Genomic DNA, 57671 nt, shown 5'->3' on the forward strand with positions numbered 1-57671 from the left:
GAGAACCACGAAAACGAGGGCGACGAGATAGAACTTGACCGAGATTCGCTTGTGCGCGCGATCGATGAGTGGTACGCCGGACTCGTAGACCTCTGTCTTGGCGGCCGAGCGCTGGCGGGTACGCTGTCCGAGCAGTGCCGCTGCTCCCAGCAACACTGCTGCGAATCCCCCGGCAACCGCGAGGGTGATCAGGACGGGCATGAATTGATCGGCCATCAGCTTCCTTTGCCTCGACGAGGTCCACCGCGGATCGTAGCCGTGCACCAGGAGCAGGTCAAATGTCGAGGGGAGTGGCTGCAGACTCCAAACATCGGTTTCCCCATTTGAGTCTCGAAAGCGCAAACAGGGCCGGCCAATAAGACATAGAAAACACCGGTGAATGGAAAACCACGAAAACCGAAATGCGTAGTAACCTCTGGCGGTTGCACCGCGTGAACGCGGTTTCTGGAGGAAATACATGGGGAGGAAGGTCCATCGGCTCATCTGCTGCGTCCTGGTTATGGCGGCGGTAGTGGCCGGAGTTGCCGCGCAAGACGCCGGCGAACCAATGGCGACCTTCTTCGCGCCGCTGGAAGTCCCTTTGGTCAGTGTCGACGTCTACGTATCCGACCGTGACGGTCGCCCCGTACCTGGCTTGACTATCGAGGATTTCGAGCTCGTCGAGGACGGCGACTCGGTGATGATCTCGCACTTTTATGCCGCTCCAGGGGTCGCTTCGCCCGACCAGGATTCCGGCGAAGTCGTCGATTCCGGTCTCACGCCATCGCCCTCGCAGGATCTCTACCTGGTGATCTTTTTCGATGACACCAACCTCGGGCGGGGACGCCGCCAAGCTGCGGTCGAGCATCTCCGCACATTTCTCGCCGGCGACCTGCCGCAGGATCTCAAGGTCATGCTGGTCCGCTATGACGGTCGAATCCATGTCGATCGAGGATTCACCGAGGAAACCGACGAAGTGATCACCGCGCTCGAAGCGATCAAGGATGCGGCCTCCCTCTCCCGTGAGATCGACGAGAAGATGCTGATTCGGGAGATTGAGACCTCGGTGACGGGAGCCTCGGTGGCGGGCAGAACGTCGCCCCACGACCTGGAGAGAGCCGGACGATCGAGTTATCAGGCCATAAATTCGTATGTCGATCAGACGGTCCACAGATCCCGCACCAGCATCGAGAATCAGAAAAGGTTGATCAGATCGTTGTCCGGGTTGAACGGCCGCAAGGCCCTCCTGCTCGTCAGTGATGGCGTCGAGGCGCGGCCTGGCGAAGGTCTGTATCGGAGGTGGGCACAAATCTTCGGGGACATTTCAATTTTTCGGATCGATGCGCAGCGAGCCTTCCTGCAAGCCTCGCGCAATGACGTCAGCAACGAATTCGACGAGCTCGCTCAATTCGCCAACGGCCATCGGGTGAGCATATATACGCTCGCGGGCGTCGGGGCAGGCCTCGCGCGGTCGATGTCGGCCGAGACGAGGCTCATGGACGTCGATGGTGTGGGAGTGGATCAGGCGATGAGCGCCGAGGTCCTGATGTCCAATATGTCCGGTACCACCGGGGGGCGCGCGCTGGTGAATTCTCCGGCCCTCGCCGGGCAGCTCGCCGATGTGTCGGTTGAACTTAGCAGCTATTACTCGCTCGCGTTCGAACCGAATCATGCGAGCGACAACGCCTACCATCGGCTCGAGGTCAAGGTCAAACGGGATGGCGTCCGCGTCCGCAATCGCGAGGGCTATCTCGATATTCCCCAAACCGAGCGGCTGATCGACGCGACGCTCGCGGCTGCGGTGCATGGCGTCGCCGACAACCCCCTCGGGATCGCGGCATCGAGCGGCCAGGTGATGGTGCGCGAGGACGGCTCCTATCTGGTGCCGATCATCGTCACGGTGCCGATCGGCGGGCTCGTTTTGGTTCCGTCCGAGGAAGAGCACCGGGGTCAGATTTCCATTCTGTTCACGGTTCGTGACGACAGAGGCGACCTTTCACCACCGCAGCGGCGCGAATATCCGGTGCCGGTAGGGAATGATGATCTGGCTTCCGCGCTCAGTCAGACCGCGGGCTTCACGTTCCGACTCGCGGTACGGCCTGGAAGGCAACGGATCGCGGTTGGAGTGAGGGATGAGATTGCGCAAACCGAGTCCGTCACCATGATCGAGGTCGACGTCAAAGAAAGGGTGCACGCCGAAAGTTGAAGGTCGAACGTCCGACTGTGACGCCTCGGCGAGTGCTCGCACGTTGGTGCAGAGGGTCGGCAATTATCGCGTTCATCGGTTGCGCGAGCCTTGGTTTCGCATCTCAGGGCCAGGCTGAGGACTCCGAACCTTCTCGACCGGAGATCGTCGAGTCTATGAGAATCGGTGCGGTGGAGGCGCGCACAGGGGCGTTGCTGCTCTCCGGGCAGGCTGGTGGAGACGTCAAGGGTTCGCTGATCTGGTCGCTCGCAGATCGGGCACCAGACGGGAGAACGAACGTGCCGTATGTCGTCGAGGTCGACGGCCGTTCGCTGATGGCGGGGCGAACCCGTGGAGCGATTGCTGTCGGACTTTACGCATACGTCGTGGATGACGACGGCAGAGTTGTCGATCACTCCGAACGCGGAGTGATCCTCGATCCGGCAATCTACGAAGATCGAATCACTGCGTGCGGCTTGAAGTTCAGTGGGGCGTTCGCGTTGCCTGCGGGCCGTTATGCATTGAGGGTCATGGTCCGCAATCAGCGAAGCGAGCGGTTTTTCATGTCATGGAGCCTTGTGACGGTGCCGTCTGAAGACGATTCGTCGCCGCAGCTTCTCCCGCCGCTCTTCCCCGATGAGGGGTCGCAATGGTTGATGATCCGCCAAGGCGACACGGATGATGCCGTGATCTCCGGGAACTGCGGTGGCGTCTTCCCGTCCGCGCGCCCTGCGGTGGTCGAAGACCATCCTGCAGAGGTATGGCTCGGGGGGGGAGGCTGGGGCCGGGGTGCGCGGGTTTCGATCCGGATCCAGAACGACGTCGGACGAACCGTGTCCGAGCCAAATGTGAGTCTATCGGCATCAGGCTCGGGGGGGTTCGAATTCCACCGCGCCGTGCTCTCGCCAATTGACCTGCCGCCGGGCGAATACACCCTCATAGTCTCGTTGACTGATGATCAATCGAGCGAGGTTCTGCGGCGTGCGCTTCCGATCTTGGTGGTGCGCGAAGGGGAACCACCTGCGTGGCCAGCCAGCCTTCGAAACGAGAATGACCAGGTATTGACGCATTCTGAGTCGAGACCGGAGCCGGCGTCCAAGTTGCGCAAGAATGAGATACGGAGCGCCTATCGCCGCGCTTTGCGCACGTTGGCCAACGGAGATGCGGTATCCGGTCGACGGCAGGTTGCGGATCTCGAGCGCAGGGTCGCAAAGGCGCCGTCTCGGAAAGCGCTGAATGCCTTGGGGGAAGCGGAATACGCTGAGTCAAAGGCGCTTGCGGCGCGGGACCCTGCCTGTTTGATGCCGTTGGCACTTTTGCATCGGGAGCTGTACCGCAGCTATCTGGCTCGATCCGAGGGAGCCCTCGCAATGCACGCGCGGAAGATGACCATCACCAGCGCGCAGCAATTGGCACGCCTCGATCCTGGCAACAGTTTTTCCAGTGGCCTGATGGTGAATTTTGCGCGAGACCTCGCGCAGGCCGGCGCATCGTCGGCGGCACGTGCACTTCTCGAGCAAACCCTGTACTACAGTCCTGACTATCAACCGGCCTTGCTGTCGCTCGGATTCAGCTTCGAGAGGAGCGGCGAGTATTTCGACGCGGCCGTCAACTACCGTAGGTCGGTCGACATCGCAGCCGGCTCGGACGAGGGCAGACTTCGGCTCGCCATCAACCTGATCAGGACTGGCCGGGCGGTGGGAGGCGTGGAACATCTGAGGCGATTGATCCGGGGACCGGCCAGGCCCTGGATCCAGAAAATCGCGGCGCAGGAACTGGTTCGTTACCTGATCGAACGGGGCGAGATGGGTGAGGCCGAGAGGGTGGCTCGTCAGGCGCTCGTGCGGCTGCCGGAGGATCAGCGCATCCACATCCTGCTGGCGGCAATTCTCGAACAATCGAACCGCCACGGTCAGGCGATCGAGCAGGTGCGCGAACTTCCCCCGGCCAGTCGCGGTGTATCTCCGCGAGCGAGGTATGGCGAGTGGCCGGCCCTTGGAACTTCAGCATCTCAGGTGACCCTCAATTCGCTCGCCGGCGAAGCGCTGCCGGTGCTGCAATCCGCATTGGCCGATGGAGGAGGGGCGAGGTGATGATGCGTGGCCAAGTGCTACGTGCGGGCACCATCCTGCTCGTTGTCCTGTGCGCCACCGTCGGAGCATGGGCTGAGGATATCTGGGTGTCGATCGTCGAGCCGAGCGACGGTGACTTCGTTATCGGCGATGTCGAGTTCGTGGTGGAGGTCGTTGCTCGAGCCGAGATCTTCGAGGTTGAGTTTCAGCTCGATGGTCGGCCGATCGGGACCCTGACTCAGGAACCGTTTCGGATGAAGGTCGACCTTGGCGAGAAAAACACCGCCCATCGATTTTCGGTCGTGGCCAGGGATGTGGAGGGGAACGAGGCGACCCATCAGGTCTCCACGCAGCCGCTAGCTATTGCGGCCGATTATGAGGTCGAGCTGCAGCAGCTCTATGTTTCAGTGACTCGCGAAGGCGAGCGGGTGCTCGATCTCGGTCGTGAACATTTCTTCGTCTCAGACGAGGGTGACGCACAGGAACTGGTCACCTTCGCTCGCGGTGACATCCCATTCACGGCCGTTCTGCTGATTGACGCGAGTGCATCCATGTACGGCGAAAAGATCGAATCGGCGACCACCGGAGCAGCGTCTTTCGTCTACGGGATGAAAGAGCTGGATCAGGCGCAGGTGATCGTGTTCTCGGACCAGCTCCTGAGCATCACGCCGATCACCGATTCCAAGGCCGTTCTCACGGCCGGGCTCAGCGACACCGAGGCGCGCGGGGGGACAGCTCTTCTGGATCACCTCTTCGTCGCGTTGAAGCTCCTCGAACAGCGTCAGGGACGCCGGGTACTGATCCTCCTGTCGGATGGGATCGATACCCACAGTGTATTGCCGCTGGATCATTTTTCCGCGATTGCGCGGAGGAGCAACGCGCTCATCTACTGGATGCGGATCGTTCGGGAAAATGATCAATCGACGCCGGGGGGAGAAGTGCGCTTGAGCTCGGCGTGGAAAAACCCGGAGCAGTACCGGGCGCAGTACGACGCACTGACAGATGCGGTTGTCCAGAGCGGCGGACGGATCTTCGGCGTCACGTCGCCGACCGAGATCCGGCCAGTTTTCATGCGGATCCTCGACGAGCTTCGCGAACAATACGTGCTCGGCTATTACCCGAACGACACCCAGAACGACGGTCGCTGGCATCGGGTTCGGGTGCGCGTCGACGCCCGCGGAGTCGAGGTTCGTGCGCCGCGCGGCTACGTGGATCACTGAAGAAAAGCCGACAGCAATCAGCACCTCTCTGGGAGGGGCAAGCGGACAGCAGGAGCTTCATGAATAATCCGGGCTTAAAAGCTTCTGCTATCCTCCACGCCTGACGGAGAGCAGATGCAGCACGAGATCATCCTCATCCTCGATTTCGGTTCCCAGTACACACAGCTCATCGCTCGGCGCTTGCGCGAACTCGGCGTCAAGACTGTCGTCGAGCGCGGAGACCTGGGCGAAAAGGAGATCCGCGATTTCAGACCGGTGGCGATCGTTCTTTCCGGGGGGCCCGCCAGCGTATTCGAAGAGGGATCCTTGCAGGCAAACCCGGTTGTCTTCAACCTCGACGTTCCGGTCCTCGGCATCTGCTACGGCCTCCATTTGATGGCGCGCCACCTTGGCGGCGACGTTCGGTCTTCGGCGCAGCGCGAGTACGGCCTCGCGGAGCTCGATCTGGTCAAGGAGGGCCCGGTCTTCGCGGGGACACCGAGCCGGCAGCCAGTTTGGATGAGCCACGGCGACCTTGTGGAGCGCGTGCCCGAGGGTTTCGAGATCCTGGCCCGTACCACGACAACCAAGGTGGCCGCGATGTACGAGCGTTCGAGACGGTTCGTCGGTCTGCAGTTCCACCCGGAGGTGCGCCATACGCCGCATGGCACAACGATGCTGGAGAATTTTATCGCCCTTTCAGGCGCAGTACGTGACTGGAACCCTGCCGCCATCCGGCATGAGCTGGTTGCCGCCCTCGAAGAGGAAATTACTGAAGGAAAGGTGATATGCGGAGTGTCTGGCGGCGTCGACTCGTCTGTCACCGCGGTTCTCCTCCGCGAGGCAATCGGCGATCGCGTCGTCCCTATCTTCGTTGACACCGGACTGCTGCGAAAAAACGAGGGCGATGCGGTCGAACGGAGTTTCGCGGAATTCGGTCTCGAGCTCGATCGGGTGGACGCTTCCGATCAATTCTTCACGGCACTCTCCGGAGTTGAGGATCCTGAGGAGAAACGCAGGATCATCGGGCGCGAGTTTGTGGCGGTTTTCGAGGCAGAGGCGCGTCGATTCGCAGATGCAAGCTACCTTGCCCAAGGGACCCTTTACCCGGACGTCATCGAGTCTTCCGGCGTTCGCGGAACCGCGGCGGTCATCAAAACCCACCACAACGTCGGCGGATTGCCTGAACGCCTCGGACTGGATTTGGTGGAGCCGTTGCGAGACCTGTTCAAGGACGAAGTCCGCAGGGTAGGGGAGGAGCTCGGTCTTCCGCACGAATTCGTGTGGCGCCATCCGTTCCCCGGACCTGGCCTGGCGGTGAGAATCCTGGGTGCAGTTGATCCGGATCGTGTCCGGACCCTCCAGGAAGCCGACGCGATTGTCATCCAGGAAGTACGTGCCGCCCGACTCTACGACGAGATATCGCAGGCGTTGTGTGTCCTGCTTCCGGTCAGAAGTGTGGGCGTCATGGGGGACTCGCGAACCTATGAAAATGTCCTTGCCATCAGGGCTGTGACGACCACGGATTTCATGACCGCGGACTGGTACCGTTTCCCGCCCGACGTCCTCGATCGGATCGCCCGCCGCGTGGTCAACGAGGTGGCCGGAATCAACCGCGTGGTGTACGACGTCACCTCCAAGCCACCCGGCACCATTGAATGGGAGTAGTGCCTGCGGCGACTGCCGAATTTTGAATTCTCAATTTTGAATTTTGAATTGCCCCCCAACCACCTCTGTAACTGGGAGGTTGGGCGGGAATTCAAAATTCATAATTCACAATTCAAATTTGAGTGGGTGGGCGGATGGTAGAATGACTGCGCTGCCGGTTCAGCTTCACCCGGTGGCTGACCGTCGAAATTTCTGACGGTTCTCCCAGGGAGGAAAACATGGCACGGACCAAGGTCGTCATCATGGGGGCGGCTGGGCGCGATTTTCACAATTTCAACTGCCTGTTCCGCGATAACGAGAATTACGAAGTTGTGGCCTTTACTGCCACGCAGATTCCGGACATAGAGGACCGGACCTATCCTGCAGAGATTGCGGGCTCGCTGTATCCCGACGGTATTCCGATCCATCCCGAGTCAGACCTCGAAGAGATCATTGCCGAGCACGAAGTCGACGAGGTCTGGTTCAGCTACTCCGACGTGCCCCACGAATACGTCATGCACAAGGGATCGCAGGTGATCGGTTGGGGACCGCATTTCGGCCTGTGCTCCGCGACCAAAACGATGGTGGCGTCCTCCAAACCGATCATCGCCATTACCGCCGTGCGAACCGGCGTCGGCAAATCGCAGACCACACGCTATGTGTCCCGCATCCTCAAGGAAATGGGAAAGAGGGTTGTCGCGATCCGCCACCCGATGCCTTACGGCGACCTCGCCAAGCAGGCCTGCCAAAGGTTCGAGACCTACGACGATCTCGATCGTCACCGTTGCACGATCGAAGAGCGCGAGGAGTACGAGCCCCACATCGATAACGGCTTCGTGGTCTACGCCGGAGTCGACTACGAAAAGATCCTCCGCGAGGCCGAAAAGGAAGCGGATGTGATTCTCTGGGATGGCGGCAACAATGACACGCCGTTCTACCGCCCGGATCTTCATATCACCCTGGTCGATCCGCATCGCGCGGGTCACGAGCTTTCGTATTATCCTGGAGAGACGAACCTCCGGATGTCAGATCTTCTGATCGTCAACAAGGTCAACACAGCCGATCCTGACAAGGTCGAGCAGGTCCTGGCAACCTGCCGCGAGGCCAACCCGCGTGCGCGGGTCATCCAGTGCCGATCGGTGATCACGGCCGATCAGCCCGAGTTGATTGCCGGCAAGCGGGCGCTGGTGGTTGAAGACGGGCCGACGCTCACTCACGGTGGAATGGAATACGGAGCCGGCTGGTTCGCCGCCAAGCAGGCCGGAGCCGCCGAGATCGTCGACGCGCGCCCGTACGCGGTGGGTACCATCAAAGAAACCTACGACACGTATCCCAACGCCGCGCGGATTCTGCCCGCGATGGGTTACGGCGACGAGCAGGTCAAGGATCTGGAAGACACCATCAACGCCGCGGATGCGGATGTCGTGGTCGAGGGAACCCCGATCGACCTCGACAGAATCATCACGGTCAACAAGCCGATCGCCAACGTCCGGTACGAACTCGAAGAGGTCGAACCGGGAGTCATTGAGGAAATGGTAGCTGCCGCTATCGAAACCAGCTGAGGACATTGAACAATGGGCAAGCGAGGCGTATCCGCTGGGCTGTGGGTCGCGGCATTCATCGTCACCGTGCTGTTGGCCATGTTTCAGCGCATGACCGGACCGAGCCATCCGCTCCGCGGTTCTGCGGTCATGCCGGCGGGCGAGTCCATCAAGTATTCCCTTCCCAGGTCCAACGAGGGGCGACCCGAGATTCGAGTTGCGATTCCCAAATCCGGGAGGGACAGCCGGGCGGTCCTCGAGTGGCGGCGTTTCCCGACGGATGAGCCATTTCAGCGCCTCGCGATGACGGTAAGTCAGGCGTGGGAGTTCGAAACCTGGATTCCTCCGCAGCCGGCTGCCGGAAAGGTCGAATATCGCATCTTGATCGAGGACGGTGGGAGTGTGGTCTCGATCCCTTCGAACGAGACGGTTGTCGCGCGCTATCGCGCTTCAGTTCCCGCCGGTGTTTTGATTCCCCACATCCTGGCGATGTTTCTCGGCATGTTCGTCTCGACGAGGGCGCTGTTCGAGGTGTTTCGACCGGGGTCTCCGAAGGCCCGTGGCCTGATCCTCGCCTCGATGGCGTTGTTGATCGTCGGCGGCCTGATTCTCGGGCCGATCGTTCAGAAATTCGCGTTCGGCGCGTATTGGACGGGCTGGCCATTTGGCCATGACCTGACAGATAACAAGACCCTGATCGCATTTCTGGCCTGGCTGCCGGCAACCGTTTTAGCCTGGCGGCAGAAACGCTCGAGGCTGGCAGTGGCTCTCGGGTGGGTGGTCATGATGGGTGTGTTTCTGATTCCACATAGTGCACGCGGATCGCAGCTTGACTGGTCGCAGGTCGACGAGAGGACCCTACCAGCGGTGATATCCTGACCGGCGTGATTCAGGAAAAGGCAAGGGGCGAAAAGGACCGGAACTTCCTGCTCGTTCGCTCGGGAGAGTCGAGATATGCGCTCCCGGTTTCTATCGTCCAGCGGATCGTCCATGATCTGCCGTCGCACCCGGTCCCTGGTGCGCAGCCACGTCTTCTCGGACTCGCCCAGTTCGCCGGTGAACCGTTGCCGGTGCTCGACCTCCTCGCCACCGTCGAGGGGGAGAAGGTCACGAACTCGGGCACACGGACGACTGTCATCGTGTCCCATCGGACCCGATCCGATCGCTCGCTCCTGGGACTTGCCGTCGCCGAGGTTTTGAACATTTGCCAGACAGCGAAAACGGAAGAAACCGATGGATTTGGCGATGGATGCGCCCCTGAAACGGTCGAAATCGAGGGTCGAACGGCTAAGGTCGTCAATGTGGATGAAATCCTCGGTTGTGAAACACGGGATTCTGGAGCAAAAAATGGCAGATGAGGCTGGTGCCAGGGGACGGCACGCGTGGATCGGATTGGCGTTGTTGCTTGCCGTGGTGCTGGTGGGCGGAGTTTTTCTCGGACTCACCGTCAGCGATCTCCGAGAGGAGTGGTATCTGCAGGTCTATCTGTTGTTCGCCCTGCTCGCAGTCGCGGGTTACGTCCTGCTTGTTCATCTCCCGAACCGGCGCACGATCAGAGATTATCGAGAACTGCAACGAAGCCACGACGAGCAATGCAGCGCGCTCGGTGTTGCGCTCGAGGAGATGCAACACGGAGACCTGGTGGCCGTGAGCAGGCCGAACAACCGATTGCCGGACGAAATGCGGAGGGCGGTGGATACCGCGAGTCGAGCTCTGGCAGCCCTGATCCAGCAGATCCAGTCTTCGTCGGTCGAAGTTGCCACCGCCGCGGGAACAGTGCAGAGGATTTCTTCCGAACTCGCTTCGGTCTCCAGCCAGCAGGCTGCAGCCGTGGTCGAGATCACCGCTATGACGGAAGAATTGGCCCGAGCCGCGGGTCAGATCGCCAGCAACGCGCTGAACCAGGCGGAATTGGCGGCCAAGTCCGAGGTCGCCGGGAATCAGGGGGCCTCCGCTCTCGAGTCAGCGGTGTCGGGAATCGAGGCTGTCAGGCGGCACATGGACGCCATCTCGAATCGGGCAGACAGTCTCGGAGGAAGATCGAGAGAGATCTATCGCATACTCGATCTTATCAACGAGATTGCGCAGGAGACGCACATTCTCGCACTCAATGCGGCGATCGAGGCATCGGCGGCCGGTGAGCACGGCGAACGCTTTTCGGTGGTCGCAGACGAAGTCCGCCGCCTCGCCGAACGCTCGCGGGAGTCGGTCGATTCCGTGAGATCGCACGTGGACGAGTTTGCGGGTTCGATTCGAGGTGTGGTGGAGGCTACCGGAGCGGGCAGCAAGGCTGTGGATCAAGTCTTGCGGGGGAGTGAAAACACGCAGGAAGCGATCGCACAGCTTCGTGGTGCGCTCGCCGACACAGCCGAAGCCGCGAGGGAAATCTCAGAGTCAACCGAAGAACAGCGGACAGCTTCCGACCAGGTGGTTCAGACACTCCGCGATGTAAGCGAGGTCGTACAGCGCATCGCAGACGGGTTGGCGCGCTACACTGGTGCGGCCGACCAGCTCAATCAGCTGGCGCTGACGATTCAGCTTCTTACCCAGAGCTTCCGTATCGATTCCGAACACTCGCTCAAGCACATCCTGATGCGCTGGGCCGACCGTCTGCGTGATTACGCGGGCAACCTCGAGGTGGCGGAAGGGGTGCTCGAGGATCTCCTTGTTGCATGCCCGTATATCGAATTCGTCTTCCTGGTCGATCGCAACGGTTCGATGATCGCATTCGCGGCGAACAGCGAGTTGTTGGGAGATCGTGAGCTTCCCGGGAGCGCGGCGATCGGCGAGAATTATGCCGATCGTCCGTGGTTTCAGGCGGTCTCGAGAGACCAGAGGGCCTCTATCACGGCGATCTACGATTCCCTGCTGACAGGTGATCCGTGCTTCACGATCGCGGTCGCCGTGCGGGACGTCGATGACGACGTTATCGGCGCGCTGGGTGTTGACGTGAATTTGCTGAACTGGACGAAAATCTGAAAGACCCCGAACTGCTCGCACTCTTTCTCGAGGAGGCAGGTGACCGCCTCGATCGGATTCGACGGCTCACATCCCGTGCGGAATCCGACGAGGTCGCCAGAACTCAACTCAGGCGAGAGCTCCATGCACTCAAGGGCGCGGGCCGGATGCTCGGACTGATTGAGATAGCCGATGCGTGCCACGCCACCGAAGACCTCCTCGAGGTCGACGGACGACTGACCCATGGGGAAATCGCGGTCCATGTCGAGCGCCTGAGGTCGCTGATCGATGGTTTGAATGGTGGTAGCGATGAAGTGTCGGCTCCGGAAGATCGTGAATTCTCCACCGGCGAACCGAGAACGTCGCGCCAGGAGTTGCGAGTGCCGACTGCCGTGGTCGACGAGCTCGCCGACCGGGGGGCCCGGTTGCGGGTGGTCTCAGCCGCGGCGGAAGGCCTCGTCGACCGGTTATTCAGTCTTGCGAGTCTTGCCGAAAGCGGCGCCGGAGAGCCCGATCCTGGGCAGGTGCTGGCCGCGTTGGCGACCTCACTTCGCAGGGTAGCGATGGATTTCGAGTCGGGGCAGCGAATTCTAGCTCGCCTCAGCAACCGGCAGTTCGACGCAGTCCTTGGCGTTCAGGTTCAGCCCTTGGCGCCGTTTCTGAAGACTCTTTCGACCCATGCACACGAGCTCGCCGTATCACTGGGGAAAGAGGTGGATGTCAAGGTCGTCACCGGTGATGCGAGACTCGATCGTCGCATCGTGAGTGCGCTCCAGGAGGCGTTTCTCCACCTGGTGAGAAATTCGGTGGATCATGGCATCGAAAAGCCAAGGGACCGAAAGAACGCTGGCAAGCCGGTCACCGGGCGTATTCGAATCGAGGCCCTCGAACGTGGAGACCGCGTTCGGATCCAGGTTGCCGACGACGGACGCGGCATCGATATCTCATTGGCAATCGATGAAGCTGTCGAACGTGGGATCGTGTCCCCGGAAGCTGCCGCGAATTTGAACGACGAGCAAGCGTTGCGGTTCCTTTTTCGTCCTGGATTCACGACCAGGGACCAAACGACCGAGCTGTCGGGACGCGGTATCGGGCTCGACGCTGTGGCTGCGACCGTGAGATCGGTTGGAGGCGACCTGTGGATCTCGTCTTCGATCGGCGAGGGAACCGAAGTGACGGTCGAGGTTCCTTTGGCGCGCCGTGGCGAACGGGTACTTGTGGTCGGCTCGGGCGAACATCGCATCGCGGTTCCGGCCTCGCCAATCAGGGCCTATCGTCGGGTCACCGCCGATTTGCTCGAGGGGTCTGAAGGGTCCAGGTCCATACAGGTGAATGGGCGGTCGGTCGATGCCTGCCTGGTTGCCGATTTGCTGGGCGAGAAACCAGGAGATGCAGGAGTCATGCTCGAGATGAATGTCGGTGGCGGCACCATCGTTCTCGTCGTCGATGCCGTCCTCGGCGAGGAGGAGGTCATCGTGCGGCCGCTGCACCCGGGCGTGGGCGCGCCTGCGTGCATGGAAGGAATGACTCTGCTCGCCAGCGGCCGTCCGGTACCTGTCCTTTCTCTGGAAAGCCTCCGTCCTTCAGACCGTATGTCGTGGCAGAGACTCGCCGATCGACCGATTCCCAAGGCGAAGGCAATTCACGTTCTCCTGGTCGATGACTCTCGAGTATCGAGGGGACTGCTAGGGCGGTTGCTGGAGGATGCCGGATTCGCGGTCACCGGAGTCAAATCGGCCGAGGATGCCATTTGGGCCCTCGACCGGCAGAGCGTCGACTGCGTTGTGACCGACATCGAAATGCCGGGCATCGACGGACTCGAGCTGACCCGGAGTCTTCGGCAGGCGACGCGCCACAAACACCTTCCGATCGTCGTGGTTTCCACTCTCGATCGACCGTCGCACCGCCTGGCCGGACTCGGGTCGGGCGCTGACGCATATCTTGCGAAACAGGGTCTTGATGCCCGGGAGCTGGTGGCGGTCATTCACAGGGTGGTCGTCGAGGATTGATCGGGTTGAGAGCTTAGTATCAAAATTCAGGATGGAATTAGAATGAATTCTTAATAATTGAATTAGATTCGAGAAGTTACCACTCGACCTCGACCTTTCTCGGATTCCCGCCGAACCGCGACACCAGCACCCAGCGATTTCGCTTGCCGAAATCGTAGAGATCCCTGGTGACACGAACGTCCTCCCTGCAGTACTCGATGATTTTGTCGATCTCGCCTCGATTCCACCACTCGAGTGCCTGCAGTCCATCGGCGATTTTGCCCTCGTTCAGAGTCGCCGACACCACACTGTCGAGCTTCGGGCGAAAACCGAGGCGTTCTTCGAGGTCGAACATGAGGTCCAGGGTTGGGAGGCTCTGGAGGTCCTCGTCAGTGTAGGCGCGCAGGACCTCATAATCGAAACCGCGGATGTTGTATCCGACGACCAGGTTGGAAGCGAGAAGGAGGGACACGAGGTCGCTCACGTTGTCCTCGGTGACGACCAGGTACTCGTCCCGGTCATATCGGTAGGCGACTCCGACCGAGACTCCCAGCTTGTGGAACTGGCTGCGACCGCCGACGTCGGCAAACGAACGCTGGGTCTCCAAATCGAAAACCACGACCTTTTGGCCAACCGGCACTTCGCGCTGCGGATTCGCATCGAAAAGGTCCATCTGGCCGTCCCAATATTCCAAGATTCCTCCCTGTGCCCAGGCCGGCGGCGCGAGTGTAACACCCTCGCCGGGATTCAACGCAGAGGGACCGTGTGCGCAATCCGGCTCGCTCGATCAACCGATGAGGGTGGAGCTGGCGGCCACTGTATACTCCCCCGCGATGAAGGCGATTGTCGAAGCCGTCCCTAACGCGCCCCCGGTGGAGCTAACTGTCTTTTCGGGTCCCCTGGACCTGTTGCTGCATCTGATTCGAAAGAACGAAGTGTCGATCTACGACATACCGATCGTCAACATTTGCGATCAGTACCACGAACACCTGAGGGGGATGCAGGAGCTCGATCTCGATGTCGCCGGTGATTTCCTGTGGATGGCTTCGTGGCTCTTACATCTGAAATCGAAGATGCTGCTTCCCCAGGCTTCCGAGGGGGAGGCTGATCCCCGCGAAGAGCTGGTCGAAAGACTTCTCGCCTACCGGGGGGTCAAGGAGCTCGCGTCGTATCTTCACGACACCGACTTGGTGCGGCGCTGCATGTGGCCTACCGACCTGGAGACTCGCCTCGATACGGAGGCCGAATCCGAGCTCGACTGGGAAGATGTCGATCTCCGGTTGCTCGCTCAGACGTATCTGGAGGTGATGCAGCGTTTCGAAGCATCCCATCCTCCGCCGCTCGAGGTGCTGCCCTTGCGCTACACCGTCGAAGAAAAAATGACCGATATTTACCGGAGAGTCACCGCCGATGGAATGGTGCCGCTGCTGCGCCACCTGAACTCCAGATCGGATCCCGAAGAAGTCGTTGCGGTGATCGTCGCAACGCTCGAGCTGGTGCGTCTCCGGGGTGTTTTTGCGGAGCAGCGGAAGGCGTTTGCTGAAATTTATCTCCGGCCCGGAGACCGAAAGCTCGGCGAAGAGGAGCTGCTTAAAAGGGGAGAGGCCGCTGAATAGGGAGGATCTGACCGCCGCCATCGAGGCGATCCTCCTGACTGCCCGTGGGCCGGTGGCGGTTTCTGCTTTGGTTGAAGCCCTCGACGATCGCGACGTCACGAGTGCACTGGTCGAGGATGCGATTGAAGCCATGGCGTCGTCCTGGGATACTCCGGAGCGAGGAGTTCGCATTGAAAAGGTGGGCGGCGGTTGGCGTTGTTTCACTCCGCCGGGACTCGACTCCTTTCTCCGCAATTACCATGGCATCGCAGCACGCCAGCGCCTTTCGCAGGCGGCCCTCGAGGTTCTCGCGATCGTTGCCCATCGGCAACCGGTGACCCTTCCCGAGATCAACTTTCTCCGCGGCACCAACTCCGCGAGTGTCGTCAGGACCCTCCTCGAACGAAAACTCCTGCGAATGGCGGGCCGCAAGAAAGTCGTGGGGAAGCCGTTCCTGTACCGGACCTCGAAAGAATTCCTCGTGCACTTCGGGCTCGATCGACCTGAGGACCTGCCCGATCCCGAGGAGATTCTCAAGGACGAGGTCGGCGTGGCCGGGTAAGCCCAGCACCGGTCGTCCCACCATGACGCGCCGATAGCTATACTTGGAACACGCAATCGGAGGTCGCAATGGATGACAGCCGGACTCAACCGAAGAGCCGCGTTTTGATGATGCCACGAGATACGAATCCGGCCGGCACGATCTTCGGCGGCGTGATCCTTTCCTACATCGACCAGGCTGGAGCCGAGGAAGCGCGCTGCCAGGGCGCAAAGCGGGTGGTGACGGTTGCGATCAAGGAAGTTGTGTTCCTCGAGCCGGTGTTCGTCGGAGATCTCGTATCATTCTTTACCGAGCCGGTGCGACGCGGACGGACTTCGATCACGGTTCGCGTGCGGGTCGCGGCGGCTCGCCACTTCGATCGCGGCGAGGTCGTCCAGGTCACGGAAGCTGAGATCACCTACGTGAACATCGATGCTGACCACCGCCCGACGCCGCTCGACACCGTGGCTGATCCTTCGAATGACTGAAGCCGCTTCGGACGTCGAAAGGCTGTTGCAGAGGTCGGTTCGGGCCGGCATCGCGCCAAGTGCGGTAGCCGAGTGGGGGAGGGTGGGTCACGGCACCTCGTGGGCGGTGACGGGCGCGGCGCAGGTCCTCCCCGAGCGATCGGCTGTCAACTCGGAAACCTGGTTTGATCTCGCCTCGCTGACCAAACCGCTGGCAACCTTGACCCTCACCCTGCTGGCATTTCGAACGCATGACCTCACGCCGGAATCCCGGCTTGGCGAGGTGCTCGACGAATTCAGGGGCTGTGAGATCGGCGGGCTGCCGATCAAGAGCATTCTTACGCATACTTCCGGCCTGCCGGCCTGGCTTCCGCTCTACTGTCTGGCTGACGGCAACCCGAAGGTCCTACTCTCGCGCCTGGCAGCGGTCGGGCTCGAGAAACGTCCGGGAGCTGAAGTCGTCTACTCGTGCATCGGGTTCGTGATTCTGGGTATGGTGCTGGCACGCCATGCCGACATGGCGCTGGATCGCCTCTTTCATCAACAGGTTGCCGTGCCGCTTGGTCTGCAGGATGATCTGGGTTTTATGTCTGCGGTTGAGACGCATTCTCTATGTGGTGGAGCGACTGAGCCAACCACCGAAAAGCGCCTGGTCACCGAGCAGGGCTGGGATTCAACATTGGTCCCAGCCTGGTCGCCCGGACAACCAGACGACGGCAACGCCAGGTTTCTCGGGGGTGCAGCGGGAAACGCCGGACTTTTCGGGACTGCCCGGGGGGTACGTTTGTTGGCGGGGGAGTACCTGCCCGCCGGTGGCTCGCTTTTGACGGGAGATGAGGCTCGGCGGGCAACCAGGCTCTACACGGAGGGCCTCGCTCAGGAACGAGGGTGGGGCTGGCAGCTGGGAGGTACGACAGGCGCGTCCAGCGGACCCGCCCTGTCAACGGACGCCTTCGGACACAACGGTTTTACCGGCGTATCTGTGTGGTGTGAACCCGATGATGGGAGAGTCTTCGTTCTCCTCACCAACCGAAATCACCCATCTCAAAGAGAGAATGACCTCCATCCGTTGCGGCGACGTTTCCATACACTCGCGGTATCCGACATCGCAAGAATAACCGGGCTGAGCAACACCGAAAAAGGGCAACTCCGGCCCTCAGGTGCGTATTGTGGTGAGGCGGTTGAGTGCGAAGAGAAGGGCGAGAATCACCGGCGCCCAGGCGCCAAGCGCCGGCGGTAGTACCTCGACATCACCCAGTCTGGCAAACAAGGCAGTCAGCATGAAGTAAGCAATGCCCAGGGTGAGTGCTACGGCGATTCCCTGCATGGTCGAGACCCGCCGACCTCCCCGACTGAGGCCATAGGGGAGGGCGAGCAGCACCATGACGATCGCAGACAGGGGATAGGCAAACTTCAGATGCCAGCGAACGATCAGGTTGTTCGGGCGATAACCGGATTCGATCAGTTCGTTGATGTAGGACCCTAGCTCGCGAATCGACATCTCAGATGGACGTCGGTACTCCTGACCGAAGTAGTCGGGGCCCTCCGGTATCTCGAGCTTGATCGGCGCGGTGATTCGCTTGAATTCGTCAGTTCCGTCAGGAAAGATCTGCCGAAACCAGCCTGAATCAGCGATCCACGATCCATCGATATAACGAACACGGCGGCTGAACAGGTAGAACCGCAACTGCATGTCTTCGTCGATTCGGAACATCGTGAATCGGATCAGGGTGTTGGATGGCTGGTCGTAGCGAAGGAAATTGTAAAAAGTGTTGCCCTCCCGCGACAGCAGCCACTGCCGATCACTCGCGCGGTAGGTTCGAGTGGTCTCCCGGCCCTTGATCTGGTCGAGGAGTCGTTGAGCCTCACGGTTGGCGTTCGGTACGACCGCTTCTCCCAAGATCCACAGCCCAGCCGCCGCGAATGCCGCCACCAGCAGGACGGGCACCGTCAGGCGATAGAGAGATATGCCACCCGCCTTGAGTGCGGTCAGTTCCTGGTTGCGCTCGAGGAGGGTGAGGAGGATCAAGACTGCGATCATCAGGGCAAATGGCGTGACGTCGAGGAAGACCTGAGGAACGAGGTTGGCGTAATAACCGAAAATCACGTTTGCGGGCACGTCGTTTTTCGCCATATCCTCGATGTTTCCGGTGAGGTCTGCAACGATATAGAGCAAGACGGTGCTCAACAGAACGAGGAGAATGGGCGGTACGAGACGCCGGGTCAGGTAACGATCGAGGAGTGCAGGGAATCGTGTAGCGTAGCGTCTCCTCTGGACCCGCACCGGCATGCTTCCGGTAGCCGGCGGCGCCAAGCGCCGCCCACCTTCGTTCTCCGAGGAGGATCCCAAGTCTCTGACCCACGTAACGATACGGGAAATCGGGCCTTCCGCCTTTTCGCGTTCACCCAGCCACCGATCCATTTTGGTCATCAGGAACAAGGCGATGGCCATCAGGACAATGTTCGGAAGCCAGATTCCCAGCCATGGAGGGACCTTCCCCTCCATCGCCATCATTTCTCCCTGGTTACTGAGAAAATAATAGGCGAGGACGACTCCGATAGAGATAACGAAGCCGCGGCCACGCCCACCTGACCGCGATCCGACCCCGAGCGGAAGAGCGAGAAACGCAAATACGACGCAGGCAAAAGGTATTGCCAGGCGTTTGTTCAGTTCGACCGCTGCGTGTCGCCGTTCCACTTCCACATCACCGTCGTCAAACGAGGATTCGGTTCCTTCGCGCACACTCAATTCACCGCCTCGAAGGAACCTCACGAGCTCGCCGGTCTCCCGCTCGCTCATGCCGAGTCTGAATCGGAGGGTTCCGCCTCCGCCCAACTCGGGCCTGAAAAGTTGCGACCGCGTACGATTGATCCGATAGGTCTCTGGATCCGTTTTCGAGAACTGGTGGGTCACCACGTCCTCCAGACGGATCCACTGTTCAACATCAGCCATTTCTCCAGTCGTGGCCCTGGCATCGACTCCCGCGGTCAACATTCGTCCCCGTTGCGCGAGGGTCAATCTTTCCTCACCGGGATCGGAGCTATCGAAGAACAAAACGTCTCGCCATTCACCGGTATCGGTATCGGCGTCTCTCAGATAGAGCAGGATGTTCGGCAACTGTTCGTGGAAAACGCGCGGTTCGATACGCCCGAGGTTCTTGGCCTCGACGAAGAGCCTGACCTTTAACTCACGAAGTGCACGCCCGGACCCGGGAATCACTACGAGGTACAGATATCCATTCAGCAGAGCGAGCAGCACACCCAAGCCAACAATCGGACGCAAGAGACGCCGCGCGGGAATCCCTCCCGCCTGCATCGCGACGATCTCGTTGTCATCATTCATCCGTCCGGCCGCGAGAAGCACGCCAAACAGGAAACTGAGCGGAATCGTCAGCACCACGATGTGGGGAAGCGTGATCAACAGAACCTGAAACGCGTCGCGCACCGCCACACCACGAACGAGTATCTGTTCGATCAGGTTGAATATCCCGCGCATCACGACCAGAAAGGTGTAGGTCATGAATCCCAGAAACGTTGGAGGAATGACCTCCAGAATGACCATCCGGTCGATCGTTTTGAGCAACTTCACGACGGACCGTCCTGAGGGGTTCGGGCACAGTTCATGGGTGGAATTCTACACCGTTCGATATTCCGGAACACTCAACGTCCGGGCATCGAAAGCACATGTATGAAAAAGATTCCACAGGTTTTCCGCAGGGTGAGAATTTTCCACATGATCATTGAGCATATACAATGTCCGATAAGATATATTATGTAAACCTAATATTCCAAGTGCCCAAGAAACGTCGTTTTTCAGGCCGTGGCCCTCTCCCCTGTCGTTTTCTTCAAGATTCTCAGGTCGGCTCGTTTTCGAGGCTCGATTCGATTTCTCGAATCACTTCACGGAGGGCTTCTATCACCTGGCGAGGCTCGGGCTCCGATTCGGTTTGGAATGAAAGCGATAACGAAAAGGAACGCTCGGGATGGCGGAAACGGAGTGTGAAAGGTTTTTGGGGAATTGGTCGCGGGGGCTGGTCTTCGGATGTGACTGCACCGTCTGCAAGCGCTGCACGGCGGTCTCGGACGGCGGCGCGATCGAGCCGATCCTGGACGATCTCTTGGACGAGCTGCTTCATGGCTTCTTCGCTAGGGGCCTTGGCGATTTCCAGGAGCATGCCCTTGGCGGTGATGTCGGCATGCCGACATAGGTCGCGGATCGGCTCCGGGATGGCGAGCAGGCGTAAGGTCTCGGACACGGTAATTCGGGATCGGGAGACGGCTTCCGCTACCTGTTGATGGGTGTAATCGTATTTTTGGATGAGGGTACGATAGCCATCGGCCTCCTCGAAAGCGGTAAGGTCCTTGCGTTGGAGGTTTTCGATGAGGGCGATTTCGAGAGCTTGTTGATCATTGACGGTGAGTTCGATGCACGGCACCTCGGAGAGGCCGACGGCCATGGCTGCGTGGAACCGGCGTTCACCGGAAACGAGTTCGTAGCGCCCATCGTCCAGTTGGCGGACGAGCAGCGGTTCGAGCACGCCATGCGCGTCGATCGAAGATCGAAGATCGTCGAGATCGCCGAGATTGGTACGCGGTTGGTCCTGGTTGCTGGAGATGGACGTGATTCGCACCATTCGACCAATACCCTCCCCCATTCTTTGCGCGAGTTCATCGACGAAATGGCGGTCATGCCGCATGCGTCGATTCGGCGGGAGGCCCGCCTTACTTTGACCCGACACGTTCCAACACCTCCTCACAGAGTCGATAGTATTCGTAGGCGCCGCTGGAAGAGGGCGCGTGGTCGAAAATACTTGTCCGGTGGGCCGGGGACTCCTCGAGACGCACGCTTTTGGCGATGAAGGTATCGAAAACCAGATCGCCGAAAACGCCTATGATTTCTTCGCGGACCTGCTTGGAGAGGATGGTACGGCGGTCGAACATGGTTATCAATACGCCGAGCATCCGCAGTTGGGTGTTGGGCCGGGCCTTGATCTTGTCGACCGTCTCGAGAAGGTCGTCGGTGCCTTCGAGGGCGAAATAGGATGCCTGGATCGGTATCAGGACATGAGAGGCCGCGACCAGAGCGTTGACCGTCAGAAGGCCAAGGGTGGGTGGCGTGTCGATGATGATCGCGTCGAAGCGTCGCCGTACGGAGTTGATCGCGTCCTTGAGGCGGTACGGAGCATCCAGCTCGCCAACCATTCTCACCTCGAGCTTTGCCATGGCAATGCGCGAAGGGGCGACCCAGAGATTTTCACGAGGGCCCGGAATAATGACGTCTTTCATCGGGATCGCGCCGCAGAGAACGTCGTACATGTTGCCGTTGATGGCGTCGAGATCAACATTCGACAAGGTGGAATTGGCTTGGGGGTCGAGGTCGACCAGGAGAGTACGTTGGCCTTTCTGCGCCAGACCGGCGGCGAGGTTGATGGCGGTCGTGGTTTTTCCGACGCCGCCTTTTTGATTGGTGATGGCAATCTTCATGAGATCTCCGAGCCTCGATCAGGTTGGTTGGTTGATGCCGGCGCGACGGCCACTATAGGTGGGATGCGAAACGTGTGTCAATGACGTGCAGTTTCGGCCAAAGGGACGAGTCACATCTCGTACTCGCCCATATCTTCGGGCCGCAGCCGTTCGAGGATCGATAGGAGAGCCTCCTCGGAGGTGGATTCCGTCACGACAGCGCGTTCGAGCACCGAAGAATCGACAAGGATATCGACCTTCGCCCGGAGCGCCAGGGCGATCGCGTCGGAAGGCCTTGAATCCACCTGAAACGTATCCGATGTTGTGTTTCTGAGCTGTATGGAAGCTATGAATACGCTGTCATCGAGCGAGTGGATAAAGATGTGATCGACCGAGCATCCGACAGTCGCGAGCAGGCTTTGGATGAGGTCGTGCGTCATCGGGCGCGGCGTCTCGACTCCTTCGAGTTCGAGAGCAATGGAATTCGCCTCGCAGACACCGATCCAGATGGGCAGGAACGAATCGCCACCCGGGTTTTCGAGGATGACCACCGGGCTGTTGGTGGCGGGATCCATGATCAGGCCCCGAACTGTCATCGGGACCGCGGACGAGGAATCTCTGACATCGCTCATGCACCCAATGTGTCGATGCCCGGGCGAGATGTCAAGCGGCGCCGATCACTGGCAGCCTTCCGCCGGTCTGCTCGCGTTCGCCAAAAAGCGAATGGGCGCTCGCGCGTGTAATCTGGACATCGACGATTTCACCCACCCCTTCTCGCCCGGTCTTGGCGAAGTTCACAACCCGGTTGTCCTCACCCCTCCCCTGCCAGTGGTCGGGGTTCCTGCGGCTGTCACCGTCGATCAGGACCGGAATGGCTCGGCCGATGAGTTCTCGATTCAGCTCCTTGGATATCCGGTCGGTAAGCTCGAAGAGGCGATGGAGGCGATCCTTCTTGATCGCTTCCTCGACCTGCCCCTCGTAACGAGCCGCTGGCGTTTTCGGTCGTGGCGAGAACGGGAAGGCGAACACCTGCCCGAAGCGGACCTCTTCTAGGAGCTCCAAGGTCTTCCCAAAATCCTCCTCGGATTCCCCCGGAAAACCGACGATAACGTCGGTCGAGAGGTTGATATCCGGTACCGCGTTCCGCAGCCGCGCGATGAGGTCCAGGTACTCCTCACGGGTGTAGCGCCGGTGCATGCGAGCGAGGATCTCGTTGGCGCCAGCCTGGAAAGGGATATGGAGGTACCGCGAAACCTTTCGGTGGGTGGCCAGGACATTGATCAAACGTCGGTCGAAGTGCCGTGGGTGGGAGGTGATATACCGAACCCGTGCCAATTCAGGCACACCGGCCACCTTCGCCAACAGTTCTGCGAAGTCCGCACCGCTCTCCGGGCACCGGTAGGCGTTGATAGTCTGACCGAGGAGCTCGACCTCCCGAACCCCAGTTGCGGCAACGACATGAACCTCATCGAGCACCGCGTTCAGTGGACGGCTCGCTTCACGACCGCGCGTATGGGGAACCACGCAGAAGGTGCAGAACTCGTTGCAGCCCTCGATGACCGTGATCATGCCGCGGGTCGAACTCTTGCGAAAAATGGTGCGGAAGTTGTGGTCATTTTCGGCATCGAATCCGACGAGCACCGGCCTCGTTCCCTGTCGCACGCCGCGAATGGCCTCTCCCAACCTGCCGATCTGCCCAGGCCCGAGCACGAAGCCTACACGAGCCGACTGTTGTAACAGCCTTGCACCCTCCTGCTCGGCAACGCAACCGCATACACCTATGATGGGCGGATCCGGTGCATTACCCAGGACCCCGATCCGACTCGAGATCTTCCGTACAGGGCGCTCGCGAACGGAGCACGTATTGAGGATTACAAGATCTGCTTCGGTTGCTGAAGACGCGGGTCCCATGCCGTTTGCGCGGAGTTGACCTTCAATCAGCTCGCTGTCGTGCTGATTCATCTGGCAACCCCACGTCTCAATGAAAAAGGATCTCATTCGCAGATTCCGTCAATCGCAGGTAAGTTTAACGTTCCCGTCGTCGGACCGCAAGAATCGACAACCAAAAAGATGTAATTTATTGATTTAAAACGTATTTATGCGATGCTAGGTCGTCACGAGAGATCGCCGAGCAGCGGTTTACCGGGTTGCACTCGGCGTTGGTTGCTTGATCTCTCGGAACCATCCGGGTTCAGCGCCGTCCTTCCGCGCCTCGATCTTGATTTGCTCGATCATCGGCTCTTCGACTCGGAGTTGCTCTGCGAGTTCTTCACGCCTCTCCAGTGATCGGTCGAGCTTGGGCTTGATCACACCGTCGCGGTAGGCGGGGTCGTCCCAAGCGTAAAAGTCGCGCCATAAACCCGGGATCTCGCGGTCGAGATTCTCGATCTGCTGTCTGAGATTCTCAACCAAGGCAAGCTGTCTCAGGTAGCGGGTCTGCCAGTAGACCTTTCTCTCGTTGACTTGCTGTGCGCCGCGGTCGACGATCCTGACGTCCAGCCCGCTGTGGACGTCACGAGTGAGCCTCCGCTGGGTACTCGAACCTGCCTCGGTCAACCCGCCCTTCTCCGCGTATTCGTCCAGATTCTCGTTGGAAATGACGATCGATCCGCCGGAAGGGGCCGTCGCATCCCGGTTGAGTTTTTTGTTCTTGGCAAGATCCGCCAGGCTCTTGCCCGTAGGCCGAGGCGTCGGTGTGGGTGATCTTTCCTCGGCTGACATATTTCCCCCAGCGAGCAAAACCAATATCAGGCTCGAACAAACAATGCAGTGAAAGCTACAATTTCGCCGGGTTTCCATGGGGCACCTCTCCCCTCTTCAATTATACGGGTGAGGACGGGAAATGATCACGGTGCGTTGGTTCCCTCGCGTCCGTATCGATCCTCGAGCCTGACCACGTCGTCGAGGTCATTGGTCGACACCTCGAGCAGGCGGCAGTCGGAAATCGCAACCATCCGATGAAGTGTCCCCGGAGGGATGTGGAAAACCGTACCCTCTTCGAGACGGTGCGTTTCGAGGTGGTCGATGTCCGGTCCGGTGACGAGCTCGAGCTCGCCGTCAAGGACCCTCAGGGTCTCCACCTTGGTTTCATGGTACTGAAGGCTCAGAGCCTCCCCCCGCTGAATGAAGAGGATCTTGCCGACGTAGTCTTCCGTTTCTGCAAAGATCTCTTCATGTCCCCACGGCTTCTCGACCTGACGTGCGGTTTTGATTTCCATGATTCCTCCTCCGCAGTGGTCATACGTGAATCTTGGTTTTTGCCAGCAAAAAGGCGAGTCTCTCGAGTAGGTATTCCTCGACTTCGCGTGCAGTGACGAGCTTCACGGCCTGACGGGCCATCTGCGTAGCCTTGCGGAAGGAGAGCTGACGGATGAGCGCTCTCACTACGGGAACTGCCTGCGGATTCATGCTGAAATTCTCGAGACCGAGACCGACGAGAACCGGGACCATCAACGGATCGGCTGCCATTTCTCCGCACATGGATACGTCGGTCTGTGCGGCCTTGCCGGCAGCTACCACCTGGGAGATGAGGCGTAATACGGCCGGATTGGTCGGCCGATAAAGGTCGGCTACCAGGTCGTTCGAGCGATCAACCGCAAGAGAGTATTGAATGAGGTCGTTTGTACCGATAGACATGAAATCGACTTCGCGGGCGAGCTCGCGCGCCATGATCGCCGATGATGGCACCTCTACCATGGCCCCGATCGGGATTGCCGCTGGCACGTCGAATCCTTCGCCTCGCAACTCCTCGCGAATCTCCCGCACCAGCAGGCGGGCGACGCGGATTTCCTGGACCCCACTAATGAGCGGGAACATGATCTTCAATCTGCCCTCGGGGAAACTGGCGGCTGTCCGCAGCAGTGCGCGCAACTGCGTCCGGAAGAATTCCGGTTTCGAAAAGCACAAGCGAATTCCGCGCAGACCGAGGACTGGATTGGCTTCTGAACCTTCACCGATGATCTCCCGCGCGAGTTTCCTGCCTCCCAGATCAAAGGTCCGGATAGTCACCGGATTTGGTGCCATCTCAGAAACCATTTCCCGATAGACCTCGACGTGGTCGTCTTCGGTCGGCAACGCCGGACTCATCTTCATGTAGAGGAACTCGGAGCGATAGAGGCCGATGCCACCAACGTTCCATTCCTTGGCTTGTTGAATCTCGTTCGGGAGATCGATGTTCGCCAGCAGATTGAGCGGGCGGCCGTCACGAGTCACCGTCGGCACGTCCCTCATCTTCATGAGGGTGGCCTGTTGGGCTTCGTACTCTTCCCTCCGCGAGCGATATTCGCTGAGTTCGGCGGGCCGGGGATCAAACACGATCTTGCCTTCGAACGCGTCCAGCGCGATTTTGCGCGAACGCTTGGCTTCCTCGCACGAACCGTGGGCTCCGACGATTACCGGGATACCGAGTGACCGGGCGATGATCGTCGTATGCGAGGTCGGTCCACCGAGCTCGAGTGCGAATCCGAGAATCTTTTCGAGTGGAAGCTGAACCGCGGTCGAGGGGGGAAGGTCGTCGGCCACCAGAATCACTGGCTGATCGAGCCGCTCCAACTGGCCGAGGTGAAGACCGTGCAGTGCATTCAGGATTTGGGTTGCGACGTCTAGAACGTCGAGCTTACGGTCGGCGAGGTAGTCGTCCGGAAGGGCTTCGAACTTCGAGATCAGATCTTCCAGAACTTTGTCGACCGCCCAACCAGCGTTCACCTCCTCCTCACGTATGATTTTCTCGACCGGCCCGGTAAAGGATGGATCAGAGGCGATGAGCTGGTGGGCCTCGAAGATCGCCGCATACTCTTCTCCCATTTGTTTCGAAGCCCGATCCCGGTTCTCCTGAATATTCTCGACAGTTGTCGCCACTGCCTTGCGAAACCTTTTGATCTCCTTGTCGATCTTCTCGGGAGGAATCGTGATCCGTAGGGTGGAGATAGGACGCGTTTCATGCACCACCGGCTCACCGATGGCGATTCCGGGACTCACCCCGAGGCCTCTGAGGGATCGACTCACTGCCCCTCTCCAAACTTGTCGGCGAAGAGGTCCGCGATTGCTCGAACTGCTTCGACCTCGTCCACCCCGTCAGCACGGACATTCAGAGGGGTGCCTTTGGTGGCGGCTAGGGTGAGAATGCCCAGGATCGATTTCGCATTGACTTCCTCATGTTCGGTGCCGACGTAGATTTCCGACTCGAACGCGCTCGCAGTGTGCACCAGCTTGGCTGCAGCGCGTGCATGAAGCCCGAGCTTGTTCGTGATCGTCACCTGCTCTTGGGTCATTCAGTCTCTCCTCGTTTCTGGAAATCAAAGGTCGTGTAGACCTCGTGGTATTCGACCGAATATCTGCCCTTCTATTCTAGCTTTTGAATGAGGTGCGCTATTTCGACCCCACAGCCCTGGCGTGCAACAGCTCGCTTGCCAGGCGGATGCTCTTCTGACCCGCCGCGGTCAGGCCTGTCGCAAGCTCCTCCAGGCTCAGGTCCCGCCCTTTGAGAGAACCGAGTTTGACGAGCATCGGCAGATTGACGCCGGTCACTATCTCCACCTTCTTCGGCTCGAGAAATGCAAGGGCAAGATTGGTGGCTGTGCCGCCGAACATGTCGGTCAGCACGAGGGTACCGTCCCCCTGGTCGAGTTCTCTGAGCTGTTTCTTGAGTGTTCTGGACGCTTCATCGGAGTCGACATCCCACGGCAGCGACATCGCAGCGGCTTGACCTTCCAGGCTCGGATCGATGATCTCGGCCGCTTTCAGGAGCTCGGATGCCAAGTTGCCGTGGGTCAAGACGAGGACGGGAATCATGAGTACCTCCATCGTTCCTTGTCACGATGATGAACCACTACCTCGTGACCACCCTGCTTGAGTGCCTCGGCCACCCGGTTGGCCATGTAGACCGAACGATGGCGACCACCCGTGCACCCCATAGCAATGCCGAGGTTCGTCTTGAGCTCATCGGCATATTTGGGTAGGAGGTACGATATCAGGTCCATGATTTCCCCCACCGCCTCCTCGACTTCAGGAAACTGATCGAGCCAATCGGCAACAGGTGGGTCGTTTCCTGAGAGTGCACGAAGCTCGTCCTCGAAGAAGGGATTCGGGAGGAAACGTACATCAAAGACCAAGCTTGCCGTTGCCGGAACTCCCTGCTGATACGAGAAGCTCTGGACGTCGAGCGTCATGACCCTGCGCGCGCTGTCGTCGCCAGCGAGGGCGAGGACCTGACGTCGGAGGTCGTGCGGCGACAATCCGGTCGTGTCGAAAAGTATGTCGGCGAGATCGCGAACGCCTTCGAGCGCATTGCGTTCTTCGGTGATTGCGCGCTCGAGATTGAGTTCGCGCAGCGGATGAGGTCGACGGGCAACCGAAAATCGGCGAAGCAGGACCTCCGGTGACGCCTCGACGAATATCAGACGGAGAGCCGGGATCTGTGACTTGAGGGATTTGAAGAAGCCCGGAAATCGTTGGATCATACCCTCCGTGCGCACGTCGAGGACGACCACCAAATGATCCAAGTCGTCTTCCGTCCGATCGAAAAGTTGGGGCACGAGATCAAGAGGAATATTGTCGACGCAGACGTAGCCGATGTCTTCCAAGCTTCTGCTGAGAACCGATTTCCCGGCGCCGGAAAGGCCGGTGATCACGAATGGCCCGCTGAACGATTCCTCACGAGTCATCGTTCCCTCCTTCGGCGATCAGATTGACACTCTCGAGGAAGCCACGTTCGTCCTCGATCCCCCTCTGGGCGAGCAGACATTTGCGAACAGCGGTTTCGACCATGATCGCGAGATCTCTTCCGGGTGCGACAACCATTGTGTATTTCGGGATTTCGATACCGAGAATCTCCTGGGTCGACGTCCACGCGCTCGGGCGCTCCATCATCTGTTCGCGCCACTTCTGTTCCATCCTGCGTGCTTCGGGGGTCAGCTTGGTGAGCTGAATGACCAGGGAAACCGAGACCGACGGTGATGTCGCGGTCATACCGAAGTGCTTTCGCACGTCGATAATGCCGACGCCGCGAAGCTCGAGGTAGTTTTCGAGCAGGGAGTGCGGGCTGCCCTGCAATCCCCGGTGATGGACTCGTCGGATGACCACTGTGTCATCCGCTACCAGGCGGTGACCCCGGTAAACGAGTTCCAGTGCGCACTCACTCTTGCCGATGCCGGGATCGCCGACGATCAGTGTTCCGAGCGAGAAGACATCGACTAACACTCCATGCAACTGGACCCGCGGAGCGAGCACGTCTTCGAGGAAGTCCGAAATCGTCTCGATGACTTCCGAAGTCTGCACCGGCGAAACCAACAGCGGAACGCTGGCCGCATCTGCCGCCGCCAACACGGTTTCCGGAGGACGAGTTCCCTTGGTCGACACCACGCACGGAATATCGAGTCCCATCAAGCGCTCGAGGCGCAGGGACGCCTCCTGTTCGGAAAAGGTGGCCAAAAAGTTGTATTCCGACTCACCAAGTATCTGTAGCCTGCCGGGCTTGACGGCTTCCAGGTAGCCGGCCAGGGCGAGGTCGGGTTTCTGGATCCTCGGATTTGTGATGCACGACTTCCCAAGGCCCTTGGCTCCGGCAACAACTTCGAGCTTGAGAGGAGCGAGGCGGCGTTCGACGAGCAACCGTTCAACCGGAATCGGTTCCGGTGCTGTCACAATCCCTCCTCCTCCGCGGCCCTGTTGAGAGCGGCGACGGCTTCCTCGGCATCGACTGCGGTTTGAAGCTCCGTACGCAACTCGCGTCGTTTCAACACGCGAGCGATCTGCGACAGAACCTGAAGGTGGGCTGCGGGTTGATCCGGCGGCGACAAGACAACGAACAAGAACGAAACCGGGTCCTCGTCTGCTCCGCCGAAGGAGATACCTTCTTTCAACCGTGCGAGCGCGATCTCTATCTGCTGCAGGCCTTGGGTCTTGCAGTGAGGGATTGCAAAGCCGTCGCCAACCGAGGTCGAACCGAGCTCCTCCCGTTCCTTGAGCGCGTCGACCACCTGTTCCGAGTCCAGCCCGAGGGTCGGCGAAAATACGTCAGCCGCTGCTGTCAGGGCAGATCGAACGTCGGACGCATCGAGGTCGAGGTAGACGTGTTCGGGCTTGATGAGCTTGTGGATTTTCATTAGAACTCTGGCGTGATCAACCCCAGGTTTTTGTCCTGTCGACGGTAGATGACGTTGATCCGATCGTTCGAAGAGTTGCGGAACACGAGAAATCCGTAGCTCGAATCGTCGAGCTGCAGGACAGCCTCCTCGATCGACATCGGTTTGATCGGAATGCTGCTACGCTCGACGATCTGCGGTTCTCCGCTTGCGATCGACTTCGGTTCGAGCACATCTACAGTCCATCCCTGGTCGATTTTCGCCTCAGACCCAGCCCTCTTCTTGTGATCCTTCAGTCGGGTTTTGGCACGCCGAGCCTGGATTTCAAGCTTGTCGACAGCTTCCTGGATGGCGGCGGTCACGTCCTTATTCTGTGCCGTCGACTGGACGACAAAATCCTTGCCCCTCACCGATATATCGACGACGTGAAGATGGCGTTCCTGTTCGACTTCGACTCGGACATCCAGGATGTCGTTGAAGTATTTTTTGACCTTGGCTAGCTTTTTTTCGGCAACTTGCCGCGACTGATCGGTCAACGTGACCTTTCGGGCGATGTACTCGACTTTCATTCTGTTCTCCCTAGAAAACCTTTTTCCGCTTGTCTGACGAGGGAATCATCATCTCCTCCCGGTACTTCGCAACTGTACGTCGCGCGAGTCGAATTCCCTCCTTCTGCAACATACGCATGATCTTCGAGTCAGACAACGGTCGGGCCGGATCTTCTGCTTCCACGACTTTTCGAATCCGTTCTTTGACCACCATCGAAGAGACGTTCTCACCGTGCGCCGAATCGACACCCGAATGAAAGAAATATTTCATCGGGAACAGTCCCCGGGGAGTGTACATGTACATGTTGCTGACGACGCGGGAGATGGTCGATTCGTGCATCCCGATGTCTTCCGCGACCTGCCGCAACACCATCGGACGGAGGTGTTCTATCCCGTTTTCGAGAAATCCCTTCTGGAACGAGACGATGCTCTGCGCGACCTTATAGATCGTCCTCTGCCGCTGATCGATGCTTTTCATGAGCCACATGGCCGACCGCATTTTGTCGCGTAGGAATTCGCTCGCCTTCGGATCCAGGTTCTTCCCCTCGAGCATGCGTTGATATCTGGAATTTATCCGCAGCTTCGGCAGACCATCGTCGTTCAGGGTGATGGTGTAGTCCTCGTCTATCTTGCGCACGTAGACGTCGGGTTCGATGTACTGGTTGTCGTCCTGGCGGAAGATCCGTCCCGGCTTCATCTCCAGTCCATGTATGACGTCGAGGATCGGCTTGATTTCGCCCACCTCGTCAAGCTCGAGAGCCTCGGCGAGGGCGTCCCATTTTTGATGCAGCAGCTCTTCCCAGTACGAACCAATAACCACGTGCGCTATCGCAAGCAGTTGTGCGTCCCCATTTTCTCCCGAGTGCAAGATCAGGTGGTCTACCTGAGCGCTGAGGCACTCCTGAAGACTCGACGCAGCGATCCCCGGGGGGTCGAGGGAGCGCACTACCGTGAGAGCTTCGGTGACACATGACTGATCGCAGCCGGTGCCCCGGATGATTTCCTCGTCCGTTGCACAAAGAAATCCGTCTTCGTCGAGGTTCCCGATGATGAATTCGCAGACCTCGACAATTTCAGGTCGCAGGTCGAGCATCTGGAGTTGCCAATGCAGGTGTTCGGCCAACCCACCGGAACTCGAGACCATGTTCTCGAGGCGGTTGTCCTGTTCGAACGAAGGGATCGCCATGGACGGGCCCTCGAAACGGACGTCACCCAGATAGTCCGAAAAGAATGCCTCGACATCGATGTCTTCGTACGTCTCTTCCGCGCTCGGCAAGGGACCATCCTCGGTCGCGGTATCGCTGCTCGTAGTCTCGCCCGCCGCATGCTCTTGCTCTTCAGAGCTCACACGATCCTCTGCGCCATCACCGGCCGGATCGTCCGTCGCATCGTCGACGTCGAGAACGGGATTTTCGAGGATTTCCTGGGCAAGCGTTTCTTCGAGTTCGAGACGGGACAGCTGGAGCAATTTGATGGCCTGCTGCAGCGACGGTGTCATCACCAGTCGCTGAGCAAGTTTCAACCTGAGTTTCTGTTCCAGCGCCATATCGCGAATTATCCCCTAACCGTTCAACGGGAATCCCGCTCCTGTCCGATCTGTAATCCTGCTGCCGATGACCGGCCGGGCGGCCTCAGAGGGTGAAGTCTTCGCCGAGGTAAATTCGACGGACATCCTTGTTTTCCGACAGATCGACGGGGTTTCCCGTAGCAAAAATCTTGCCGTCCTTGATTATATAGGCGCGATCGGTGATCTTCAATGTTTCCCGCACGTTGTGATCCGTGATTAAAACGCCTATTCCCAGAGACTTAAGGCGACGAATTATTCGTTGCAGGTCGAGAACGGCAAGCGGGTCGATCCCCGCGAACGGTTCGTCGAGAAGAATGAAGGTCGGCTCGGTCGACAACGCCCTGGCAACCTCGAGACGCCGCCTCTCGCCGCCGGACAGGGTGGCTGCCTTTTGCGTCCTATGTTCTGTCAGCCCGAACTCTTCGAGAAGCCGATCGATTCGATCGTTGGCGACGCGGGTTTCCACGCCCAGGGACTCGAGAATGAGCCAGATGTTGTCTTCTACGGATAGGCGCTTGAATGAGCTGGGTTCCTGTGCCAGATAGGAAACACCCATCCGTGCGCGGCGGTACATCGGCTCCAATGTGATGTCCTGGTCGCCCAGGATGACGCGCCCTTCGTCAGGCTCGACCAGTCCCACCATCATGTAAAAAGTAGTGGTCTTGCCGGCTCCGTTCGGGCCGAGAAGACCGACGATTTCGCCGGGCGAAATCCCGAGTGAGATCCCGTCGACCACCCAACGCCCCCGATAGGCCTTGCGCAGGCCCTTGGTGACCAGGTCTATGGCTTTCGGGCTCAGGGCTTCTCCTCCGGGTAGTAAATGGTCTCGGTTCCTCCGGCGACCGAGACCGTACCATCGGCCTGATTCCAGGTCAACGAGGAGCCGGAGACCACGTTACCCGAAGGGTCGGTGAGCCGCACGGGATTTCCAGTGACGATCACCGACTGCTCCCCTACCTCCCGTCGTGCCTCCTGGCCGGTCATCCGACGACCTGTGGCCAGCTCGACGAGTTCAACGGCGCCAACCGCCTCGACGGCGGTGACCTCGCCGTCTTCATCGAAGAAGACCGACAGCTTGGCGGCTGACAGTGTGTGCTTCGGGTCGCTGTAATGAACGTTGCCCTGGTAGACCGCCGCTCCGCTCGCCTGTTCGTAATCGAGTGATCGTGCGACCACCACCACATCCTCCTCGGGGCTGCCCTCTATCTGGAGCTGCGAAGCAGGCATTGTCGTTCGCACGTGTCCGGCCGCCCGGACCGAAGTCGGATCGTTACGATAGAGCACATCATCAGCAACCAACAGGCGATGGCCCTGCCAAAGGCGGCTGTTCTCCCGCAAGTGATAGACCGCGCCCTCTTCTCGTATCTCGAGGATCTCTGACGCGAAGTGGGTCGGCCCTCCGTCGCCGCCGTCCTCGTCCATCAGTGTGACGCCGAAAATCGAGCCCTGAACGTTACCCCTCGCCTCCGCGCGCCCGTCGCGATTGAAAATCTGAGCCTGGTCACAACTCATCCGCCCACGTTCGCTGGACAACAGGACCCTTTCCGGCCCGGTCGGATCTCCATGCAGAAGGGTCAGTCCTGCCTGTGGTGAGAGGCGGGCACGGTAGCCTCGCCCTTCGAGTTCGCCGGAATGAAGCACGACGTCACGTAGAAGCTCCACGTCGGTCGCCTGACCGCCAGAGAACCACACCCGTCCCTCCGTTGCTTCCCCTATTCGCGGTGGGCCTTCTTCCGGGATCTCTCGAATGCAGACGCCATGCTCGGCTCGTAGGTTGAGGATTCCTTCGTCGGCAAGGATCGCGCGTAGGGTCCAGGTTCGGATAGTCCGTTCAAGATAGCCTTCACCGCCGCTGAAACGGACAGTGACCCACGGCCCGGTCGTGGTTGCGTCGATCTGCCAACGCCCGCTCGAATCCCGAATCGCAACTGCTCGTTCCATCCATGCTTCGACCGCTCCACCACTCGCAAGATTCGAAATGAACGCCTCGACACCTCCACTCAGATTGATTGCCCGTGGTGGTCCGTCGCCTTCTTCGAGGACAACCTCCATGTGGGGTGCGGTGACTTCAGCGTTTTGGAGCGACACTACACCACCATTTCGCAGGAGTATCGTATGCGTCGGTCTCCGGTAGACAGCTGACGGGGCGGTGATAGTGGTTCCATCTTCGGCCGAGAAGGCCACGCCGTCGGATAGATTGATCTCGTCCTTCTCGAGATCAAAGGCCGCGTTGTTTGCGCGTCCAAAGCTGGCACCGGAATAAAAAAATACCTCGGAGTTTGCGGTGAACTTTCTCGAACTGGCCTCGAAACGGCCCGCATCGGTCGTCAGCACCGCTCCGCTCGGCAGATCTATTCGAATACCGCCCTCGAGTCGGGCGTCGCGGGTTTCGGGGTTGAAGCTCGCCCCATCACAGGTCAGGATCGGCCCCGGTTCTCCATCACGAAAAAACTGGAGCCGCACTCCCTCGATCTCATGCCACCCCGAGGAAAGACCTAGTGTGCGCTTCGACATGAGCTCGAAGATCAACTTGCCGGCAACTCTTTCGACGTAATCGAATCCCGTATACACTCCGATAGCGCGGTCACCTCTACCGCTGGTAACGTCTCCACTGTCGACCTGGGTGAGGGGCGTCCTGAAACTTTGAAATCGTTGCGCAACGATAAACGCCATCGCCACAATCAACACGACAATGGCTGTCGCGGTCAGTCTCCGTACCCAGATTCGCGTCTTGACTCCCATCGCCGCACCCTCACTCAGGCAGGCGATGTGGCATACATACCAGCCCATATTCCCGTTGGAAGCAGCCCACCTGGTTCTCCCCGCACCAGCCTACACTGCGTGCCGTTTGGTCGCGATATTCCATGGGTTTTTTGCTTAGCGGTCGGAATAAACACCCATCGATCGAAACTTCCTGTAGCGCTTCGCAACCAGGGTGTCGGGTTTGACCTTTCGCAGGGCCTTGAGGTGTCGTCGGATTGCGGACGCTATTGAATCGGCCATCAGACCCGGGTCCATATGCGCCCCACCAGGTGGTTCTGGGATGATCTCGTCGATAACCCCCAGCTGCTTGAGGTCTTGCGCGGTCAATCGGAGCGCCTTCGCCGCATCCTCCGCGCGCGCCTGGTCCTTCCACAAAATCGCGGCGCACCCTTCAGGCGATATGACCGAGTAGATGGCATGTTCCAGCATCAATACTCGATCGCCAATCCCGAGGGCGAGCGCACCGCCGGATCCGCCCTCCCCAGTGACCACGATGATGATCGGCACAGGCAGTGCTGCCATCTCGACCAGGTTGTTGGCAATCGCCTCTGCCTGGCCACGCTGTTCCGCGTCGATCCCCGGATACGCGCCCGGCGTGTCGACGAACGAGATGATGGGTCGCCGAAAGTGCGCGCCGAGTTTCATGATGCGCAGCGCCTTTCTGTATCCCTCGGGGCGGGGCATGCCGAAGTTTCGCCGCAGCTTCTCTGCGGTATCCCGGCCCTTTTGGTGACCGACCACCACCACCGGATCTCCGTCAAACCGCGCCAACCCGGCGACGATTGCTGGGTCGTCGGCGAACCTGCGGTCACCATGAAGCTCGGTGAAATCGGTGAAGATGCTGTGGATATAGGCCATGGTGTACGGCCTGTCCGGGTGTCTTGCAAGCTGGCACTGCTGCCACGGAGTGATGTTCGCAAAGATCGAGTCGATGGCTGCTTCAAGCTCGCGTTTTGCCTTGGTCAGGTCCTCTTCGGTACCAGTGCCCGACGTACCCGTTCTCTCGAGCTGGTTGATACGAGCGCGAATCTCTTCAATTGGGTCAAGAAAGCCGGGGGTAGGAGTCGCCATTAGGGGACTCTAACAGAAGCCACTCGATGACGTCAAAAATGCCTCATCTTCGGCCATAGCGAGGCGGTCAACTCGTTGATTCAAGGACGCTTCTCTTCGTTCTCGAGACGAGCCACTCGCACCAGAGACGGTAGATAATCGGGTGGAGCTTCGAATCCGAGGAGCTGGAGAATCGTGCCGGCGACGTTGCCGAGCCCGGGTACTTCGACATCGTCATTTGTCCGGAAGCGGTTGGCATCCCTTCCAGTCAGGATCCAGGGAACAGGCGAGAGGGTGTGGCTCGTCTTGATCACCGGGTTGCCGTTCTCATCGATCTTTGTAGCGCCGGTTTTCCTGTCGACCTCCCACATCATGTCGAGGTTGCCATGATCGGCGGTTACGATCACGGCGGCTCTCGCCTCAAAAGCCGCGGTCTCGATTTTCCCGACGCATTCGTCGACGATCTCCATAGCCCGAATGGAGGCCTCGAGAGAGCCAGTATGGCCCACCATGTCACCGTTTGCGAAGTTGACCCGGATAAAGCGGTGGCCACGGTGCGCAAGGTCTTCGATCACGACCTCGCACACTTCGCGTGCCTTCATTTCCGGCTTGGTGTCGAATGGCACGGTGTCGGAAGGCACCTCCACCCAGTCCTCGAGCTGCTCGTCGAATGCTTCGGAATTGTTGCCGTTCCAGAAATAGGTCACATGGCCGAACTTCTGGGTTTCCGCGACCGCAAGCTGGTTGACTCCGTTGTGAACCAGGTACTCCGACACGGTGCGTGAGATGGCGGGAGGACTGACCAGATATAGCGGGGGTATCTGCAGGTCGCCGTCGTACTCCATCATCCCCGCGTACAGGGTCCGAGGCATTTCTACCCTGTCGAACTCGCTGAAATCCGTTTCGGTGAACGCACGCGAGATCTCGATGGCTCGATCACCGCGGAAGTTGAAGAACACCACCGAGTCTCCGTCGATGATTCGACCGACCGGCTCCGCCTCTTCGTCGACGATCACGAACGGTGGGAGGTCCTGGTCTATGACACCAGGGTTTTCTTCTCGCAGCACCTCGACCGCCTCGGCGGCCGTGGAGAAGCCTCTCCCCTCTCCTATGACGTGGGTCATCCAGCCGCGACGAACCATGTCCCAATCGGCCTCATAACGATCCATGGTGATCTGCATGCGGCCACCGCCCGACGCGATTCGCGCGTCGATGGATGAGTTCGAGATCTCGGCGAGGACCGATTCGATTCGAGCGAGATATTCGTGAAAAGACCGCGGATCGACGTCGCGCCCGTCGGCCAGCGCATGAAGGCGGATAGTACTGACCTCCTCTGCCGCGAGACGTCGAACAAGCGCCTCCACGTGATCGATATGGCTGTGGACGTTGCCGTCCGAGAGCAATCCGATGAGGTGGAACGTGCCACCACCCGTCTTGACGCCGCTCACGATTCGCCGCCACGTTTCTCCCTCGAAAACCGATCCGTTGGCGATCGCCCGGCTCACCAGCTTGGCGCCCTGCTCGAAGACTCTTCCCGCGCCCATGGCGTTGTGGCCGACCTCCGAGTTCCCCATGTCACTGTCGCTCGGCAGGCCCACAGCCGTCCCGTGCGCCTTGAGATTCAGCGAAACCGGAGCGTCCGCCAGCAGGCGGTCGAGAGTCGGCGTCGCGGCAAGGTCGAATGCGTTTCCCTCGTAACCTTCCGCTCGGCCGCGGTAGAGGCCGACCCCATCGAGAATCACGAGGACGAGTTGGCCAGGCACACCGTCATATCCTCGTGTCTTTTCGAGCTTGAAATCGGTCATCAGCCACCTCTCGGATCCGTCAACCTCGGATCCTTGCAGTGCATTCCGGAATGCCTTGGTATCAAGGTCCCGAGATCGACGATCTCAAGTGGGCTTTGCGGGCGTGCTGCGCCGAGGACGGAGGAGCACGACGCTGATGTTGTCGTTACCACCTCTTTCGTTGGCCTCGACGATCAAACGATCGCAAATGTCCTCGAGGCCGCCGCCCATTTCCAGCACCGCCGCGATCTCGTCATCGGTCAGCATGGAGTTGAGCCCATCGGAGCACAGAAGGTAGAGATCTTCCTCCTGAACCTCATCTTCAAACACATCGACACGGGGCTCCGAGGTTCCCCCGAGGGCTTGAGTGACCACGTTCTTCAACGGATGGGTACGGGCGGCCTCTTCGGTGAGGAACCCCGCCTCGACCTGTTCATGGACCCAGGAATGATCGCTGGTCAGGAGAGCCAGACAGCCTCTGCGGAAACGGTACGCTCGGCTGTCGCCGACATGGCAGATCACCAGATTGGAGTCACCTGCGTGGTGAACGGCCACGACCACCGTTGTACCCATCCCCTTGAGATCTGCATCATTGTTCATCGCGACAGTCACGCAATGATGGCCGGAAACGATGGCATCGACGATGAGATTCGCCGTGGCGCTGAGGTCGTTGTTCCAATGTTCCGGCCATGCATCGACGGGGTCCTCTTGAGGACCGCTTTTGAACGCTCTGACGATTTCCTCGGTTGCGACACGTGAGGCGACCTCTCCGGCCGCGTGCCCGCCCATTCCGTCCGCTACCAGGTACACGCCGGCCTCGTGATCGAGGTAAAAGACATCCTCGTTGAGGCGGCGTTTCATGCCGACGTCCGTGGCACCAAACGCTTCGAGCTCGAACCGGTTCGTCGTGTTGAGGGCCAAACTGTCAGCTCTTTCCCCGCAAGCGACTCAAGAGACTTCCACCCGTGTCCGCCTCGTCGCCTTCGGCTCGGCTGATGACATTTGTTGCCGCAGAGTTGGTGGGATCCAGCGCGAGCGCTTGGTTCGCGTAGCGCACGGCACGGCTCTTCATCCCCGCAGAGAGGGCGAGAACCGCCGCTTCCGCGATAATTGTCGCATTGCCGCTTTCGAGACTCATCGCTTTCTCGGCGTGCCGCAGAGCGTCGCGTTCTTTCCCGGTTACCTTTGCCAGTGCCTTGCCGAAAAAATAGTGTGCGCGAGCATTGTTGTCGTCGTGGTCGATGGCCATTTTGAGGTTATCGAGCGCAGCGGCGATCTTCCCCTCACGCAGCTCTTGGGATCCCTTGGCGGCGAGGCGGCGTGAAATTTCCGACGCGTCCATCTGAGTGGAATCACCGCCCTTGGAGATAGTCTTGTCGTACTCCTCGCGACGCGTCGGGTCCCTGAGAACGTTAAAGGCCTCTGTAATCGTCTGGAATCGTTCTTCCGCCGAACCACGCTCGTCGCCGGAGAATCGATCCGGATGGTGCTTCAGGGCCAACCTCCTGAACGCCTGGCGGATATCCTGGTCGGACGCATCACGTTCGACACCCAACGTGTCGTACATCGTCGTCTGGTTACGCATCCTGGATGACTCCCTCACCACCAGCTTAAACTACCACGGTCAAAAAACCTTGGCAACGAAAGTGAATCGGTCCTGGATCGGAGTCAAACGCCCGTCAACGCCTCGTGTCGAGCATTTTCTGGGCGATCTGCCGGGTAACCGGATTGAGGTTTCGGTCTCGCGAAACGCGAACCCGATCTCGGTAGTTGAGGCGCGGAATAATAGCCTTCGCTGTATAGACCGGGGTCTTGGGGTTCAATGCCAGAGCGATTGCGATGGGATATTTCCGTATCCATCGGCGATTCGCCGAGATCTGCTGGATGACTTCCTGGGCAACGCTTCGCGAAGCCGCGAACTGCTCGATTTCGGTATCGGTGAGTTTCGGGCACGCCAGTACCGATCGCTGGATCAGTCGGTTCCGACTGTTGATCAGGATCGACCGCTCCTCCCGGGTGCCTCTCAGAGCGCAGATGATTCGTTCGTGGACGCTCATCTTGAGAATACGGGCGTGACCCTCCATCTCCATTCCCTTGACCGCATCTTCCAGCGCTTCATCCTCGAACCCCCGGTAGGGCATCTCGACTTCCTGCGGAATGTGGGCTCCGATCGCGCGGAGACTTTCGATCGCCTCGTCGATGCTCGGCCCGGCCGCCGCTGCAGCCTCCTGTTCGGCCAACACCTTCTCGATGAACTCTTCCTCAAACTCCCGGACCCGTCTGAGGACCACCTGGTTAGCCTGCGGGTTTTCGCGAAGGTCCTCGAGGATATCGAGGCATCCAAGCACCCGGACCTGGTTGGTGATGATGATGTCCTGAACAACCGGCGTACCGTTTTTCGCCAAAACCCTTAGGGTTTCGTCAGACACGTTTGTGTGTGCGGCAACCGCCGCCCAGATTGCCTCACCGGCGCGAACCCTGATCAGTTGATCGAGAACCAGCGAATCAGGCGGATGGTCCCGCAGCCAGTCGAGAATCGTCGCCTCCTCCTCGCGGGCCACCGATGTCTCCGCCAATTTTGCCAGTTCCTGGTCAGGGTCCGAAGCGAGAATGCACTGCAGGCCCAGCAAGTCCTCGCGGGATACTGGGAGCAGTCCCTGGGCGGCAAACAACCGCACCTGCCTCGGAACTTGCCCTTTGACGATGCCTTCAATCAGGTCGGCTCCGGTCACCGGCTTCTTGTCAGTCATTTCGTGCCCTCGGGCCGAGAACTACGAGTCCTTCGCGGCTGACCTCCGCGTGGACCACCTGGCCAGGACGACCGAGCCCTTTGTACTCGACACCGTCGACCTCAATGACGACCGCGTCGGCATCCCCCACCGTCAGCTTGACCGGTCCCATGAGTTCGATGCGCTCGGTTGTACCTCCACTGATCAGCCTCCCCCCGGCGACGCCGTCTCGGTCACGATAGTGAATCCAACACTCCATGTCAGGCTGAACCTGCACCATCATGACGACTCGATCAGTTTCGCTGGCCACCTCGGTTGCGGTCGGGCGCAGCGACGGCGTGACCGGAACGCCCGGATCGGCGGATCCTGGGTTGGAACGGACAGGGCTCTCGGGTGCCAACTCAATCGCCGGCCCGGACGTGCGCAAGATCGCCACGGCCGCTATCACCAGAATCGCGATCGCGATGATCACAGGCAGCCAGAATTGCCAACGGACAGATTGGGCAACCGGTGTTTCGTCCGCCTCGGCCATCAAATGAATCCCAGAGGCAAGCAGAAATCGGTCCCACGCCGCCTCGAACGCATCTGCCAACTGATCCGGATCGGCCCCGATGACCGCTGCGATCTGGAGCACGAAGTTGCGGCTGAAAACTTTTTGCGGCAGATACTGGAAGTCGCCTGACTCGAGGCATCCGAGGATATGTGTGGAGATCTTGGTTTCCTCGGCGATGTCCTCTAGGCTCAGCCCGGCGACGTTGCGCAATCGACGCAGCTCTTCACCAAAGGCCCTCGGATGATTGGGCACCCCCTCCATTGCTGTCATCACCGGAGAAGTCTATCACCCTTCGCTGGCCGAGAGCTTCGCGTTCGATCAATGATTCAGCAGCTTCCCGGACCTCTTCCGGGAGGTTCGGGTGCTCGAGAATTCTGCGCAGTTCGACCCGCGGCATCTGTACGAGAATGCTGAGTGCGATCGGCAGGGGTGTATGCGAGCACACCAACAGCGCCCGTCTGACCCTCAGATACGATCCCCATTTGTGATGTCTGGCAAGTTCCGGAAAAAAGCCGAGGGATGGTTCTCTGGTGTTGAGGATGACGAGGATGTCGTTCTCCACCAATCGAGGGTTGTCGAGCAGCGCGCACAAAACCTGTTCGTCGCCGGCGCCGACCAGAACCCGAAATATCTCCCTGTGGGCCCGCCGTGCAAGGGCAATTCGTTCGCCGAGAGACATCGATGAAACGAGGCTCAGGAGCTTCCGCTCCGCCTGGCGCCGAACGACTGGCGGTGTCCGCGGTGATTGCGAAAGTGACAGGAGGGACGTCCACGGCAGAGTGGCCATCAAATCCATCGCGCGGCCGAAGGTGAAACCGGGAAAGCCGGCGAGCAGCTCGCGAACCGCATGACCATCCAGGTTCCGCCGCTCGGTGGCAATAGACTCTGCAATCTGGGCAGTGCAGAACGGGGATCTCAGGACCTTCAGAAGATCGGCCTCCTCGAGCTGTCGGTCTCGTACCAACTTCAGGAGTTGCTCGGAATCCAGGTCGGAGATCGAACGCGAGTCCATACCCCATCGTACAGATTGAACACCTGCAATGGACGTGTTTCAACAAACAATTGACAATCGGAGGAATGACGCTGGGCCTTCCGAGGATCGGGTTGCTTCAGCTTTCTCGTGGGAACAGGGTTTGAAGCTGTTTCTATGTTGCTTCGGGCTCTTCGGGATCGAAAATTTCCCTCAATCGCTGACGCAAGCGAACCACCTCGAGAGAGGCGATTGCGGCGTCACCTGGGGGTAGCCGGCGAAGCGCGTGTTTGCGAAAGGCCATGCGTGTCAGCAGGCGTGAAATCACCGTGCGCTCATTCCTCGACGGCCACCAATTCCCTCGAACACGTTTGCGATAGTAGGGAATGACGTCGAGCACCCACCCCGGCACTGTTTCCAGTTCCACCTCGATCGCAAGCTCGCGCTTGAGAATTCGGTGTTCGGAGCTGAGAAAAAGCGCAAGCGCGATTGGATAAGCGAGATAAAGTACTCCAAGTGCGGCCAGCCAGGGTTTCGGACCCCCCCCCTCCCCCACCGGTCCAAACCGGACTAGGGACATGTTCCAGGCACCGTGGATTGCCGTCGCCAAGATGAGTCCACCGAGAATCCAGGCAGCTTTGGAGAGTCGACGTCCGCAGAGCGTTGCGTAACCGATGAACCCTCCGAAGGTCGCGCTGCAGATCGCATGGACGCCGGCTGAGAGCAGGGTTCGCCCACCAACAAGAATGAGAATCCCGAGCGAGGTTTCGGCGCCGGCCCCGCCACCGATGCCGTAAACCACGTTTTCGGTGACCGCAAAGCCGAGCCCGGAGGCGGTGCCGTAAACCACACCATCGGTGGGATTGTCGAACTTGTTCGAAAACACGACCACGAGCAGCACCCCAGCAGCCTTGGTTATCTCTTCAAGGAACGGCGTAACCAGGCCGATTCCGATGAGCCCCAAATCTCCCGGGGCCTCGATTGTGTGCAACACACGGACGAAAATTGGGTACGCAAAAATGGCAGTGAGCGGAGCCGCTGACGCCCCCCACAAAAAGACCATCGCCACCAGGTGAATGGGCTCCCGGTCGTATCTGTCAACCCACCACACAAGTGCGACCACGACTAGGAGGATTGCGGCAGACACCGCAAGTGCCACCAAAAGTACCAGAACCATGGAAATATTCACGGCAATACCAGCGGGAGATCACGCAGCGGACGATCGTCGAAGTATCTTCGCGCGGCCTCGACATCGAGGCGTATTTGGGCCATCAGCTGTGGAGTGGAATCGAATTCTCGCTCCTCACGCAACCGCCGGAGGAAGAACAGGCGTACCCATTCCCGGTAGACGTCAGCCGTGAAATCCAACAGGTGGCTTTCAACCGTGGTCGACGAATTCTGATAGATCGTGGGTCGAACACCGATGTTGGTGACCGCTGTAAACGTCCGGTCAAACGACGGGATGTGAACCGCGGTTACGTAGACGCCATTGTCGGGCATGAGCTCGTTTTCTACCTCCATATTGAGGGTTGGAAAACCGAGAGTACGCCCGAGACGCTTGCCCTCCAGCACCGGGCCGTCGATGAAGACCGATCGGCCGAGCAGGCCTGCAGCGTCCTCGACCCGTCCTTCGGCAACCGCTTGCCGAACTCTGGTCGAGGACACGACGCCTCCTGCGTGCTCGACGATTGGCGCGTAGTCCGCTTCGAAGCCGAGTTCGTTGCCCATCGATGTCAGCAGTTCGACATCCCCACCGCGGTCCGCGCCAAATTTGAAGTTCTTTCCGATGTAGACGTCCCGGACCGCGAGCCTTTCCACCAGGACATCGCGGACGAAATCGGCTGCAGTCATTCTCGCGACCCGATGGGTAAACGGCAGCAGGAGACACGTTTCGATGCCGGTGCGCGCAATCAGCGCCAGGCGTTGCTCCAGAGTCGTGAGCAGGCGTGGCGCATCTGCCGGTCTGAGGAGCTTGACCGGATGGGGGTCAAAGGTCATCGCCATGGCCGGCGCGCCCAGCGCCTGAGCGCGTTCAGCGACGTAGGAAAGAATTGTCTGGTGACCGAGATGGACACCATCGAAATTACCGATGCTGAGGACGCCTCCCCTTGGAGGGTCGTCGTTTCCGAGGGGGTCGCGGAGCACTTCCACAGAGTTCCTCTCAGCCCATCACTGGGAGGCGCACCGCCGGTGCTTCGCCTGGCATCAGCACCCGTGCAATTCGCCCAACGATATCGTAAGGGTGGGCTTCGGTGACCTCGACCTCGACCAGCGATCCCGGAGCCGCCGTGCCGTCATTTATCAACAACCGCCCATCGATCTCCGGTGCCTGTCGCTGTAACCGGGCTTCGAGCAACAACTCCATTTCAGGCAACGCTCCCGATACCAGAGCCGGTAGATGCCTTCCGACGAGGTCGTTGTTGATCTCAAGGGCAATTTCCTGTTGCGTCTCGAGCAGGAGGTCATGCCGCCGTTCTTTTTCTTCGGCAGTTACGGGATCGCCAAGATCCGCCCCCGGGTTCTCTGCCTGCCACGAGTAGGTGAACGCTCCGAGATGGTCGAAACGGACCTCGCGAACGAAATCGAGGAGCTCTGCAAACTCGCCATCGCCCTCACCCGGGAAACCGACGATGAAGGTCGAGCGCAGCGTCAAATCGGGAACTCTCGAGCGGGCCCTGTCGATGAGTGCGCGGTAGGTCCTGGCGTCCCCGCCACGCTTCATCTTCTTGAGTACGGTACGGCTGGCATGCTGCAACGGGATGTCGAGATAGGGAATGAACCGTTCCTCCCTTGCCATCAGGTCGAAGAGTCCCTCGTCGAGAGTCGCAGGATACGCGTAGAGGAAACGGATCCAGGGTAGGCTGGTTGCCGTGAGCAGCGATTCGATCAGTGATCGCAATCCGTTTCGCAATCCGAGGTCCTCTCCGTATCGAGTGGTGTCCTGGGCGATCAGTACCAATTCCCTGACGCCTTGCGATTCCAGTGCGCGCGCCTCAGCCAGCAGATCTGGGATAGGGCGCGATCTGAAGCTGCCCCGCATCGCGGGAATGTGGCAGAAAGAGCAGGGGTTGTCGCAGCCCTCTGCCACCTTGAGGTAGGCGTACGACCCGGTTGACACGATTCGCGTATTGCGATGGTCGTAAACCCTCACTGCGCCTCGTTGATCGGGCACGTGAGACCCAAGCTCACCTCGGACCGCCTCGGTGATCCGTTCCAGTTCGTCGAGGCCCACGAAGGCGTCGATCTCCGGAATCTCTTCCTTCAACTCGCGAGCGTAGGCCTGGGCCATACAACCTGTGACGATGAGCTGCCGAACGCTCCCCCCACCTTTCGCGTCGGCGACTTCGAGAATCGAGTCGATGGATTCACGTTTGGCGTCATCGATGAAACCGCACGTATTGACGATCACTACATCCGCGCGAGTGGCGTCAGAGGTCAACTCTATCCCGTCACGTGCGAGATGACCGAGCATCGTCTCACCGTCGACGAGGTTTTTGGCACATCCGAGACTGATCATTCCCACTCGTACGCGGGGATTTCTCGATGGCGCCGGATTGCTGCTTCCTTTCAATGTCATCCACTCTCCAAAGCTGGAATTTTAACCCGGTTTATATCGAAGGGCCGGCCGTCCGGACTCTCATCCTTGCCGGTCGATACACATCGGGCGATTCTTCTCTATATTCCCCTGCCGGCGTTGGTCAGTAGAAGTACTCGGCTACGGCCGAAGCAGCCTGCCGCGAAGCGCCTGGTCCTCCGAGAAGTCTCCTGGCTTCCGCCAAGCCAGAAAGTTGAGCCGCCGCACTGCCGCTGAGCATATCTGCGGAAACGGATTCCAGTCTTTCAGGGCACCATTCCTGTTGGAGAAGTTCCGGAACCAGGGTTTTGCCAACAATGAGATTCACCAAAGCGACGTTCGGTACCCGGACCAAAAGCTTGGCCAGAGCGAAGGAGATTGGCTGTAACCGGTATCCGACAATCATCGGCACATCGAGGAGTGTGCACTCCAGGGTCGCGGTGCCGCTCGCAGTCCACGCCATCTGGCTCGAGGCGAGCTCGATTCGTCGGGCTTCCCCTTGCACTCTTCGAAGCCTGCTGTCAGGCCGTCCATATCGAGAGAGGGTGGCGTCAATCTCGGCTCCCATCCCGGGCGCCTCGACGAGGACGGCTTCGTGGATATCGGACGAATCGATCCTCTGCAGAGTTCTCAACATAATGGGCAGGAGCTGCCGCACCTCCATCGCCCTCGAACCCGGAAGCATGGCCAGTCGGCCCGTGATGGTGGCCGGCAGTTGATTGCGTAGTCCGACCCGATCGATCTCATCAACCAGCGGGTGTCCCACATAGCGCGCCGGGACACCGTGGGATTCGTAAAAGGGAACCTCGAACGGGAGAATGCACAACACTTCCTTGGCCAGTTTTCGAACCGTGCCTATTCGTCCCTGGCGCCACGCCCACAACTGGGGAGACACATAGAGGACCACTGCAATACCGAGCGAACCGAGACGCGCGGCGAGGCGGAGATTGAAGTCGGGAGAGTCGATGAGAACGGCGACGTCCGGCCGACGCCGGCGGGCCTCCTTAGCCAGTAGGTTCATCACCTGACGAATTCTCGGAAGCTCGCGCACAACCTCGACCAGACCCATGTGCGCGAGTTCTTCTGTTGAGGCGACGAGGGACAGGCCGGCTGCGCGAAGCCGCTCGCCGCCGACACCGAATGCCTCGAGTCGAGGTTCCATCTGACGAAGCTCGGCGAGCATGTTGCCAGCGTGGATGTCGCCTGACACCTCGCCGGCTACGATCATTACCTGAGGCGCGTTCATCGTTTCGCATCGCTCTCGAAAAAGTGTGCTGCAACTATCATAGAGGCTGCCCCGGCCGCCGCGCCGATCGAATTCGCCATCAGGTCGCTCAGCTCTACTGTTCGTTGTGGCTGCAGAATCTGGAGACCTTCAACCAATCCTCCGTAAACAAGGGCCACCGCGAAAGCGACGAATGCACCTCTCCAGATTCCGCCCGCTGGCATGAACAGGACGGTGAGCAAAACGGCTTGTACGCCGTAGGCTATCGAATGGGCAACGTTGTCGGGAATCCTGGGCGCGACGTCACCGACGGATGGCAGAATGCCGAGAACGAGCAATACGATTGCGTAGATCAGATTCAGGACGATCACGAGGCCGCGGTGCCGGGCCGACATCAGGGAAAGGGATACATCAACCAACCCAACACGGAGGCCCCAACCACCATGATGAGAAAGGTCTTCAAGAAGAGCTTGCGCCGGCCCGTCGGAGTGGATCGCCAGAGAAAGGCAAAGAACACTGACACAAGAAGCGCATGCCAGAGCATGAGAAAGAGGTGGTCCATGTCAGTCCTTCTGGCCTCTGGCAATGTCCGAGACATCGAGGATTGTCAACAGATTCATGAGACCTGCGGTGTAGAGGAAGGTGTTGCCGTACGCGAATCCCGCGTCGGAGGGATTACCGCCGCCCTGGATGGCGAAAGGAAAGCCGTGAAAAAGACCACCGACGCCATTCAACCAGACCAATCTGCCGAGCGACAGGACTCCGTTGCCCAGGCAGGCGAGAGCTGCCAACCACGAAAACGGGCTCTGGGGCTTAGGCGTGCCGATCTCACCCCCGAACAACACTCCGGTCACGAAGCCGCAGAGGATTACCACCGCGAACACGATCGCGCGCTTTTTCTTTCCCAATAGCCAGTGGCCGGAGCCAGGGATGAACCACGCTACCGCGAGCAATCGCCACGAAGCGCGCTGACCGTCAGTAGCCTTGTCCTTCCCGGCCTTCCCTTTGCTCGTGTTCTTGTCTGCCGCTGTCATGGCTGCGAGCCTCCGTCCTCCAGCTCTTCCTTCATCCGTTCAAAGGTCCGGCTGAGATCCTCCGGAATGACCCGCGTTCCGCCGACCACGGTCATCATGTTGCTGTCCCCACGCCATCTGGGGACTATATGCAAATGGAGGTGCTCTTCGATCCCGGCTCCGGCGGCCTCTCCGACATTGAAGCCGACGTTAAAGCCATGGGGTTTGTAAATCTGGCGCTGTGCGGCCATGAGGTCCTGCGCGGTTCGCATCATTTCCGTCAAGGTCTCCCCGTCGACGTCGAAAAGCTCGCTGCAATGGTGGATCGGCGCCACCATCGCGTGCCCGGATGTGTACGGGTAGCGGTTCAGTAGAGCGAAGGATTTAGAATTGCGGGAAAGAGTCAGGGTTTGCCGGTCATCGCGCGAAGCGAAGGCATCGCAAAAAATGCACTCACTGCGGTCACGATCATCGGCCTTCGACACGTACTCGAGCCGCCATGGGGCGAAGAGAATCTCGACCACTGATGCTCACTGCTGCAGCAACTCTTCCCTGAGGTGCTTTCCTGGCTTGAAGTAGGGAATTTTCTTCGGCGGCACGTGGACCTGCTCACCGGTTTTCGGATTGCGGCCGGTTCGCTCACCGCGTTGTCGGATCCGAAATGACCCGAAACCTCGCAGCTCCACCTTTTCGTTCCGCCGCAACGCAGTGATGATGCTCTCCAGAATCACCTGTACGACCTCGTCCGCCTGCTTCCGAGGGACGTCGGCAGCACCCGCAACCGTCTCCACCAGATCAGCCTTGGTCATCGTCATTTCGCCGTGCTCCTTACTTCTCCGCAGTTCAGATCCTCTGCCCTCAGGCCTTTTTCTCTTCGTCATCACTTCCGGAATCGGTCGGCTCTTCGGCTGTTTCCTCGGAGTCCCCCTCGTCTACCGTCTCGGTCGCCGGCGCTTCTTCGGCATCAGCGCCGGCCGCAGTCTCTTCGTTATTTCCAGCCTCCTCCTCGACCTCGACAGAAGCCGTTTCTTCCGAGTCAGGCACATTTTCCTCTGACTCTTCGGCCGAGGCCTGTTGCTCTTCTACATTCGAGGCTTCAGTCGAATCGGCGGCCTCATCGGTCACCTCTGAATTCGCCGCAACCGGCTCTTCTTCCGACGCGGGGGGATCGGCCGCGAGTTCAACCACCTCATCCGCCGGCTCGGCTTCCTCTTCGACCAGCCCTCCTGCGCGAAGCGCCGCTGCCATCGCAGTCTCCGCGCCGGTGGTCTCGCCTGCCTCGGTTGCGGCGTCTGCCTCAACGTCATCTTGATCGATGCCATGCATCGACAGTCCGATCCGGCTCTCATGCCAGTCGATCCTGAGAATCCTGCAGCGCACCGGCTGCCCGCCCGCATACATTTCGGCCAGCGCCAACCCCTCATCGCGGTCGATCTCGGATATGTGGCACAGTCCCTCCACGCCAGGCGCCAGCTCAACGAAGATCCCAAAATCGGTGACATTCGTGATCGCACCCGTCACCACATCGCCGACACCATGCGTGTTCGCGTACTCCTCCCATTCGTTCGGAAGCAGCTCCTTCATCGACAGGGAAATCCGCTGATTATATGAATCGATCGATGTGATGACCGCCTCGACCTCGTCGCCCTTCTGCACCACCTCGCTCGGGTGGTTGATTCGTCGCGTCCAGGACATATCCGATATATGAACGAGGCCATCAACACCGGGCACAATCTCGACAAACGCACCGAAGTCGGTGAGGTTTCGCACTGTACCCGTGACCTTCGCGCTGACGCTGTAGGTCTCGGCGACCTGTTCCCACGGGTTGGGTTCGGTCGCGCGAAGTGAGAGGGAAAGGCGTCGCTTTTCGGAATCGACCTCTGAAACAACGACTTCGACCTCTTGACCGATCTCGAGAATCGAACGCGGGTTCTTGACCTTCTTCGTCCACGACATCTCGCTGACGTGGATCAAACCCTCGACGCCTTCCTCCAATACAACGAAAGCACCGTAATCGACGATACTGACAACCTTGCCCTCGACGCGTTTACCGACCGGGTACTTTTCAGGCACCAGTACCCAGGGGTCCTCGAAACGCTGTTTGTATCCGAGGGAGACTCTTTCGCGATCACGGTCGAATCGCAGCACCACAACATCGACCTCGTCGCCGACCTTGAAGTACTCGGTCGGATGTCCGACCCGACCCCAGGAAATATCCGTGATATGGAGAAGCCCGTCGAGACCGCCGAGGTCGATGAACACCCCGTAGTCAGTGAGATTCTTGACCACGCCGCTGACCAGTCCACCCTCTTCGAGGGTTTCCATGGTCTTCTCCTTGATCTTGCCCTGCTCCTCTTCGAGAATCGCCTTGCGAGACAAGACCACATTCGACCGCCGGCGATCAAAGGAGATGATGCGGGCCTCGATCTCTTGACCGAGATAGTCCTCCAGTCGGCGATTCGGCAGCAGATCCACCAGGGAGCCGGGCAGAAAGGCGCGAACGCCGATATCGACCGACAGCCCGCCCTTGACTCGATCCAGGACGGGTCCCTTGACCGGAGCTCCTGACTTGTAGGCTTCTTCAATCGCTCGCCACGTCTTGAGCTTGGTTGCGCGATCGCGCGAGAGACGAACGCGTCCCTCCGATTCATCGAGCCGTTCGACGAACACCTCGACCTCGTCGTTGACCTTGATCTGGACCTCGCCAGTCTCAGGATCCGTAAACTCCGCGGCCGATACACTGCCCTCACATTTGTAACCGATGTCAACCAGGACTTCCTCGCTGTCGACCGCAACGACCGTGCCCCGAATGACCTCGCCTTCTTTGAGAGATTGGAGGGAAGACTCCATGAGCTGTTCCATCGACAGCTCGTCTGATCCGTTCTCCTGTTGATCTTGTCCGTTTGTTTCCGCGTCCATCACCCTTTCGTGCCTCCTCGCTAGATCCATCCGATATGAACCTAGCCTCCGTAATTTGATGACCTTACGGTTTCCCGCGCGTCGAGTCAAGCGGGTTGGTTCGACCTCCCATCAAGAATAATCGCGACCTCTTCCAGAAGCCTCTCCACGACCTCGTCCAGGCTCGAATCCGTCGTGTCAACGACGACCGATCCTCGTGCGACTTGGAGTGGAGATTCCGAACGTGATGTGTCTTGACGGTCGCGCCGCTGCTGCTGAATCCTGACATCTTCAAGACTCGTCTCGGGGTCTTTTTCTTTGAGGTCTCGATGACGACGCCGTGCCCTTTCCTCGGCGCTCGCGGTGAGGAAGACCTTCAGATCGGCATCGGGAAAGACGACGGTTCCAATGTCGCGCCCCTCCATGACTCCACCGTTGGCCTGCCCGAGCTCCCTTTGCAGTGGAACCAATGCGCTCCTCACTTCCGGCAGCGCCGAGACGGCCGAGGCCATCAGGGAGCACTCCGGAGTCCGGATGTCGCCACTCACGTCCTGATTGTCGATCAGAACCGCGGTGCCCTCATCCGTGGCCTCGACCTCCAGGAGGTGAGAATGCATCAACTCCACCACCCTCGCGACAGCGGCCTCGTCGAGCGGCGGCTCGAGACCTTCCCTCAGAGCCATCAGCGCCACCGCACGGTACATGGCACCTGTGTCGAGGTAGGGAACTCCCAACCGTTGCGCGAGCATCCGCGCGACGGTGGACTTGCCGGCTCCGGCGGGGCCGTCGATTGCAATGATAGGCGGTGAAGGTCGAGGATCGGCGACGCTTTGAGTCAAATCGGGGTCCTTAAAAAAAAATGCGAACCGTCATTGTACAGCGTGCACTATGCTCGTGCAGTGAACGGGATAAAGAATAGACGCCTGTTGCAGGCCGAACGCCGCACGTTCGTGGTCCCACGCGCCGGCGGACTTCGAGTCGGAATGGGTTATGCAAATACTTACAGGATCGGAATGTCGTCTCTCGCTTACCAGTGGTCGGTCGAGCTGGCTGCCGGGATCGGCGACATAGGAGTCGAGAGGTTTTTTGCTGACCCGGAGCTGAGCCCTGGAAGGACGATCGAAGCCCACTCCGCGCTCGGAGACCTCGATGTGCTCGCCTGGAGCTGTTCCTTCGAGCTCGACACCGCCAATCTGCTCGCAACCCTCGACGCCGCGGGGATTCCGCGCCGCAGCAGTGAGCGCACCTCGCGGCACCCGCTGTTGGTGATGGGCGGCGCGGTCGCCTCGATCAACCCGCTTCCGCTGGCGCCCGCCATCGATGTTTTCGTGCTCGGTTCGGCCGAGCTGCTGTGGCCTCCCCTCCTCCATTTGATTCAAGAAAATCCGAGTCGCGATCGGTTGTTGCTTGAACTCGCGGATCGGGACGGTTTCTTCGTTCCCCGTCACCACCTCGAAGTCGGGGGTCGACCGCAAAAGGTGCGACGGGTCGAAAAACGCGATGTGCACATGGCGGACCCAGCCATGGTCCCGGTCTCTCATGTCGTCACACCACACACTGAATACAGCAACCGTGGCCTGGTCGAAATGTCCCGCGGTTGCCCGGAAAAGTGCAGATACTGCTGGGTGAGCTACAACTACGGTCGTCTGCGGTGCTATCCGAAGGATGCGATCCTCGATCGTGTCGACCGGTTGCATCGAATGACGGACCGGGTAGGCTTCGTGGCGACCGCGGTCGGCGACCATCCGGATCTGGCGGAGATTCTCGAAGAATGCCGCCGACGGGAGATCAACGTTGCACTCTCCTCCCTGCGCATACCGGCGATGCGGGAGGAGGTCCTCAAACCATTGGCCGAGTCCGGCGCGCGTTCGATCACAATCGCACCGGAGACGGGCACTGACGAGCTTCGTCGCAAGCTCAACAAACCGATCACCAACGCCTCGATCCTCGAAGCAGTCGACACGGCCCTTCGCTGCGGCATCGAAAACCTCAAGATGTATTTCATCATCGGCTTGCCAGGAGAGACCGATGGTGACCTGAAAGGCATCGTCGACCTCCTTCGACAGGCGCAGGAAATCTTGGTCTCCCGCGGACGCGATCGCGGACACGTCGGTACAATTTCGGCCGGTTTCAACGTCCTCGTACCCAAGCCCTATACCCCGTACGCCCGTGAGGCGATGCTGGATCGACAGGAAGCCCGTCGACGAATGGAGCTGGTTGAAAGCGGAGTTCGCGACATCTCCAATCTCCGGACTGAACGGCCGGCCTATCGTGAGGCCGTCTGGCAGGCATTTCTCAGTCGAGGGGACGTGACCGCCTTCGATGTTCTCGCGACGGCGGCTTCAGGGTGCTCGCTCGGACAGGTGCTCAAGACTCATCGAACGGCCATAGAGGCCTCCGCGCTAAATCACTTCGAGGGCGAACCCGCCTGGCAATTCGTCACCTCGGCTCCGGTGCGGGAGACATCTCGACGGAAGCCCCCCGTGCCAGGCAGCAACGTGCAAGAGTAGCCTTCGGAGTGAGGTGGATCGCTGGCCGTAGTGCCCGGGTGGGCACTGCTGGCTCGACCAGGTGGTCTCACCGGCGCCGTCCGACGGAGAATCCTCTCAGAGTTCCTTCTCGAGAGGACGCGATGAACACTGGCACCTCCACGGGTTCCCTTTCGTTTTCCCTTGTGCTGATACGTAACCACCCTTCGATCGTGCCGGCAAACTCCCTCGAGCGAGCGTCCGGCACCAACTCCACGCGCAACATCTGCCGTACTCCGGGTTTTGGCGAAACGGCCGAAGCTGAAAAGACGTCGGGATGCGAGACTTTTACGGCGGTGACGGAAAACTCCTCGCCCGCGTTGTTTTGTAGGGTCACTACGGCCGAGATGCCGTCTCCGGTGCCGCTCGGAGACGACCACAGCCTCGCTCCGCGGGGGCGTGGTTCGATCACAGGTCGCACTCGCGCGGCATAGGGTACGTCGACTGCTGTGGCAATCGGGTGGTTGGTCTTCAGCTTGACCTTTCCTGTCCAAGATCCGACAGGTGCGTCGTCCTCAAGGGCCAGTTCGAGCCACACATCTCCTGGAACGGCTTCCACCCCATCGTATTCTTCTCGCCTCTCGACCGTCTCGGTTTTCGCAAACAAAGCCTGGTTCCCGGTCTCCGCCTGCAGCACCTCCAGCGCCTGACCGTCGGCCCTTCGCAGCAACACTCGCGCGGTCTTCCTCTCCCCTTTCATTGCCGAGATAACGAGCCGGTCGTGCGGCAGGACGCGCAACGGAGTTTCGACATTGACCGAGAAGCGGAGATTGATGTCAGAGGCACTTGAGGCATCCGTGCGAACCGCGACCGATTTCGAGACCCTCCGATTGAGAAGAGGTGCGGTGTGCAGCCTCGCTACGAGCTTTCCCGACTCACCTGCCGGGATGACCGAATCATACTCGGCCAGCGTGCATCCTCAAGATGGTTTCGCGCGGATAATGTGAACGTCTTCCGTACCGTCGTTGTGGAACACGAAGACTGCCTCGGCAACCGTGCCGGCGACGATCGTGCCCAGATCCAGCTCGCGGCTCTCCACCCGAAACGACGGATTGCCATCCCCTTCAGCGGCCGCCAGCGGCGCGGAAAGAATGATTCCGAAGGTCGCAGCCGCCAACGTGGCTGCATGAAGAACACGCACCATAGTTGCCTCCAGGGGTTCTTGGGTAACCGCCCGTTTCAGTTCCGGCTACCGATCGCCACGTCGATTGTATCAGCCGGCGATCCGGTACTCCCCGAGGATCTGGCCTCGGGTACTCACGACCAGGCACTCAACTGGAACGTTTCGTTTTGAGCGACACGCCGCCTCTTCTGCCAGCCGCACCAAACCGCCGCAGCACGGAACCTCCATCACCATGACCTTGAGGCTACGGATCTTCGCTTCGTCGATCATCGTCATCAGCTTCTGCAGGTAGATCTCCTGGTTGCTATCGAGCTTGGGACACGCAATGGCCAGGGAAGAGCCGGCAAGATATCGCTGGTGGAAGTCGCCAACCGCGAAAGCGACACAGTCGGCGGCCAGGAGAACATCCTGGTCCTGGAAGAACGGCGCGGTCGGTTGCACGAGATGGAGTTGGACCGGCCAGTGGCGCAACCGGGAGGGTTGTCCGTCCGCGTCGATCATAGGACTTGCCACCGGCGTTTGGTGGAACTGAGGTCGTGACCCTGGGCAGCCTCCACCGACTGGAATCGGTGCCTGATCCAGGATATTGAATTGACGGCGAGAAATGTCGGGGGAGCCACCCTTTTGCCTCTGCGCGAGGTGCCGTTCGACCGCTTGTTCATCGAATGCACCAGCCTCCCGCTCAACGACCTTGAGTGCACCCTGGGGGCAGTGGCCGAGACAGGCACCGAGCCCGTCGCAATAGACGTCGCTGATCAGACGCGCCTTGCCGTCGATGAGCGCGATTGCTCCTTCGGCACAGGCGGTAATACAATCGCCGCACCCGTCGCAGAGTGCTTCGTCTATTTCGATGACCTCTCGGACTGCCATGATCTACTCCTCCTGCTTCTGATCACGCAACATCGTCAGCAGCATGCGGCTCGGCTCCGACGCCCGAAGCGCATGCGGAACGTTGGCCGGCATCCGTACGATTTCACCTGGACCGACCCTAACCGGTGCTCCCCCGATGACGATGTCTAACCGACCATCAACGACCTGGACAAGTGCGTCGAACGGGGCCGTGTGTTCCGATAGGCTCTGACCGCCATCGAATGCGAACAGTGTCACGCTGCCACCGTTGGTTTTCGCCAATACCCGGCTGACGATAGCGCCTTCGGCGATCTGCACGAGCTCGATCAACGCGCTGGAGTGGTCCGCCGCCAGAGCTTCGTTGGTGTCTGCGGAAGTTTTCTTCATTGCCGGATCCTTCAACGGTTCGTCATCGCTCCCGAGCATTCTGTGGTCTGCAACGGTCTTTTGTCCTTGATGAAGGTCAAGCACCCCGGGGACGTGGATACACCGCGCCCGACGCCATCACTGCGACACTCTCTCCTTGGTGCCGCTCACGCCATTCTTCTATAACGGAATCAGGGTCCTGGATCGGTTCGAAACCCAGCCGCAGCGCCACGTCGGAATCGATGTTGGAGCAAAGCCTGACGCGGTAGCGAGAAGATTTTTCGACGATTCGAAGCGTCGTGTGTCCATACTGCACCCACTCGCGTGACAGTTTCTCGAGAATCCTCGCCGGCGTAGGGTTCTCCACGAATGGCGCCATGGCCGGTGATCCCAGGCCTCCGGCAAGCGAAGCAACCCACAGCATTTCGCCTCCGGGCTCGAGGAATCGGCACGCCGCGTCGAGCGACTTGTGAGCCTGGATCAGAGTGTCGTCTGTTGGGGCGCCACCCGACGACGCAACCATGAGATTGTAGCGCCGCCCGAGCGGGACCTGAAACCACGTCCGTACGCGGTCGACGGCGGCTTCAAATGCCTGTTGCCACGGTCCGGCACCTGCCCATGCAATTCCCCCGTCTCGTCCTTCAACAAGGCAGAGGGCGAATTCCGGGGACCGGAGGCTCACACCGCGGCGGATCTCCTCGGCAACCGGATTTCCTACGAGGACTCCAGGCTCACACCCGGGGTGCCTGGCTGCACCGTCTGTTCCGGGATCGAGGACCAGCGCGTGATTGGCCTGGATCTCAGTGTGCCCGGATACACCTGGGAAGACCATCTTGGGTCCACCGCCGAAACCCGCGAAGTAGTGGTGGCGCACGGCGCCCACTGTGACCAGAAAGTCGGTCTCGACCGCGCTCGGATGAAGGCGCAACGGAAGTCCCGGGCGAATCTCACCTACGGTAACCAAATTGGTTGCCCGGCTTTCATGTTGGGCGATCCGGATCGAAGGCGAGAGCGGTCCGAGGAGCTCGGTGAGTGATTCCGGCCCCACTGGCGGATGGGTTCCATTCGCCACAAGTACCGTGATCGATCGATCCTCGATTCCGGCGCGGGTCAGGTGTTCGATCAATATCGGAAGGACCGACGGGAGATCGGTCTTGCGCGTTGCGTCCGGGACAATCACGGTGGCGGTCTTTCTTCCTCGTCCGATTTCCGCAAGGGGAGGGCCGAAGACCGGATTCTCGAGGGCTGCTTCTGCCAACTTCGACGGATCGCGACCTGGCGGTGCCGAAGGCGCAAGAGCACGAACTCGGAATCCCCGCAGGTCGAGCGGAACGTGCTCGTCGCCGAACGGCAATTTGACAATCACCCGGACACGATACCATTCTGTCCGAGATGCATACCGGCTCGCCAACCCAGGAAATCGATCAACAGGAGAGAGGGTTTCTCCTCTCGCTGGCGAGAGAGTCGATTCGGTGTCGCCTCGCGGGTGAGCCCACGCCCTCTCCCGAATCGGTCGGCGGCGTGCTCAGCGAGATCAGGGGGGCATTCGTCACCCTCAAGATTGACGGGCGGCTGAGGGGATGTATCGGCCATGTGGTTGGCGTCGAACCGTTATGGCAAGCTGTACGGAGCAACGCCGTCGCGGCCGCGTTTGATGATCCCAGGTTCGAACCGCTTCGAGACGACGAGCTGGACAACGTACATATCGAAATCTCGGCGCTCAGTCCTCTGCGTAGGGTCGATACCGACGATGTCATCCTGGGCAGAGACGGCATACTCATCGAGCGCGGTCCCCGCCGCGGACTCTTGCTTCCTCAAGTCGCAGTCGAGTATGGGTGGGACCGCGAGACCTTTCTCGATCACACCTGCCGCAAGGCCGGCCTCGATCCCGGCTGTTGGCGTCATGCGGATACCATTGTCTGGGCATTTTCGGCGGAGGTTTTTGGCGAGTTGTGACTCCGAACTGCGACGCGGCGTCGCCCAAGTCCGACGGTATTCGCTGGATTGGATGCGCCTGGCGTTATGATGGCGGCCGATGGCGTTAGGTGGATTGATGCTGGTCGAACCGTCGTTGCCCGGGAATCTCGGTGCGGCGATGCGGGTGGCGGCCAACTTTGGCGTCAGGCGTATAGAGCTCGTCCGCCCGTCCGTTTTGCCCGACGACCCTGACGTCCTCAACTGGGCTTGCGGGGCCGAGCGCTTCGTAGATTGTCGGATATTCGAGCACTTCAACCAAGCGGCCAAGCGATATCACACTCTCGCCGCCTCGGCTTCGGGCCGCGGGCGGAGAAATTTGCCGGTTGTCTCACCCGACGAAGCAGGTCCCCTGTTGTTCCAACGGGGCATCGAGGGTGTCGCCTTGGTCTTCGGTAACGAGACCAGAGGCCTCAGCCGCGATGATCTCGATAGATGCGA

At 59.7% G+C, this 57671-nt stretch carries 58 protein-coding genes (1 of these 58 running past the window's edge); 16 read left to right on the forward strand and 42 right to left on the reverse strand.

What is annotated here, in order from left to right; translation table 11 throughout:
* On the reverse strand, positions 1-216 hold a 216-nt coding region (locus LJE93_13575; GenBank protein MCG6949935.1), incomplete at its 3' end, for an NADH-quinone oxidoreductase subunit A.
* A gap of 241 nt (positions 217-457) precedes the next feature.
* Here LJE93_13575 and LJE93_13580 point away from each other — a divergent pair.
* From LJE93_13580 to LJE93_13620, 9 genes are all read left to right on the forward strand, one after another.
* On the forward strand, positions 458-2185 hold the full coding sequence (locus tag LJE93_13580; protein ID MCG6949936.1) for a VWA domain-containing protein: 1728 nt from the start codon (positions 458-460) through the stop codon (positions 2183-2185).
* 155 nt (positions 2186-2340) lie between these two features.
* A complete protein-coding gene (locus LJE93_13585; GenBank protein MCG6949937.1) occupies positions 2341-4257 on the forward strand; it encodes a hypothetical protein in 1917 nt (638 codons plus the stop codon).
* Positions 4257-5456, forward strand: a complete 1200-nt coding sequence (locus tag LJE93_13590) for a VWA domain-containing protein (GenBank protein MCG6949938.1) — start codon at positions 4257-4259, stop codon at positions 5454-5456. Before LJE93_13585 ends, LJE93_13590 begins: the two co-directional genes overlap by 1 nt.
* Positions 5457-5570: 114 nt before the next feature.
* The gene (guaA, locus tag LJE93_13595) at positions 5571-7103 is read left to right on the forward strand and encodes a glutamine-hydrolyzing GMP synthase (GenBank protein MCG6949939.1); all 1533 of its coding nucleotides are present in this window, start codon (positions 5571-5573) and stop codon (positions 7101-7103) included.
* Between the two features lie 218 nt (positions 7104-7321).
* A complete protein-coding gene (locus LJE93_13600) occupies positions 7322-8644 on the forward strand; it encodes a cyclic 2,3-diphosphoglycerate synthase (protein ID MCG6949940.1) in 1323 nt (440 codons plus the stop codon).
* 12 nt (positions 8645-8656) lie between these two features.
* On the forward strand, positions 8657-9502 hold the full coding sequence (locus LJE93_13605) for a hypothetical protein (GenBank protein MCG6949941.1): 846 nt from the start codon (positions 8657-8659) through the stop codon (positions 9500-9502).
* A gap of 5 nt (positions 9503-9507) precedes the next feature.
* Positions 9508-9981, forward strand: coding sequence for a chemotaxis protein CheW (locus LJE93_13610; protein MCG6949942.1), 474 nt, complete (start codon positions 9508-9510; stop codon positions 9979-9981).
* Positions 9971-11602 (forward strand): methyl-accepting chemotaxis protein, encoded by a 1632-nt coding sequence (locus LJE93_13615; protein MCG6949943.1) that lies wholly within the window; start codon positions 9971-9973, stop codon positions 11600-11602. The genes LJE93_13610 and LJE93_13615 overlap by 11 nt, the downstream gene beginning before the upstream one ends.
* A gap of 11 nt (positions 11603-11613) precedes the next feature.
* Positions 11614-13590 (forward strand): response regulator, encoded by a 1977-nt coding sequence (locus tag LJE93_13620; GenBank protein ID MCG6949944.1) that lies wholly within the window; start codon positions 11614-11616, stop codon positions 13588-13590.
* Positions 13591-13666: 76 nt separating this feature from the next.
* Here LJE93_13620 and LJE93_13625 read toward each other — a convergent pair whose 3' ends face one another.
* A complete protein-coding gene (locus LJE93_13625; GenBank protein MCG6949945.1) occupies positions 13667-14263 on the reverse strand; it encodes a ribonuclease H-like domain-containing protein in 597 nt (198 codons plus the stop codon).
* A gap of 139 nt (positions 14264-14402) precedes the next feature.
* Between LJE93_13625 and LJE93_13630 the strand changes: the two genes are divergently transcribed.
* The 4 genes from LJE93_13630 to LJE93_13645 all read left to right on the forward strand — a co-directional run bounded on the left by LJE93_13630 (position 14403) and on the right by LJE93_13645 (position 17412).
* Positions 14403-15185, forward strand: a complete 783-nt coding sequence (locus LJE93_13630) for a segregation/condensation protein A (protein ID MCG6949946.1) — start codon at positions 14403-14405, stop codon at positions 15183-15185.
* The gene (scpB, locus tag LJE93_13635; GenBank protein MCG6949947.1) at positions 15079-15726 is read left to right on the forward strand and encodes an SMC-Scp complex subunit ScpB; all 648 of its coding nucleotides are present in this window, start codon (positions 15079-15081) and stop codon (positions 15724-15726) included. The genes LJE93_13630 and scpB overlap by 107 nt, the downstream gene beginning before the upstream one ends.
* 68 nt (positions 15727-15794) lie before the next feature.
* On the forward strand, positions 15795-16193 hold the full coding sequence (locus tag LJE93_13640) for an acyl-CoA thioesterase (protein ID MCG6949948.1): 399 nt from the start codon (positions 15795-15797) through the stop codon (positions 16191-16193).
* On the forward strand, positions 16186-17412 hold the full coding sequence (locus LJE93_13645; protein MCG6949949.1) for a beta-lactamase family protein: 1227 nt from the start codon (positions 16186-16188) through the stop codon (positions 17410-17412). Before LJE93_13640 ends, LJE93_13645 begins: the two co-directional genes overlap by 8 nt.
* Here LJE93_13645 and LJE93_13650 read toward each other — a convergent pair.
* The 35 genes from LJE93_13650 to cmk all read right to left on the reverse strand — a co-directional run bounded on the left by LJE93_13650 (position 17329) and on the right by cmk (position 51229).
* Positions 17329-19761: an LptF/LptG family permease gene (locus LJE93_13650; protein MCG6949950.1), complete on the reverse strand. Its 2433-nt coding sequence runs from the start codon at positions 19759-19761 to the stop codon at positions 17329-17331. The genes LJE93_13645 and LJE93_13650 overlap by 84 nt on opposite strands.
* Positions 19762-20026: 265 nt before the next feature.
* A complete protein-coding gene (locus LJE93_13655; GenBank protein MCG6949951.1) occupies positions 20027-20827 on the reverse strand; it encodes a ParB/RepB/Spo0J family partition protein in 801 nt (266 codons plus the stop codon).
* 67 nt (positions 20828-20894) lie between these two features.
* Positions 20895-21656 (reverse strand): AAA family ATPase, encoded by a 762-nt coding sequence (locus LJE93_13660; GenBank protein MCG6949952.1) that lies wholly within the window; start codon positions 21654-21656, stop codon positions 20895-20897.
* 110 nt (positions 21657-21766) lie between these two features.
* Entirely contained in the window at positions 21767-22267 is a 501-nt protein-coding gene (locus tag LJE93_13665) for a bifunctional nuclease family protein (protein ID MCG6949953.1), read from the reverse strand.
* A 31-nt stretch (positions 22268-22298) separates the two neighbouring features.
* The gene (gene miaB, locus LJE93_13670; protein ID MCG6949954.1) at positions 22299-23633 is read right to left on the reverse strand and encodes a tRNA (N6-isopentenyl adenosine(37)-C2)-methylthiotransferase MiaB; all 1335 of its coding nucleotides are present in this window, start codon (positions 23631-23633) and stop codon (positions 22299-22301) included.
* 141 nt (positions 23634-23774) lie between these two features.
* On the reverse strand, positions 23775-24356 hold the full coding sequence (locus tag LJE93_13675) for a hypothetical protein (GenBank protein MCG6949955.1): 582 nt from the start codon (positions 24354-24356) through the stop codon (positions 23775-23777).
* Between the two features lie 125 nt (positions 24357-24481).
* A complete protein-coding gene (locus LJE93_13680) occupies positions 24482-24847 on the reverse strand; it encodes a cupin domain-containing protein (GenBank protein ID MCG6949956.1) in 366 nt (121 codons plus the stop codon).
* Between the two features lie 25 nt (positions 24848-24872).
* Positions 24873-26639, reverse strand: a complete 1767-nt coding sequence (gene ptsP / locus LJE93_13685) for a phosphoenolpyruvate--protein phosphotransferase (protein ID MCG6949957.1) — start codon at positions 26637-26639, stop codon at positions 24873-24875.
* A complete protein-coding gene (locus tag LJE93_13690; GenBank protein MCG6949958.1) occupies positions 26636-26905 on the reverse strand; it encodes an HPr family phosphocarrier protein in 270 nt (89 codons plus the stop codon). The genes ptsP and LJE93_13690 overlap by 4 nt, the downstream gene beginning before the upstream one ends.
* A 97-nt stretch (positions 26906-27002) precedes the next feature.
* Entirely contained in the window at positions 27003-27425 is a 423-nt protein-coding gene (locus LJE93_13695) for a PTS sugar transporter subunit IIA (protein MCG6949959.1), read from the reverse strand.
* Positions 27422-28297, reverse strand: a complete 876-nt coding sequence (gene rapZ / locus LJE93_13700; protein ID MCG6949960.1) for an RNase adapter RapZ — start codon at positions 28295-28297, stop codon at positions 27422-27424. The genes LJE93_13695 and rapZ overlap by 4 nt, the downstream gene beginning before the upstream one ends.
* Positions 28287-29276: an HPr(Ser) kinase/phosphatase gene (hprK, locus tag LJE93_13705; GenBank protein ID MCG6949961.1), complete on the reverse strand. Its 990-nt coding sequence runs from the start codon at positions 29274-29276 to the stop codon at positions 28287-28289. The genes rapZ and hprK overlap by 11 nt, the downstream gene beginning before the upstream one ends.
* Positions 29273-29737 carry a PTS sugar transporter subunit IIA gene (locus tag LJE93_13710; protein ID MCG6949962.1) on the reverse strand — a complete coding sequence of 155 codons (465 nt, stop codon included), beginning with the start codon at positions 29735-29737 and terminating at the stop codon, positions 29273-29275. The genes hprK and LJE93_13710 overlap by 4 nt, the downstream gene beginning before the upstream one ends.
* Positions 29737-30285 (reverse strand): ribosome-associated translation inhibitor RaiA, encoded by a 549-nt coding sequence (gene raiA, locus LJE93_13715; GenBank protein MCG6949963.1) that lies wholly within the window; start codon positions 30283-30285, stop codon positions 29737-29739. The genes LJE93_13710 and raiA overlap by 1 nt, the downstream gene beginning before the upstream one ends.
* 10 nt (positions 30286-30295) lie before the next feature.
* Entirely contained in the window at positions 30296-31810 is a 1515-nt protein-coding gene (gene rpoN, locus LJE93_13720; protein ID MCG6949964.1) for an RNA polymerase factor sigma-54, read from the reverse strand.
* Between the two features lie 85 nt (positions 31811-31895).
* Positions 31896-32630 (reverse strand): LPS export ABC transporter ATP-binding protein, encoded by a 735-nt coding sequence (lptB, locus tag LJE93_13725; protein MCG6949965.1) that lies wholly within the window; start codon positions 32628-32630, stop codon positions 31896-31898.
* Positions 32627-34621, reverse strand: coding sequence for a hypothetical protein (locus LJE93_13730; GenBank protein ID MCG6949966.1), 1995 nt, complete (start codon positions 34619-34621; stop codon positions 32627-32629). The genes lptB and LJE93_13730 overlap by 4 nt, the downstream gene beginning before the upstream one ends.
* Positions 34622-34708: 87 nt before the next feature.
* Positions 34709-35665 (reverse strand): acetyl-CoA carboxylase carboxyltransferase subunit alpha, encoded by a 957-nt coding sequence (locus LJE93_13735; protein MCG6949967.1) that lies wholly within the window; start codon positions 35663-35665, stop codon positions 34709-34711.
* Between the two features lie 80 nt (positions 35666-35745).
* Positions 35746-37449, reverse strand: coding sequence for a 2,3-bisphosphoglycerate-independent phosphoglycerate mutase (gene gpmI / locus LJE93_13740; GenBank protein ID MCG6949968.1), 1704 nt, complete (start codon positions 37447-37449; stop codon positions 35746-35748).
* 84 nt (positions 37450-37533) lie between these two features.
* Positions 37534-38289 carry a protein phosphatase 2C domain-containing protein gene (locus tag LJE93_13745; protein MCG6949969.1) on the reverse strand — a complete coding sequence of 252 codons (756 nt, stop codon included), beginning with the start codon at positions 38287-38289 and terminating at the stop codon, positions 37534-37536.
* Positions 38290-38353: 64 nt separating this feature from the next.
* The gene (locus LJE93_13750) at positions 38354-39013 is read right to left on the reverse strand and encodes a DnaJ domain-containing protein (GenBank protein ID MCG6949970.1); all 660 of its coding nucleotides are present in this window, start codon (positions 39011-39013) and stop codon (positions 38354-38356) included.
* Between the two features lie 94 nt (positions 39014-39107).
* On the reverse strand, positions 39108-40178 hold the full coding sequence (locus LJE93_13755) for a hypothetical protein (GenBank protein ID MCG6949971.1): 1071 nt from the start codon (positions 40176-40178) through the stop codon (positions 39108-39110).
* Positions 40171-40980 carry a helix-turn-helix domain-containing protein gene (locus LJE93_13760; protein ID MCG6949972.1) on the reverse strand — a complete coding sequence of 270 codons (810 nt, stop codon included), beginning with the start codon at positions 40978-40980 and terminating at the stop codon, positions 40171-40173. The genes LJE93_13755 and LJE93_13760 overlap by 8 nt, the downstream gene beginning before the upstream one ends.
* A complete protein-coding gene (locus tag LJE93_13765) occupies positions 40934-41722 on the reverse strand; it encodes a hypothetical protein (protein ID MCG6949973.1) in 789 nt (262 codons plus the stop codon). The genes LJE93_13760 and LJE93_13765 overlap by 47 nt, the downstream gene beginning before the upstream one ends.
* A gap of 133 nt (positions 41723-41855) precedes the next feature.
* Positions 41856-42857, reverse strand: a complete 1002-nt coding sequence (locus LJE93_13770; protein ID MCG6949974.1) for a PrsW family intramembrane metalloprotease — start codon at positions 42855-42857, stop codon at positions 41856-41858.
* 8 nt (positions 42858-42865) lie between these two features.
* A complete protein-coding gene (locus LJE93_13775) occupies positions 42866-43831 on the reverse strand; it encodes a bifunctional riboflavin kinase/FAD synthetase (protein ID MCG6949975.1) in 966 nt (321 codons plus the stop codon).
* Positions 43832-43841: 10 nt separating this feature from the next.
* Positions 43842-45257 (reverse strand): 30S ribosomal protein S12 methylthiotransferase RimO, encoded by a 1416-nt coding sequence (gene rimO, locus LJE93_13780; protein ID MCG6949976.1) that lies wholly within the window; start codon positions 45255-45257, stop codon positions 43842-43844.
* Between the two features lie 121 nt (positions 45258-45378).
* Positions 45379-46500, reverse strand: a complete 1122-nt coding sequence (gene lpxB, locus LJE93_13785) for a lipid-A-disaccharide synthase (GenBank protein ID MCG6949977.1) — start codon at positions 46498-46500, stop codon at positions 45379-45381.
* Positions 46497-46874: a VanZ family protein gene (locus LJE93_13790; GenBank protein MCG6949978.1), complete on the reverse strand. Its 378-nt coding sequence runs from the start codon at positions 46872-46874 to the stop codon at positions 46497-46499. The genes lpxB and LJE93_13790 overlap by 4 nt, the downstream gene beginning before the upstream one ends.
* On the reverse strand, positions 46874-47041 hold the full coding sequence (locus LJE93_13795) for a hypothetical protein (GenBank protein MCG6949979.1): 168 nt from the start codon (positions 47039-47041) through the stop codon (positions 46874-46876). Before LJE93_13795 ends, LJE93_13790 begins: the two co-directional genes overlap by 1 nt.
* A 1-nt stretch (position 47042) precedes the next feature.
* Positions 47043-47513: a hypothetical protein gene (locus LJE93_13800; GenBank protein MCG6949980.1), complete on the reverse strand. Its 471-nt coding sequence runs from the start codon at positions 47511-47513 to the stop codon at positions 47043-47045.
* On the reverse strand, positions 47510-48016 hold the full coding sequence (locus tag LJE93_13805; protein MCG6949981.1) for an HIT domain-containing protein: 507 nt from the start codon (positions 48014-48016) through the stop codon (positions 47510-47512). The genes LJE93_13800 and LJE93_13805 overlap by 4 nt, the downstream gene beginning before the upstream one ends.
* Positions 48017-48022: 6 nt before the next feature.
* Positions 48023-48373 (reverse strand): integration host factor subunit beta, encoded by a 351-nt coding sequence (locus LJE93_13810; GenBank protein MCG6949982.1) that lies wholly within the window; start codon positions 48371-48373, stop codon positions 48023-48025.
* Entirely contained in the window at positions 48351-50411 is a 2061-nt protein-coding gene (gene rpsA / locus LJE93_13815; GenBank protein ID MCG6949983.1) for a 30S ribosomal protein S1, read from the reverse strand. Before rpsA ends, LJE93_13810 begins: the two co-directional genes overlap by 23 nt.
* A gap of 86 nt (positions 50412-50497) precedes the next feature.
* The gene (gene cmk, locus LJE93_13820; GenBank protein MCG6949984.1) at positions 50498-51229 is read right to left on the reverse strand and encodes a (d)CMP kinase; all 732 of its coding nucleotides are present in this window, start codon (positions 51227-51229) and stop codon (positions 50498-50500) included.
* Positions 51230-51289: 60 nt separating this feature from the next.
* Here cmk and LJE93_13825 point away from each other — a divergent pair, with 60 nt between their 5' ends.
* Entirely contained in the window at positions 51290-52900 is a 1611-nt protein-coding gene (locus LJE93_13825) for a B12-binding domain-containing radical SAM protein (protein MCG6949985.1), read from the forward strand.
* 67 nt (positions 52901-52967) lie between these two features.
* On the opposite strand, the gene LJE93_13830 is transcribed toward LJE93_13825, so the two are convergent.
* The 5 genes from LJE93_13830 to larA all read right to left on the reverse strand — a co-directional run bounded on the left by LJE93_13830 (position 52968) and on the right by larA (position 56622).
* Entirely contained in the window at positions 52968-53618 is a 651-nt protein-coding gene (locus tag LJE93_13830) for a hypothetical protein (GenBank protein ID MCG6949986.1), read from the reverse strand.
* A 219-nt stretch (positions 53619-53837) separates the two neighbouring features.
* The gene (locus tag LJE93_13835; GenBank protein MCG6949987.1) at positions 53838-54062 is read right to left on the reverse strand and encodes a DUF1573 domain-containing protein; all 225 of its coding nucleotides are present in this window, start codon (positions 54060-54062) and stop codon (positions 53838-53840) included.
* Positions 54063-54131: 69 nt separating this feature from the next.
* Positions 54132-54911: a ferredoxin gene (locus LJE93_13840; GenBank protein MCG6949988.1), complete on the reverse strand. Its 780-nt coding sequence runs from the start codon at positions 54909-54911 to the stop codon at positions 54132-54134.
* A gap of 3 nt (positions 54912-54914) precedes the next feature.
* Positions 54915-55277: a cupin domain-containing protein gene (locus LJE93_13845; GenBank protein ID MCG6949989.1), complete on the reverse strand. Its 363-nt coding sequence runs from the start codon at positions 55275-55277 to the stop codon at positions 54915-54917.
* Positions 55278-55353: 76 nt separating this feature from the next.
* Positions 55354-56622, reverse strand: coding sequence for a nickel-dependent lactate racemase (gene larA / locus LJE93_13850; GenBank protein ID MCG6949990.1), 1269 nt, complete (start codon positions 56620-56622; stop codon positions 55354-55356).
* Positions 56623-56648: 26 nt separating this feature from the next.
* Here larA and amrA point away from each other — a divergent pair, with 26 nt between their 5' ends.
* Both amrA and LJE93_13860 read left to right on the forward strand, forming a co-directional pair.
* Positions 56649-57212 carry an AmmeMemoRadiSam system protein A gene (gene amrA / locus LJE93_13855; GenBank protein MCG6949991.1) on the forward strand — a complete coding sequence of 188 codons (564 nt, stop codon included), beginning with the start codon at positions 56649-56651 and terminating at the stop codon, positions 57210-57212.
* Between the two features lie 79 nt (positions 57213-57291).
* Positions 57292-57671, forward strand: partial view of a hypothetical protein gene (locus tag LJE93_13860; GenBank protein ID MCG6949992.1) — the 5' portion only. 364 nt of this gene lie beyond the right edge of the window; 380 of the gene's 744 nt are visible here — the first part of the coding sequence; the start codon lies at positions 57292-57294; its stop codon lies beyond the right edge, outside the window.

This window comes from Acidobacteriota bacterium, from assembly GCA_022340665.1.
Taxonomy (GTDB): Bacteria; Acidobacteriota; Thermoanaerobaculia; order Thermoanaerobaculales; family Sulfomarinibacteraceae; genus Sulfomarinibacter.

Excerpts from the sequence above, each read along its gene's own strand:
- LJE93_13640 (MCG6949948.1), top strand. The coding sequence starts at position 15,795 with ATGGATGACAGCCGGACTCAACCGAAGAGCCGCGTTTTGATGATGCCA.
- miaB (MCG6949954.1), bottom strand. The coding sequence starts at position 23,633 with ATGAGATCCTTTTTCATTGAGACGTGGGGTTGCCAGATGAATCAGCAC.
- LJE93_13730 (MCG6949966.1), bottom strand. The coding sequence starts at position 34,621 with ATGGGCTGGTATGTATGCCACATCGCCTGCCTGAGTGAGGGTGCGGCG.
- LJE93_13750 (MCG6949970.1), bottom strand. The coding sequence starts at position 39,013 with ATGCGTAACCAGACGACGATGTACGACACGTTGGGTGTCGAACGTGAT.
- LJE93_13845 (MCG6949989.1), bottom strand. The coding sequence starts at position 55,277 with ATGAAGAAAACTTCCGCAGACACCAACGAAGCTCTGGCGGCGGACCAC.
- LJE93_13585 (MCG6949937.1), top strand. The coding sequence starts at position 2,341 with ATGAGAATCGGTGCGGTGGAGGCGCGCACAGGGGCGTTGCTGCTCTCC.
- LJE93_13605 (MCG6949941.1), top strand. The coding sequence starts at position 8,657 with ATGGGCAAGCGAGGCGTATCCGCTGGGCTGTGGGTCGCGGCATTCATC.
- rpoN (MCG6949964.1), bottom strand. The coding sequence starts at position 31,810 with ATGGCGCTGGAACAGAAACTCAGGTTGAAACTTGCTCAGCGACTGGTG.
- LJE93_13695 (MCG6949959.1), bottom strand. The coding sequence starts at position 27,425 with ATGATTCCCGTCCTCGTCTTGACCCACGGCAACTTGGCATCCGAGCTC.
- amrA (MCG6949991.1), top strand. The coding sequence starts at position 56,649 with ATGCATACCGGCTCGCCAACCCAGGAAATCGATCAACAGGAGAGAGGG.
- lpxB (MCG6949977.1), bottom strand. The coding sequence starts at position 46,500 with ATGAACGCGCCTCAGGTAATGATCGTAGCCGGCGAGGTGTCAGGCGAC.
- LJE93_13840 (MCG6949988.1), bottom strand. The coding sequence starts at position 54,911 with ATGGCAGTCCGAGAGGTCATCGAAATAGACGAAGCACTCTGCGACGGG.
- LJE93_13755 (MCG6949971.1), bottom strand. The coding sequence starts at position 40,178 with ATGACTGACAAGAAGCCGGTGACCGGAGCCGACCTGATTGAAGGCATC.
- LJE93_13795 (MCG6949979.1), bottom strand. The coding sequence starts at position 47,041 with ATGGACCACCTCTTTCTCATGCTCTGGCATGCGCTTCTTGTGTCAGTG.
- LJE93_13615 (MCG6949943.1), top strand. The coding sequence starts at position 9,971 with ATGGCAGATGAGGCTGGTGCCAGGGGACGGCACGCGTGGATCGGATTG.
- LJE93_13745 (MCG6949969.1), bottom strand. The coding sequence starts at position 38,289 with ATGAAACGCCGCCTCAACGAGGATGTCTTTTACCTCGATCACGAGGCC.
- LJE93_13645 (MCG6949949.1), top strand. The coding sequence starts at position 16,186 with ATGACTGAAGCCGCTTCGGACGTCGAAAGGCTGTTGCAGAGGTCGGTT.
- LJE93_13835 (MCG6949987.1), bottom strand. The coding sequence starts at position 54,062 with ATGGTGCGTGTTCTTCATGCAGCCACGTTGGCGGCTGCGACCTTCGGA.
- raiA (MCG6949963.1), bottom strand. The coding sequence starts at position 30,285 with ATGAAAGTCGAGTACATCGCCCGAAAGGTCACGTTGACCGATCAGTCG.
- rapZ (MCG6949960.1), bottom strand. The coding sequence starts at position 28,297 with ATGACTCGTGAGGAATCGTTCAGCGGGCCATTCGTGATCACCGGCCTT.
- LJE93_13600 (MCG6949940.1), top strand. The coding sequence starts at position 7,322 with ATGGCACGGACCAAGGTCGTCATCATGGGGGCGGCTGGGCGCGATTTT.
- LJE93_13710 (MCG6949962.1), bottom strand. The coding sequence starts at position 29,737 with ATGAAAATCCACAAGCTCATCAAGCCCGAACACGTCTACCTCGACCTC.
- LJE93_13800 (MCG6949980.1), bottom strand. The coding sequence starts at position 47,513 with ATGACAGCGGCAGACAAGAACACGAGCAAAGGGAAGGCCGGGAAGGAC.
- LJE93_13830 (MCG6949986.1), bottom strand. The coding sequence starts at position 53,618 with ATGAAAGGGGAGAGGAAGACCGCGCGAGTGTTGCTGCGAAGGGCCGAC.
- LJE93_13690 (MCG6949958.1), bottom strand. The coding sequence starts at position 26,905 with ATGACCCAAGAGCAGGTGACGATCACGAACAAGCTCGGGCTTCATGCA.
- rpsA (MCG6949983.1), bottom strand. The coding sequence starts at position 50,411 with ATGGACGCGGAAACAAACGGACAAGATCAACAGGAGAACGGATCAGAC.
- LJE93_13675 (MCG6949955.1), bottom strand. The coding sequence starts at position 24,356 with ATGTCAGCCGAGGAAAGATCACCCACACCGACGCCTCGGCCTACGGGC.
- LJE93_13765 (MCG6949973.1), bottom strand. The coding sequence starts at position 41,722 with ATGGACTCGCGTTCGATCTCCGACCTGGATTCCGAGCAACTCCTGAAG.
- LJE93_13665 (MCG6949953.1), bottom strand. The coding sequence starts at position 22,267 with ATGAGCGATGTCAGAGATTCCTCGTCCGCGGTCCCGATGACAGTTCGG.
- rimO (MCG6949976.1), bottom strand. The coding sequence starts at position 45,257 with ATGACATTGAAAGGAAGCAGCAATCCGGCGCCATCGAGAAATCCCCGC.
- LJE93_13760 (MCG6949972.1), bottom strand. The coding sequence starts at position 40,980 with ATGACAGCAATGGAGGGGGTGCCCAATCATCCGAGGGCCTTTGGTGAA.
- LJE93_13770 (MCG6949974.1), bottom strand. The coding sequence starts at position 42,857 with ATGGTTCTGGTACTTTTGGTGGCACTTGCGGTGTCTGCCGCAATCCTC.
- LJE93_13660 (MCG6949952.1), bottom strand. The coding sequence starts at position 21,656 with ATGAAGATTGCCATCACCAATCAAAAAGGCGGCGTCGGAAAAACCACG.
- LJE93_13580 (MCG6949936.1), top strand. The coding sequence starts at position 458 with ATGGGGAGGAAGGTCCATCGGCTCATCTGCTGCGTCCTGGTTATGGCG.
- gpmI (MCG6949968.1), bottom strand. The coding sequence starts at position 37,449 with ATGACCGATTTCAAGCTCGAAAAGACACGAGGATATGACGGTGTGCCT.
- LJE93_13735 (MCG6949967.1), bottom strand. The coding sequence starts at position 35,665 with ATGGCGACTCCTACCCCCGGCTTTCTTGACCCAATTGAAGAGATTCGC.
- LJE93_13630 (MCG6949946.1), top strand. The coding sequence starts at position 14,403 with ATGAAGGCGATTGTCGAAGCCGTCCCTAACGCGCCCCCGGTGGAGCTA.
- LJE93_13810 (MCG6949982.1), bottom strand. The coding sequence starts at position 48,373 with ATGACGAAGAGAAAAAGGCCTGAGGGCAGAGGATCTGAACTGCGGAGA.
- guaA (MCG6949939.1), top strand. The coding sequence starts at position 5,571 with ATGCAGCACGAGATCATCCTCATCCTCGATTTCGGTTCCCAGTACACA.
- LJE93_13590 (MCG6949938.1), top strand. The coding sequence starts at position 4,257 with ATGATGCGTGGCCAAGTGCTACGTGCGGGCACCATCCTGCTCGTTGTC.
- LJE93_13655 (MCG6949951.1), bottom strand. The coding sequence starts at position 20,827 with ATGGGGGAGGGTATTGGTCGAATGGTGCGAATCACGTCCATCTCCAGC.
- LJE93_13790 (MCG6949978.1), bottom strand. The coding sequence starts at position 46,874 with ATGTCGGCCCGGCACCGCGGCCTCGTGATCGTCCTGAATCTGATCTAC.